The sequence below is a fragment of the Streptomyces sp. NPDC047706 genome (assembly GCF_043204795.1).
Taxonomy (GTDB): Bacteria; Actinomycetota; Actinomycetes; order Streptomycetales; family Streptomycetaceae; genus Streptomyces.
In genome coordinates this window covers 1-55,954 of record NZ_JBIDCW010000039.1, presented here as the reverse complement: position 1 = coordinate 55,954, position 55,954 = coordinate 1, and the positions used below count along the sequence as shown (strand labels likewise).

The window sequence follows — 55,954 nt, the reverse complement described above, 5'->3', positions numbered from 1 at the left end:
CCTCGGCCTCGCGGACCCTGCAGCGCAGCCGGCCGTGGAACTCCCGGGCCAGGCCCGCCTTCCGCCACCTGCGAAAGTAGGCATACACGCGGTCCGCGATCTCCGGCCATCTGCGGGAGTTGAGGGCACAGGTCGAGTACATCGCCGCCCGCTTCCTGGAGTTCACCACCGAGCACGTCTTCGCCCGCTATCTCGGCGGACCGCACCGTGCGACGGAGGCGGACGCGGCCGAGGCGGCGTCGCTCGTACGGCGCCTGCGGCCGCTGGCCCGTCAGACGGTGGACGCGGAACTCGCACGCGCGATGCGCGTGTTGTCGTCCCGGCACCTCCGCCGTCATCTCGGTGGCAGCACGAGCGAGGAGACGGCGGACGAGACCCGTATGGTGCGGATAGCGGCGGAGACAATGCGGGCCGTCGAACGGCTGGTTGGCGCGGAGCAGGCCGGTACGTTCGTCACGCTCGCCACCGAACGTGAGGTGCGCTCCCGCACCTTGGACCAGATGACATCAAATCGACCAATAAACCCGAATATTGGACAAGAATGCTGAATCGGCCGCATGCTTGTCCACAGCTTCGCCAATTGCCTTGTGGATAACTAGAGTTAGTTGTGGATCAAACCTCCTGGGCAAAATCAAGTGCGTGATCCACGTCTCGCCCGGCACGCTGGAGGCATGGACGAAAGACGCACCGTGAAGGTGTCGAAGTACCTCTCGAAGCACCTGCGCCATCAACCCGAGAGCATCGGGCTCACCCTGGACAAGGGTGGCTGGGTCGAGATCGAGACGCTGATCGCGGCGGCGTCCGCGCACGGGTTCCGGTTCACCCGCGACGAGCTGGACCATGTGGTGGCTGCGAACGACAAGAGGCGCTTCGCCGTCGAGGGCACCCGGATCCGGGCCAGCCAGGGCCACAGCGTCGAGGTCGACCTCGCACTACCCCAGGCGACCCCGCCGCCGTACCTCTACCACGGCACCGTGGCGAGCAACCTGGACGCGATCCGCGCCGAAGGGCTCAGGCCCATGAACCGTCACCACGTGCACCTGTCGGCCGACCGCGAGACCGCGACCCGCGTCGGCGCCCGCCGTGGCCGGCCCGTCGTGCTGACCGTGGACGCCGGTGCGATGCATCGCGCCGGCCATGTGTTCCAGGTCAGCGCGAACGGGGTGTGGCTGACCAAGGCCGTACCCCCGCGGTACCTGCGCTTTCGCGAGCAGCACTGACACCGGGCCGTATCGACACGGTGGCACTGCCGCCACGGACGGTGACTGTTTCACGTGGAACGGCGAAGGCGACTTAGGCTCGGGGCCATGAGTCTGCGTCTGAGCACTGTGATCCTCCCCTACCGCCGCTGGCACGAGGGCGGCCGTTCGGCCTGGCAGCGCGCGGAGCAGCTCGGCTTCCACACCGCCTACACCTACGACCATCTGTCCTGGCGCAGCTTCCGGGACGGCCCGTGGTTCGGCGCCGTGCCGACGTTGACCGCGGCCGCGGCCGTCACCGACCGCCTGCGACTGGGCACCCTGGTCACCTCACCGAACTTCCGGCACCCGGTGACCCTCGCCAAGGAACTGATCTCCCTCGACGACATCTCCGGAGGCCGCATCACGCTCGGCATAGGGGCGGGCGGCACCGGCTTCGACGCCACCGCGCTGGGTCAGGAAGCCTGGACGCCCAAGGAGCGCGCCGACCGGTTCGGCGAGTTCGTGCCGCTGCTTGACCGGCTGCTCACCGAGGACGCGGTGTCCTACTCGGGGGACCACTACGCCGCTCATGAGGCACGCAACATCCCCGGCTGTGTACAGCGCCCCCGGCTGCCGTTCGCGATTGCCGCGACCGGCCCGCGGGGGCTGCGGCTGGCCGCGCGCCATGGGCAGGCCTGGGTGACCACCGGTGATCCCAAGCTCTACGAGGACGGCACTCCCGCGCAGTCGGTCCAGGCCATTCGCCGGCAGACCGAGAGGCTCGCCGACGCCTGCGCCACGATCGGCCGCGACGTCTCCGGCATGGACAAGGTCCTGCTCACCGGCTTCACCCCGGACCGCGGGCGGCCGCTGGAGTCGCTCGACGCGTTCGTCGACTTCGCAGGACGCCACCAGGAACTGGGCTTCACGGAGCTTGTGATCCACTGGCCCATCCCGGACTCGGACTTCGCCGCGGAGGAGAAGATCTTCGAACGGATCGCGATGGAGACGCCGGCGCAGCTGGGCTGAGGCGGCCCGGCGGGACCGGTCCAAAACCATGCCGATTGCGGGCAACGGTGCTGGTGAGGGCAGTAGCCACTCACATGTGCGGGCTACTGCACGGCCGTGCAGGAAGGTACGCGAGAATGGCCGGGTGACCTCAGCGACTCGACAGCCCGAGACCCCGGCAGCCGCGGTTCCGCCCCGGCTGATCGCCACCGACCTCGACGGCACGCTGCTCCGCGACGACAAGTCGGTGTCCCCGCGCACGATCGCCGCCCTCGCGGCCGCCGAGGAGGCGGGAATCGAGGTCTTCTTCGTCACCGGCCGACCGGCCCGCTGGATGGACGTCGTCAGCGACCATGTCCACGGCCACGGTCTCGCGATCTGCGGCAACGGCGCCGCCGTGGTCGACCTGCACGGCGGCCCCGGCACCCACCGATTCGTCAAGGTACGGGAGCTGGCCCGGGAGAACGCGCTGGACGCCGTACGGCTGCTGCGGGACGCGGCGCCCGGCACGGTGTACGCGGTCGAGCAGACCTACGGCTTCTACCAGGAGCCGGACTATCCGAAGCTGCACATGGAGATCCCGGACAGCCTCGCGCCGGCCGAGCAACTGCTGGCGCCGGACGCGCCCGGGGCGGGCGAGCCGGTGCTCAAGATCCTCGCCTACCACCCCAAGATCGACCCGGACGGCTTCCTCACCCTGGCCCGCCTCGCCATCGGGGAGCGCGCCGACGTCACCCGGTCCAGTCCCAGCGCCCTGCTGGAGATCAGCGGGCCCGGCGTGTCGAAGGCCAGCACACTCGCCCTGTGCTGCGCCGAGCGCGGCATCTCCCATGAGGAGGTCGTCGCCTTCGGTGACATGCCCAACGACGTCGAGATGCTGACCTGGGCGGGTCAGTCGTACGCCATGGGCAACGCCCACCCGGACGTGATCGCCGCCGCTTCGGGCCGGACGGTCGCCAACAACGACGACGGGGTGGCGGTCGTGATCGAGCGGCTGCTGGCGGAGCGGGGCTGAGCCTCCCCGTGCGTCAGAGGTGGACCCCGCGTGACGCCAGCCACGGCACCGGGTCCACCCCCGACCCCAGCTCCGGGGTGACCCGTACCTCGAAGTGGAGATGAGGGCCGGTCGAGTTGCCCGTCGTGCCGGCCTGGCCGATCCACTGCCCCGGCTCCACAGCGGCCCCCTTGCCGACGGCGACCGAGGCGAGGTGCGCGTACTGCGTGTAGTAGCCGCCCGGGTGCGCGACGACGATCTGGATGCCGAAGGCGCCGCCGCAGGACACCCTCACCACCCGGCCTCCGCCCACCGAGCGCACGGGCGTGCCGATCGGGACCGCGAAGTCCTGCCCGGTATGCCTGTTCGCCCACCGCGCCCCGCCGCTGCCGAACCGCGCGGACAACTGGTACCGCTCCACCGGCGCCACCCACGCGCGGGTGGAGGACCGGTCCGGCTGGTCGAGCCGGACCGTACCCCGGCAGGCACCCGTGGCAGCCGATGAGTCGGCCTGAGCCTGCAACCTCCGGCGGGCATCGTCGAGTTTGCGCTCGATGCCCTTCTTCACCACCACGAGCTCGGCGTTCCGCTGCTCCAGCGCCTTCCACTCCGCCGCGGCTCTGGCCTCGTCCGCCGCCAGCCGGGCCTGCGCGCCACGGCTCCTGCTGATCGCCTTGTCGAGCGCGGTGTGCGCCTGCTTTCGCGCGCGCTGGCCACGCATCAGCGCCTCGGGGTCGTCCCCTAGCAGCGCGCGCGCACTGAGCGGCACGTCCCCGCCACTGCGGTACTGGGCGCGCGCGAGCCGGCCCAGGTCCTCGTGCAGGACGGCGAGCTGCCGGCGTTCGCGGTCGAGTTGTCTCTCCAGCTGATCGGCGCGCTTCCGCTGGGCCTTGGCCACGCGACGCCCCTCCTCGTACTGGCGCGTCGCCGTTGCCGCGTCCTCGTACAGCCGCGCCACCTCGGCACTGACGCCGGGATCGGCGCCGCCCCGTGCGGGACTTCTCCCTGGCGTCTCGGTGGGCCGGGCGGCGAGCACGGCAAGCGCGCACAGCAGCGCCGGAACGAGCCAGCGGGGACGGCGGGATGAGCGCATGCCAGCGATCCTGGCCCGCGCGGGCGCCGGAAGCCCTGTCGGAGTCGTACGCATGGGGGACCGACGCGGCCCGGATGGAGCAGCGGTACGACCGAACAGGGGGCGGGCGAGGGAGGTCTGACGCCTCATCGGCCGCAACACACGCGCACCGCAGCACCGCCCAGCCCGGCGTTCACAGCGGCGCCTGCCACACCACCGTCGTACCGCCTCCGTCGTCGCCGATGCCGGGCCCGTACCAGCTGCCGCCGCCCAGGGACTGCGCGCGACGCGCGAGGTTGCTCAGGCCGCTGCGCCGCCCGCCCCCGGCAATGCCGACGCCGTCGTCCGCGACGGTCAGGCGTACGCCACGCCGGCCGTCCGGGAGGCTGGCCGCCGCGTCGACGACGACTTCGATCCGGGAGGCACCGGCATGCCGCAGAGCGTTGGAGAGTGCCTCGCGCAGGGCCGCGACGAGGTTCCCGCCGGTTGTCTCGTCGACGGCGGTGTCGACCGGGCCGACGAAGCGGTGCGAGGGGCAGAAGCCGAGCGGTACCGCTGCCGCGTCCACCTCGCGCAGCACCCGCGTGCGCAGTCCTGACGGCGGCTGCGCGGCGTCCTGCCGAAGAGCGAAGACGCTGCTGCGGATCTCCTGGATGGTGACGTCCAGTTCGCCGACGGCATTGCCGACGCCCTCGCACACCTCGGGCACGGCGGACGCGTCCGGCGCGCTCTCCAGCAGCCTCGCGGTCGCGGACAGCCGCCGGGCGACCAGGTCGTGCAGGTCGCGGGCGATACGGTCGCGTTCCTCGTACACCGCGAGCCGCTCCCGGTCACGCTGCGCCTCGGCCATCATCAGGGCGAGTGCGGCCTGGGATGCGAACTGCACGGCGAGTGTGCGCTCGGTCTCGCTGAAGGCCCGTTCCCCGCGAGCGCGCGGGGTGACGAGGACACCGAGAACCCGGCCTTCGCTCCGCAGGGGCAACAGCATCGTCGGCCCGAAGTCATCTGCGAGCCCCGTGACCTCGCCGATCTCGGTGGCGGCGTCCGCCAGGAAGACGGCCCGACCGCCGAGGAGTTCGGAGACGATCGGGCTGTGTGCCGGGAGCACGGCGCCCAGGACGCTCGACGGCTGCTCCGAGGCGACCGCGGCGATCTCCAGGCCCCCCTCGCCGGTGGGCAGCAGTACCAGCCCCGCCGCCGAACCGGACAGCCGGCGAGCCTGCTCTGCCACGGACTGGAGCGCGTCGTCCGTGTCGCCGCCGGAGAGCAGGGCGGTGGTGACGGCGACCGACCCGTCGATCCAGCGCTCACGCTGCTGGGCAGCCTCGTACAGACGGGCGTTGCCGATGGCGATGCCCGCCTCGGTGGCCAGCACCTGCAGAATGCCGAGGTCGTAGTCGCTGAACTGCTCGCCGCCGCGCTTCTCGGCGAGGTACAGGTTGCCGAAGCTCTCGCCCCGGACGCGGACGGGGACACCGAGGAAGCCCCGCATCGGCGGATGGTGGGCCGGGAAGCCGCAGGAACGCGGGTCCTCCGTGAGGTTCGCCAGCCGCACCGGCTCCGGGTCCCGGATGAGCGCCCCGAGCAGACCCCGGTGCCCGTCGGGCAGCCGCCCGATACGCCGGGCGGTCGCCTCGGCCACGCCGTGGAACACGAAGTCGGCGAGACCTCGGCCGTCCTCGGCGATCACACCGATCGCCGCGTACCGCGCGTCCGCGAGCGACGCCGCCGTCTCACAGATCCGGTTCAGCGTGGCGTGCAGCTCCAGCCCGCTGCCGACGGACCGCATCGCCTCCAGCAACTGCTGAACCCGCTCCGCCAGGTCGACCGGCAGCCCCGGGGAGGGCGGCTCGGGAGAGGTAGAGGACACAGGCGGCATGTTTCGATCCTATTGATCCAGATTTGGCACCCGCTACCCCGCGCCCACCAGCAGGTCGGCCTCCGCCTCCCGCACCGCCATGGCCCGCAACGGACCTTCCACACCGGCCAGCTCCGCGTACGGCCCGCGCTGCACCACGCGCCCCTCGTCGAGCACGATCACCTCGTCCACGGCCTCCAGCCCGGCCAGCCGGTGGGTGATGAGCAGGGTGGTACGGCCCTCGGTCGCGGCCAGCAGATCGGCGGTGAGCGCGTCGGCCGTCGGCAGGTCGAGATGCTCGGCGGGCTCGTCGAGCACAAGGACGGGGAAGTCGGCGAGCAACGCGCGGGCCAGCCCCAGCCGCTGCCGCTGCCCGCCCGACAGCTGTGCCCCGTGCTCCCCGACGAGCGTGTCGAGACCGCCGGGCAGGCCCTCGGCCCACTCCAGCAGCCGCGCCCGCCCGAGCGCGTCCCGCAACTCGTCCTCGGTCGCGTCCCGCCGGGCGAGCAGAAGGTTCTCGCGCACGGTGCTGTCGAAGAGATGCGCGTCCTGCGCGCACAGCCCGACCAGCCGCCGTACGTCGTCACCGGTCAGGGCGTAGGCGTCCACGCCGCCCAGCGTGTACGCACCGGCCTCCGCGTCCAGGAAGCGCAGCAGCACCTGGGTGAGCGTCGTCTTACCGGACCCGGATGCGCCGACCACGGCGATCCGGCGTCCCTTGTCCAGCGTCAGGTCGAGCCCGGCCAGCGCGTCCCGATCCTGCCCGGCGTGCCGGGCGGTCAGGCCCTTGACGGCGACCGGGAACGGCGACGCGGGCGCCTGCCGCGGCCGCTCCGGTTCGCGCACGGGCTCGGGCGCGTCCAGCACCTCGTAGACCCGCTCGGCGCTCCTGCGCACCCGCTGCCGGAACTGCGCGGCGAGCGGCATCGCCAGCACGGCCTCGAAGGCGGCCAGCGGGGTGAGCACGACCGCTGCCAGGGCTACGCCGCTGAGCCGGCCGTCGGCGACCGCCTGGGCGCCCACCAGGGCGGCCGCCGTCACGGTCAGGCCGCAGATCAGCGCGGTGAGCCCGTCGCCGATCGCCGTCGCGGTGGCAGCCCGCGAGGTGATCCGGGTGAGCGCGGTGTCGGCCTGCCGGGTCTCGGCGGTACGAGCGGGCAGGGCGCCGGCGACGGTCAGTTCCGCGGTGCCGGTGAGCAGGTCGGCCACGCGGGTCGCGAGCACCCCGCGGGCGGGGGCCAGCCGGCGTTCCGCGCGCCGCGCCACGGCGGCGGTGACCATCGGAACGCCCGCGCCGGCCGCGAGCAGGCCGACGGCGAGCACCGCCCCGGCCTCGGGCAGCAGCCAGCCGGTGAACCCGGCGGCGGCCGCGGAGACGGCGGCCGCGGCGGCCGCGGGCAGCAGCCACCTGAGCCAGTAGTCCTGCAGGGCGTCCACATCGGCGACGAGCCGCGACAGCAGGTCACCCCGGCGGGCCTGGCGCAGCCCGGCAGGTGCCAGGCGCTCGAGCCGGCGGTAGACGGCCACCCGGGTGTCGGCCAGCATCCGCAGTACCGCGTCGTGCGACACGAGCCGCTCGGCGTACCGGAACACGGCCCGTCCGATCCCGAAGGCACGTGTGGCGGTCACCGCCACCATCAGATACAGCACGGGCGGCTGCTGCGACGCCCGCGAGATCAGCCACCCGGAGGTGGCCATGAGCCCGACGGCACTGCCGAGGGCAAGGCTTCCCAGCAACAGGGCAAGGCCAAGGTGTCCGCGCCGGGCACCGGACAGGGCACGGACACGGGCGAGGACGCCACCGCCGCTGCCCGCCGCGGGATCGGTCCCGTCCGCCTCCCGCGGGGTATCGGGGGCCAGGTCTGTCGCGGCCGGGTCCGTGGGCTCCGACGTCCGGCCGGTGGCCGGGTCGTCGGGGGAGAGGGCCTGATCGAGCCGCGCCGCCCGTTCCGCCTCGTCCAGCCGGACCACCCGGTCCGCCACGCGCAGCAGCGCCGGCCTGTGCACGACCAGTAGCACGGTCCGCCCGGCCGCCAAGCGCCCGACCGCCTCCACGACTGCGGCCTCGGTCTCTCCGTCCAGGGCGGCCGTCGGTTCGTCGAGCAGCAGCACAGGCCGGTCCGCGAGGAAGGCCCGGGCGAGCGCGAGCCGCTGCCGCTGCCCGGCGGACAGCCCGGCCCCGCTCTCGCCGAGCAGGGTCTCGGCGCCCTGCGGAAGGGCCTCCACGAACGCGAGCGCTCCCGCGTCCCCCAGCGCCTGGCGTACGGCCGCGTCGTCCGCGTCGGGGCGGGCCAGCCGTACGTTCTCGGCGATCGTCCCGGCGAACAGGTGCGGACGCTGCGGCACCCAGGCGATCCGCGACCGCCACTGCTCCAGGTCGACCTCCGCGAGATCCACTCCCCCGATTCGCACCCGTCCCCCGGCCGGACGCACGAACCCCAGCAACGCGTTCAGCAGCGTCGACTTGCCCGCACCGCTCGGACCGACGAGCGCGACCGTCTCCCCGGGCGCGACGTCGAAAGTCACGTCGGACACGGCGTCCGTGCCCCGCCCCGGATACCGGACCGTCACGCCCTCGAAGGACAGCGACCCCGCCGGCGGGGTCCGGGACCCCGATGCCGGCACGGGAGTCTCCAGGACGGCGAAGATCTCCTCTGCGGCGGCGAGCCCCTCGGCCGCGGCGTGGTACTGCGCGCCCACCTGCCGCAGCGGCAGATACGCCTCCGGCGCGAGGATCAGGATGACCAGGCCGATGTAGAGGTCCATCTCACCGTGCACGAGCCGCATGCCGATCGTCACGGCGACCAGCGCGACCGAGATCGTGGCGAGCAGTTCCAGCGCGAACGACGACAGGAACGCGATGCGCAACGTTCGCATCGTGGCCTGCCGGTACTCGCCCGTGATCCGCTTGATCGACTCGGCCTGGACCTTGGCCCGGCCGAACACCTTGAGGGTCGGCAGTCCCGCGACGACGTCCAGGAAGTGCCCGGACAGCCGGGAGAGCAGCCGCCACTGACGGTCCATCCGGGACTGCGTGGCCCAGCCGATCAGCACCATGAAGACCGGGATCAGCGGCAGGGTGCCGACGATGATGGCGGCGGAGACCCAGTCCTCGGTGACGATCCTCGCCAGCACGGCCACCGGCACGACCACCGCGAGTCCCAGCTGCGGCAGATAGCGGGAGAAGTAGTCGTCGAGGGCATCGATCCCGCGCGTGGCGAGAGCCACCAGCGATCCCGTGCGTTGCCCGCTCAGCCAGCCGGGGCCCAGCTGCGCGGAGCGCTCCAGCAGCTGTCCCCGGAGCTCCGACTTCACCGCCGCGCCGGCGCGGTGCGCGGCGAGTTCGGTGAGCCAGGAGACCAGTGCACGGCCGAAGGCAACGGCCACCAGCAGAAGCAAGGGAGTGCGCAGTTCGGCGACGGACATCCCATGCTGGAACGCGCCGACGACCGACTCGGCGATGAGCATGGCCTGAGCGATGACAAGCCCGGCGCCGACAGCACCCAGGCCGACGACCGCCACAAGGAAGAGCCGGGTGACGCGGGCGTAGCGCAGGAGACGCGGATCGATGGGTTTCACGTGAAACATGCCCTTCAGGCCCATGGGGTGTGTTTCACGTGAAACACACCCCGGCCGGACTCAGTGTGCGGGTTCGGCGATGTGCTGCGTGCCGATCCGCTTGCGGAACACCCAGTACGTCCACGACTGGTACAGCAGGACGATCGGCGTGGCGATCCCTGCGCACCAGGTCATGATCTTCAGGGTGTACGGGCTCGACGAGGCGTTGGTGACCGTGAGGCTCCAGTCCGCATTGAGCGAGGACGGCATGACGTTCGGGAACAGCGAGAGGAAGAGCATCGCGACGGCGGCGACGATGGTGAGGCCGGAGAGCGCGAACGACCAGCCCTCACGCCCGGCCTGGTTCGCCACCAGGGCGGCGACCACCGCGCCCACCGCCACCACGAGGGCGACCAGGCTCTTGCCGTTGCCGCTCTCGGCCTGCGTCCAGAGCAGGAAGAGCAGCGCCAGCGCAGCCGCTACCATGCCGACCCCCGAGGCCAGCTTGCGGGCTCGTTCCCGGATCTCCCCGACCGTCTTGAGCGCCGTGAACACCGCGCCGTGGAAGGTGAACAGCGTCAGCGTCACCAGGCCGCCGAGCAGGGCGTGGGGATTGAGCAGATCCCCGAAGCTGCCGACGTACTCGAAGTCCTGGTCGATCTTCACGCCCCCGACGATGTTGCCGAAGGCCACGCCCCACAGGAACGCGGGAATCAACGAGCACCAGAAGATCGCGTGCTCCCAGTTGCGCTGCCAATTCTCCTCCGGGCGCTTGGCCCGGTACTCGAAGGCGACGCCCCGGATGATCAGGCAGACCAGGATGAGCAGCAGCGGCAGGTAGAAGCCCGAGAAGAGCGTCGCGTACCACTCGGGGAAGGCGGCGAACGTGGCGCCTCCGGCCGACAGCAGCCACACCTCGTTGCCGTCCCACACCGGGCCGATCGTATTGATCAGCACCCGCTTCTCGGGCCGGTTGCGGGCCAGCAGCTTCGTCAGGACACCCACCCCGAAGTCGAAGCCCTCCAGGAAGAAGTAGCCCGTCCACAGGACGGCGATCAGGACGAACCAGATGTCGTGCAGTTCCATGACTGTGCAGCTCCCTCGGCCTAGTACGAGAAGGCCATCGGCTTGTCGGCGTCACGGGCGTCGCCGCCGATCTTCGTGGGCGGGTTCAGGTCGGCCTCGGTGAGTTCGGGCGGGCCGGCCTTGACGTACTTCACGAGCAGCTTGACCTCGATCACGGCGAGGACGGCGTAGACCGTCGTCAAGACGATCATCGAGGTGATGATCTCTCCTTGGGAGACGCCGGGGGAGACGGCGTCGCGGGTCTGGAACAGGCCGTAGACGACCCACGGCTGGCGGCCCATCTCGGTGAAGATCCAGCCCCAGGAGTTGGCGATCAGCGGGAAGGCCATCGTCCAGACCGCCACCAGCCAGTACAGGCGGGTGAGCCGCGGCCGCAGAGGCTTCCTCAGCAGCACCAGATGCGGCACTTCGTCCTCCCCGGTCCGCGACGCGGCCGGCAGCAGGAACTTCTTCCGCGTGAGCCACAGCCCCAGCAGCCCGATGGAGAACGACGCCATACCGAAGCCGATCATCCAGCGGAAGCCCCAGTAGGCGACAGGGACGATGGGCCTGTAGTCCCCGGGGCCGTACTTCTCCTGAAGTGCCTTGTTGGTGTCGTTGATGCCCGGCACGTACGACTCGAAGTCGCTGTGGGCCAGGAAGGAGAGCAGCCCGGGTATCTCCAGGGCGACCTTGTTGTGGCCCTTGTCGACGTCCCCGTAGGCGAACACGGAGAAGGGCGCCGGCTCCTCGCCGTCCCACAGCGCCTCGGCAGCGGCCATCTTCATCGGCTGCTGCTCGTACATGACCTTGCCCAGAGTGTCTCCGCTGACCGCGGTGAGCAGGCCACCGACCGCCACGGTGACCAGGCCGAGCCGGAGGGAGGTCCGCATCACCGGGATGTGCTTCTTGCGCAGCAGATGGAAGGCGGCGATGCCCACCATGAAGGCGCCGCCCGTCAGGAAGGCCGCCGAGAAACTGTGGAAGACCTGGTTGAGGGTGGTGTTCTGGGTCAGCACGACCCAGATGTCGGTGAGCTCCGCCCTGCCCTTCTCCTCGTTGATCCGGTAGCCGACCGGATGCTGCATCCACGAGTTCGCGGCGAGGATGAAGTACGCCGAGAGCAGCGTGCCGATCGAGACCATCCATATGCAGGCCAGGTGGATCTTCTTCGGCAGCTTGTCCCAGCCGAAGATCCACAGGCCGATGAAGGTGGACTCGAAGAAGAAGGCGATGAGGGCCTCGAAGGCGAGGGGCGCGCCGAAGACATCTCCGACGAAGCGTGAGTAGTCGGACCAGTTCATGCCGAACTGGAACTCCTGCACGATGCCGGTGACGACACCCATGGCGATGTTGATCAGGAAGAGCTTGCCCCAGAACTTGGTCGCCCTGAGGTACTTCTCCTTCTCGGTGCGCACCCAGGCGGTCTGCAGGCCGGCCGTGAGGGCGGCGAGCGAGATCGTCAGGGGAACGAACAGGAAGTGGTAGACGGTGGTGATGCCGAACTGCCATCGCGCCAAGGTCTCCGGCGCCAAAGCCAATTCCACGTCGTTTCTCCTTACATCGCCGTGGACACTGCGGCAGTTTGCCCCTTTTGCCCTACGCAACCAAGGCAACCGAGGCGAGCTTGTGAACGCGTTCACATTCACAAGCCATTATGACGCACAGATGTCCGACATCCGAAGGGGGGTCCCCCTACCCCACGTCAACCTCTTGGCGGCAACTTCAACATATTGTTGAATTGGCGGCATGAAGACACAGCGGACGCAGATCCGCATCTCCTGGCCCTCTGGGCACCTGACCGCGACGCTCGACGACACCCTGACCACCCAGGCCCTCACCAAGGCACTGCCGCTCGCCTCCACCGCACGCACCTGGGGCGAGGAGGTCTACTTCGACACGGGCGTCGCGGTTTCACGTGAAACGGACGCCCGGCAGGTGGTCGAGCCCGGCACGGTGGCGTTCTGGACCGACGGCGACGCGCTGGCACTCCCCTACGGGCCCACGCCCATCTCCCACGGCGAAGAGTGCCGCCTCGCCGACCCGTGCAATGTCCTTGGCCGGATCGACGGCGATCCGCGCATCCTGGCGACGGTCCACGCCGGCGATCCGATCCGGGTGGAGCTCGTGGACGTCTGATTACTCAGGGTGTGTGGTTTCTGAGGTGGGTGGTGCTGCCCATGGTTCGGCTGATCGCCGGCGGCCGGGTACTCGGCGAAAGCCGGCATGCGCGCACCGCCATGCAACGCCGGCGGGGCGGGATTCAGCCAAGGTAGGGGCGACCGCCCCTGGCCGTGCCGTCGCGATCGCCCCCTTGCGTCAGAGGTTCTTGAGGAAGCCTTCCGTCACCTTCAGGAAGATGTCGTTGCCCTCGGGTTCCCCGATCGTCACGCGCACGCCCTCACCGGGGAACGGCCGCACGATCACGCCCGCCTGCTCGCACGCCGCCGCGAAGGCGACCGTGTGCTCACCCAGCGGCAGCCACACGAAGTTGGCCTGGGTCTCGGGTGCCGCCCAGCCCTGGTCGCGCAACCCCTCGACCACGCGGTTGCGCTCACACACCAGCGACCCGACCCGGCCGAGCAGTTCGTCCTCGGCACGCAGAGAAGCGATCGCCGCCTCCTGCGCGAGCCGGCTCACCCCGAACGGGACCGCCGTCTTGCGCAGCGCGGCGGCCACCGGTTCATGCGCGATGGCGAACCCGACGCGCAGTCCGGCCAGGCCGTACGCCTTGGAAAACGTCCGCAGGACACAGACGTTGGGCCGCTCCCGGTACAGCTCACAACCGTCCGGCACCTCTGGGTCGCGGATGAACTCGCGGTACGCCTCGTCCAGCACGACCAGCACGTCACCCGGCACCCGGTCCAGGAAGCGCTCCAGCTCGGCCCGCCGTACGACCGTGCCGGTGGGGTTGTTGGGGTTGCAGACGAAGATCAGCCGGGTCCGGTCCGTGATGGCGTCCGCCATCGCGTCCAGGTCGTGCACGGCCCCCGGGGTCAGCGGCACCTGAACGGACGCCGCACCGCTGATCTGCGTGATGATCGGGTATGCCTCGAAGGAGCGCCAGGCGTAGATCACCTCGTCGCCGGGCCCGCTGGTGGCCTGCACGAGCTGCTGGGCGACACCGACGGAGCCGGTACCGGTGGCCAGGTGGGAGGCGGGGACCCCGAAACGGTCGGACAGTTCGTTGACCAGGTCCGTGCAGAACATGTCCGGGTAGCGGTTGAAGGACGAGGCGGCGGCCGTCACACGCTCCATCACGCCGGGCAGCGGCGGATAGGGGTTCTCGTTGGAGGACAGCTTGTATGCCACCGGGCCGTCGGCCGCGGCCGGCCGCCCCGGCTTGTAGGTGGGAATCCCCTCCAGCTCGGCGCGCAGCTTGGGGCTCGTCTCGCTCACCGCAGTCCTCCTCGCGACCACCGGCGGCCCCTGACTGCCGCCGGCTTCCAATGCTTCTCACCTTATGAGGATTCGGCGCGGCTGCGAATGGGTGAGTCCGCACCACATCCGCACCACATACGCACCACACATGTCCCACCGGCATCAGGGGCATCGCCGCATGAAGGCGTACGAATCAGGGGGCGCGCCGCACATATATCTACGCGCCGGTGGCTCACGCCCTGGCGCGCATCGCCCGGTCAGGTGAGTTGAGACCTCTTCGAAACATCGAGGTCTTGGCAGGCCGGTGCGCGCCGACAAGTCACGTACCTCAATGAGTGAGGCCAACTCCCTTACATTTAAAGGCATTTAATGCCCTCTGGCCTTGCAGAAACGTGCCTGTCAACGGGTGCATATGCGTCCGCCCTACCCCACCGCATGAGCCCTACTATCGGCTCGCCATGACAGCAGCAGGGAAGCACCAGGTGAGCCGCGCGGAAACCTCTCGTCGAGGCAGTCGGCCGGGCCGGGCGGGCATCAGAGACGTGGCCGCCGCCGCCGGAGTCTCCATCACGACCGTCTCCGACGCCCTCAACGGCAAGGGGCGGCTCCCGGACGCCACCCGGCGCCATGTCCGCGAGGTCGCCGACCGGCTGGGGTACCGCCCCTCGGCCGCGGCCCGAACCCTCCGTACCGGCAAATCCGGACTGATCGGTCTGACGGTGACGACGTACGGGGATGAACCTTTCACCTTCACGGAGTTCGCGTACTTCGCCGAGATGGCACGCGCCGCCACCTCGGCCGCGCTCGCCCGCGGCTACGCTCTGGTCATCCTGCCCGCGACCTCCCGTCACGACGTCTGGTCCAACGTCGCCCTCGATGGCACCGTTGTCATCGACCCCTCCGACCAGGACCCGGTCGTCAGCGAACTGGTCAGGCAGGGTTTACCTGTCGTCTCCGACGGCCGCCCGGCCGGCTCGCTCCCGGTCACGGCCTGGGTCGACAACGACCACGAGGCCGCGGTGCTCGGCATCCTCGACCACCTCGCCGAGGCCGGCGCCCGCCGGATCGGCCTGCTGACCGGTACCACCACGGACACGTACACCCACCTGTCCACCACGGCGTACCTGCGCTGGTGCGAGCGTGTCGGGCAGGACCCCGTGTACGAGGCGTACCCCGCGCACGACCCCTGCGCGGGCGCCGTCGCCGCCGATCGCCTGCTCGCCCGGCCCGACCGGCCGGACGCCGTCTACGGCCTGTTCGACCCGAACGGCACCGACCTGCTCGCCGCCGCCCGCCGCTACGGTTTGCGCGTACCCGACGATCTGCTGCTCGTGTGCTGCAGCGAGTCCACCGTGTACGCCAACACCGAGCCGCCCATCACCACGCTCTCCCTGAAGCCGCGCCGGATCGGCACGGCCGTGGTCCAGCTGCTCATCGACGCCATCGAAGGTGCCGATTCGGACCAGCCGGTCGAGCAGGTCATACCGACAGAGCTGATCGTGCGCACCTCGTCGCAGCGGCGTTCCCCGCGCACCACCGTCAGCCCGCCGCGTACGCCCGAGGGGGGCTAGCGCACCACGCCGGGGTGACGGCGAACGGTCACCGGGCAAGGTAAAGCCCGGCCCAAACGGGGCGAAAGCCGCGATGATCCTGCGTCCTGTTCCGATTCACCACCCCTGGGTCATCACACGGCGCGATCCGCATTCCTATGATGGGCCCACGACACCGCGGGCCGCTGCGACCAGGCAGTCCGATGGGGTGCAGATGCGGCGCGATGGTGGAGGGGTCGATGACTCAGGGGGCCGGTCAGGGACCCGAGGTGGAGCGGACGGCAACGCTGCGTGACTTCCGGGTGCCCGCTTACGTCCACGAGACCGGCCCGTACGTCCACGGCACGCACCCCGGTGAGGTCACGAGCCCCGTCGCCGATCCGGTGGACCATCCGGAGGCGTACACGCCCACGGAGCGCGACCTGCCCGTCATCAACCGAGGTGACACGGTGCAGGTGACGGTCGATCCGTCAGCCCTGCCGGAGCAGCAGCCGCAGTCCACCAACGGTCCCGGACCTCTGTACGTCGTCGGCGACGTACACGGCTATTTCGACGAGTTGCTGGCCGCCCTCCGGGCCAAGGGCCTCATCGACGACGCCGGCCAGTGGTGCGCGGGCACCGCGCGACTGTGGTTCCTGGGCGACTTCACCGACCGCGGCCCCGACGGCATCGGCGTGATCGACCTCGTGATGCGGCTGTCCGCCGAGGCCGCCGCGGCCGGAGGCTACTGCAAGGCCTTGATGGGAAACCACGAGCTGCTGCTGCTCGGCGCCAAGCGGTTCGGCGACACGCCTGTCAACTCCGGCGCGGGCACTGCCACCTTCCAGGCGGCCTGGCTGCTCAACGGCGGCCAGAAGACCGACATGGACCGCCTCCAGGACCACCATCTGCAGTGGATGGCCCGCCTGGACGCGCTCACCGAAACCGACGGTCACCTGCTCGTCCACTCGGACACCACCGCGTACCTCGACTACGGCGACTCCATCGAGGCCGTCAACGACAACGTCCGCGAGGCCCTCACCCGTAACGACGCGGACGAGGTCTGGGACCTGTTCCGCAAGTTCACCAAACGCTTCTCCTTCCGCGACGAGGGCGGCGCCGACGCCGTTCGCTCACTGCTCGATACGTACGGCGGTACCCGCATCGTTCACGGCCACAGCCCCATTCCCTATCTGCTCGGCGAGGTCGGCTCCGAAGACGGCGAGGACAGCACCGGTCCGGTGGTCGACGGGCCGCACGTGTATGCCGACGGCCTCGCCATCGCGATGGACGGCGGCGTGACCATGGCCGGAAAGCTGCTGGTCCAGCAACTGCCGCTGGATAACTGAGCTTTCCCTGGGCAGGCGTACCCGGACGGCGGGCCGGCGCACCACCGCGCGGGCCAGGTGCCAATTTCTGGAAACCCCCTGTCACGGCGCACCGTCACCGCTCTACCATCGCCTTATCCGTAGCAGGCTCCCCTCCGTTTCTGCCCGACGGCTCGTCAGCGTGCGAGCCCCAAGCCCTACGGAGCATCGGGGGATGCACATGAACAGCGTTCCGCAGCACCTGTTGAGCGAGGACCGCCAGGATTACGAGCGGCTCCTCGACGAGGCGCTGCGCTCCGCACACCACCGGCCCGAACTGGCTGCAGTGGGACAGCGGCTCAACCCGGAACAGCTGCGCACCATGGCGCTCAACGCCACCGCACTCATCACGGCGGCCGCGGCGACCGAGTACCAGCATTACGTGAAGGTCCGCGAGGAACTGCGCCGCCCGGCGCCGTCCACCCCGGCGGCCACCCGCGAATCCGGCTCCAGCGAGCCGGGCACGGGTGGCGTGGGGCTCGCCACCACCATGGGAGAGGCCGCCGCCGAGACCGTCGGCGCGGGCGCCGTGGCCGTCATCGCGGTCCTGGCACCCGTCCTGGCCGGAACGGCCGCGGCGATCTTCCTGCTCGTCGGCTACACCCTGAAGATGCTCGACCCCGAGCCGGGCATCGCTCAAACAATGGTCACCACCGGGTGGGTGTTCGGCGCCGTGACCGCGGTCGCCATCCTGCTCGCCGCCGTCGGCCTGTTGATCACCGCTCTGAGCAACAGGCCGACGCTGAATTCCGGACCGTACGACGAACTCAGCCAAGAGGTGGCAGGCGCCAGGGAGGCCTGGCGCCGGGCTTTGCTGGAGAACGGCATCCTGCCGTTCCTCCGGGAGGCCCTCACCACCCCTGATCCGGCCGCGCTGCGGCGTGCGGCCCCGACGATCCCGACCAGTCGGATGCCGCACCTGGGCTACGACCGTCCGGGCTTCACCAGTCCCGGTGACGGCCCGTCGGGCTCACGCCCGAGCTTCACGAGCCCGGACTACTCCAGCCCGGACTTCGGAGGCCCGGACCACAAGCCGGAATGACCTCCGGCTTGCGCCCCCGTGGTGCGCAAGCCGGAGGTCCGGCGCCGGCGTGCTGTCGGGTGCGGGCTGGACCGAGACGATGACGGGGCCGCAGGCCAGCGCCCCCGTCCCATCGGCCGGGTCAGTCCGCGATCGGCAGATACACCCGGTTGCCTGCCGCCGCGAACTCCTTCGACTTCTCGGCCATGCCCTGCTCGATCTCCGCCTGCGTGCCGCCGTGTTCACGGCGGATGTCCTGGGAGATCTTCATCGAGCAGAACTTCGGTCCGCACATCGAGCAGAAGTGTGCCGTCTTGGCGGGCTCGGCCGGGAGGGTCTCGTCATGGAACTCACGGGCTGTGTCCGGGTCGAGGGCGAGGTTGAACTGGTCCTCCCAGCGGAACTCGAAGCGGGCGTCGGACAGCGCGTCGTCCCATTCCTGCGCACCCGGGTGCCCCTTGGCGAGATCGGCCGCGTGGGCCGCGATCTTGTAGGTGATGACGCCGGTCTTGACGTCGTCACGGTTGGGCAGGCCCAGGTGTTCCTTGGGCGTGACGTAGCAGAGCATGGCCGTGCCCCACCAGGCGATCATCGCGGCGCCGATACCCGAAGTGATGTGGTCGTACGCCGGCGCGATGTCCGTCGTCAGCGGGCCGAGGGTATAGAACGGAGCTTCATCGCAGATCTCCTGCTGAAGGTCGATGTTCTCCTTGATCTTGTGCATCGGGACATGTCCCGGGCCTTCGATCATGGTCTGTACGTGGAAACGCTTCGCGATCCGGTTGAGTTCCCCGAGAGTGCGCAGTTCCGCGAACTGCGCCGCGTCGTTGGCGTCCGCGATCGAGCCGGGCCTCAGGCCGTCGCCGAGCGAGTACGTGACGTCGTAGGCGGCGAGGATCTCGCACAGTTCCTGGAAGTTCTCGTACAGGAACGATTCCTTGTGGTGGGCCAGGCACCACGCCGCCATGATCGAGCCGCCGCGCGAGACGATCCCGGTCTTGCGGTTCGCCGTCAGCGGCACATACGCCAGACGCACGCCCGCGTGGACCGTCATGTAGTCCACGCCCTGCTCGGCCTGCTCGATGACCGTGTCCTTGTAGATCTCCCAGGTCAGCGCCTCGGCCCGGCCGTCGACCTTCTCCAGAGCCTGGTAGAGCGGCACCGTGCCGATGGGGACGGGGGAGTTGCGCAGCACCCACTCGCGCGTGGTGTGGATGTTGCGGCCCGTGGACAGGTCCATGACCGTGTCGGCGCCCCAACGGGTCGCCCAGGTCATCTTCTCGACCTCCTCCTCGATGGAGGACGTGACCGCCGAGTTGCCGATGTTGGCGTTGACCTTCACCAGGAACCGCTTGCCGATGATCATCGGCTCGATCTCCGGGTGGTTCACGTTCGCGGGCAGAACGGCCCGCCCCTCAGCGATCTCCTCACGCACGACCTCGGGCGAGACGTTCTCCCGGATGGCCACGTACTCCATCTCGGGCGTGATCTCCCCCCGTCGTGCATACGCGAGCTGCGTGACCGCCTGACCGTCCCGGCTGCGACGCGGCAGGCGCGGGCGGCCCGGGAAAACAGCGTCGAGGTTGCGCAGCCCGCCACGCGGCGACGTGTGCTTGATCCCGTCGTCCTCGGGACGGACGGGACGGCCCGCGTACTCCTCGGTGTCGCCGCGGGAGATGATCCAGTTCTCCCGCAGCGGTGACAGACCGCGGCGGACGTCGGTTTCGACGAGTGGATCGGTGTACGGGCCTGATGTGTCGTACAGCGTGACCGACTGCCCGTTGGTGAGGTGCACCTGACGGACCGGCACATGCAGGTCGGGGCGGGAGCCCTCGACGTACGCCTTGTGCCAGCCGATGGACTTCCCGGCCTCCCCGTTGATCGCGTCCTCGGTCGCGTTCTGGGTGGAGGCAGGCGTGCGTGCGTCCTTGTTGGCCATGAGACCGATCTCCCTACGCCGGCATTACCCGGTAACAGGTTCGGCGGTCGACGCAGCGGTTTCCGTCTGTCGGCGTTTCATGGGAAACATCACTCGTGCCGAGTCACGTTCCACGTGAAACATCGCGAAGACGGAGGTCAGCGCCCTCTCAGCCCGGTGCTCCGAGCTCCCGCGTTTACAAAGGTGCCCCCACGCTAGCGTCAATTCGGGCGCGGTGAACAGAGGGCCCCAGCCGTTCTTGCGATGATCGGTCGGTGACCTCGAATCAGCAGCCCCCGTTCCCGCCGCAGGAACCGCCGCGCGGAACCGGCTCCGGCACGGGGTCGGAACGCGGCTCAGATGTGGTCGGGGGTGGCACCGCTCCGGGCAGGGGGCCCGATATGGGCCGAGGTGCGCCTGGGGCGGGGCGGGGGGACGCTTCTGGCGGTGGCCGGGGCGGTGCCGCCCCTGGCATGGGGCAAGGGAATACTCCGGGTCGTGGCCGGGGTGGTCCTTTCGGCATGGGTGTAGGTGGCATCGGCGTGAGTGACATGGGCGTGGGTGGCGGATCCGGCTCGGGTCCGCGTGAGCGGGCTGACTTCGGACCGGGCTTCGGGCCGGGGGGCGGGCCTGGCGACCGGTCGGGCTACGGGCCGGGGGGCGGGCCTGGCGACCCGTCGGGCTACGGTGCGGGAGAGGGGTCACGGTTCGGCTCGGGTGGCGGACCCGGCTTCGACTCGCCTGGTGGGTCGGGCCTGGCGTCGGGTGGCGAACCCCGCTTCGGCTCAGGAGGGGCTCCCGGCTCGGGTTCGGATGGCGGGTCGGGCTTCGGGCAGGATGGATCCGCCTCCGGAGTGGGCTCGGGTGGCCGGCGCGAGCACGGGGCCGGTGCCGGGGGCGTGCCCGGGCAGGGCCCCGGTACCGGGGACGGACTGGAGCGTGCTGCTGCCGCGGATGGTGGCCGGGGCCACGGGTTTGGAGAGGCCGGTGGCTACGGCCACGGCGGTGGTTCTGACCAGGGCAGTGGACAGGACTGGGGCAGTGATCAGGGCCAGGGCAGTGGACAGGACTGGGGCAGTGATCAGGGCCAGGGCAGTGGACAGGACTGGGGCAGTGATCAGAGCCAGGGCAATGGACAGGGCTGGGGCAGTGATCAGAGCCAGGGCAATGGACAGGGCTGGGGCAGTGATCAGAGCCAGGGCAATGGACAGGGCTGGGGCGGTGGGCACGGCCACGGTGAGGGTCGCGGCCACTCCGGGCCGGGTGGAGACCGATCACACGGCCTTGGGCCCGGCGGCGGCCAACAAGGTTCGGGCAGCGGACAGGGGCCCGGCAGTGGCCAAGGACGCGGCCACGGGCACGACGACGGCCCGGGACACGGCTCCGGCGGTGGACAGGGTCACGGCCACTCGCACAGCCACGCCCACGGCCCCGCGGCCCCCGTATCCATGCACCTGCGCAAGGTCATCGCGGCGGTACTCATTCCTTTCGCCGCCGCTGTCGTGGTCGGCCTCGCCGTTCTGTGGCCCGGCGGTGCTCCGCCGCACGAGCGCACGGGCGTCGGCTTCGACCGGCAGACCCAGCAAGCCACGGTCACCAAGATCGAGGAGCTGCCCTGCGACCGCGTCAACGGCTCGGCGAACACACCGAACGGTGACACGTCCACCGCCGAGGGCTCCTCGGCCCAGCAGCAAGCGGTCGGCACCTGCAAACGCGCGACGATCCGGATCGACACCGGCGAGGACAAGGGCCGCACCTTCACCGAGATCGTGCAGCCCGACCAGTCACGGCAGTTGCACGAGGACGAGAAGGTCGTGGTCGCCTACGAGCCCTCCGCGCCCGAGGACCTGCAGTACTCGGTCACGGACGTGAACCGCCGCCTCCCGATGACAGTCCTCGCCGGCATCTTCGCCCTGGCGGTCGTGGCCGTCGGACGGTTGCGCGGTGTCATGGCGCTGATCGCGCTGGCCATCAGCTTCCTGGTGCTCAACTTCTTCATCCTGCCCGCGATTCTCCAGGGCTCGAACCCCCTCGTCGTGGCGGTGGTAGGGGCGAGCGCCATCATGCTGATCGCGCTGTATCTGTGCCACGGCCTCTCGGCCCGAACATCCGTGGCCGTGCTCGGCACACTGATCTCGCTCGTGCTGATCGGCATCCTCGGTCTGGTGTTCATCGACTGGGCGGCGCTCACGGGCAACACGGACGACAACACCGGGCTCATCCACGGCCTGTACCCGTCGATCGACATGAGCGGCCTGCTGCTGGCCGGCGTCATCATCGGTTCGCTCGGCGTCCTGGACGACGTGACGGTGACCCAGACCTCGGCGGTCTGGGAGCTGCACGAGGCCAACCCGACGATGGGCTGGCGCGGGCTGTACCGGGCGGGCATCCGCATCGGCCGCGACCACATCGCGTCCGTCGTCAACACCCTGGTCCTCGCCTACGCGGGCGCCGCACTGCCGCTGCTCCTGCTCTTCTCCATCGCTCAGAGCAGCGTAGGCACGGTTGCCAACAGCGAACTGGTCGCCGAGGAGATCGTGCGCACCCTGGTCGGCTCGATCGGCCTGGTGGCCTCGGTGCCGGTCACCACGGCGCTCGCGGCCCTGGTGGTGTCGGCAGACCGGCCCGGCCAGGCGCCGGGCGCAGCGTCGGCCGCCGCCGGTGGCGGCGAGGCTCTGGTTCCGGCCCGCACAGGAAGGGGGCGGCGGCGCAAGCGTTGAGCGCCTTCGGTGCAGCCATCCACGGCACCGCTTCACGCCCCGAACCCCGCCTTCACGACCGGTATCCGCGCTTCACGCCCAGTGTCCCGGCTTCACGACGGTGTCCGCGCTTCACGCCCCGTATCCCCGCCTCACGACCCCGGCTTCACGACCCGTACCCGGGAGTCCCTCCGGCCCATCGCCCTCCGGACACCCGGCATAAGCGTCCCTGCCCGGCGGGTCCACAGCCGTAGCCGCAACTACCGCGTGTCCCCCAGCCGCCTGCAAGCCGGCCGACCATCCCGGCCGCCGCAAGCCACAGCCCCGGTCTCAGCCACACGTAGCCTCACACAGCTACACGAAGCCTCACACAACCGCACATCCTCAGCTGGCCACACCGACCCCCCTCACCTCAGGCGAAGCGTTACACCACGCTCTCCCACCGGGCGGCTCACCCCGCGCTCTGCTCCTCCGCCAGAATCCGGTCCAGCGCCTCGTCGAGATGCGCGTCGAAGTCGGCGAGAGATCCCTCCTGGCCCAGCGGCACGAGCTTGTCCGTGCGGTCCAGGAAGGCGACCAGCGGGGCCGTGGAGGAACGGAACAACGCCTGGTCGCTGCCCACCTGAAGCCGGATCAGCACATCGCCCAGCGACTCGGGTTCGACCGGTGAGACCCGCACATCACCCTCCCCGCACGGCCGCCCGACCCCGTCGATCAGCAACTCCCGGCCGAAGGCCCAGGTCACCGGGGCATCCCCGGGCAGATGAAAGGTCAGCCGCACGGCGTAGGGATCGCACGTCTCGTAGCGCAGCTCCACAGGGATGCGGAAGGAGAGCTCCTCCGAAACGAGAAAGCTCATCATGACCTCTGCCTGTACGGACTCGCGCATCGCCTACCCCGTCACTTGCCGTTCGATTGGCCGGGAATGAAACCTCTGATACCTGGTGGCATCTTGCTGAAAGTACACACCAGATCACAAGGAGTGAGTTTTCAGATACTGATAGAGATCGCGAGTGACCCGAGCGCACGGCCCACCTCGCTCTGCAACTGCCGTACCGCGGGCAGCAGTCGGTCCGCCTGATTACTGGGAAGGGAGATGGCCATCGTTCCGGCCATGTCACCCACAGTGATCGGAATCGCGGCGCACACCGTCCCCAGCGCGTACTCCTGGCGTTCGGTCACCGGTTCCATCCGGCTCGTGCGTTCGAGTCGTTGCAGCAGGGTTGGGCCGTCGCGGACGGTGTAAGGGGTGATCGACTGCACGGGATGGCGAGCGAGATGGTCCCGGCGGATGTTCTCGTTCAGCTGGGACAGCAGGCACTGGCCGATGGCGTGCGCGTGGCCGGTCTCGCGGAAGTCGGCCCACTCCTCCACCGCCGGGTTGCCGGGGGTGTCGGAGACACACATGATCTCGATCTCGCCGTCGCGGTAGATCGCGTAGTAGACGGGCACCCCGATGGAATCCCGCCAGCGGGCCATGGTGTCGGTGACCGTGCTGCGACGTTTCTGCGCAGCTCCGCTGCTGCTCAGCCTCTCGGCCGCCTCACCGAGGAAGAACAGCCCTCTCTCCCGGCGCAGATAGTCCTCGTGCGCCAGAGTGCGCAGCAGGTGGTACGTCGTGGGGAGTGCCAGACCGGTCTCGCGGGCCAGCTGCTTGGCGGGGGCGCCGTACTCGTGCGCGGCGACGGCCTCCAGCAGGCGGATGGCGCGCTGCACGGAGCCGATGAGGGTGGCGTTGTGCTGGGACGTGGGGGGTGAGCAGGGGTCTGCGGGTGCGGTGTCTGCCGTGGCCAAGGGTCACTCCCGAAGCGCGAGGGGGGGGGGGCAGCCCGTGCAGGGGTAACACGGGAGGGGGTGTACGCGTTGTACGCCGCTCGCGGGGCACTCCCCGCGTCGAGTTCCGGACTCTATTGGCCTGCCACCGCTCGCAGACTCTTCGCCCGGGAAACTTCCCTCCCCCGAGGGAACCGGCAGTTCTTGCTACCGGTTCCCGTCACCCACTCCTCTTACCAGTCGCCACGCGAGGAGGAGCCTGCCGTGAACTTCCTCACGACGTAGATGAGTCCGCCGACCAGTGCGACGAAGACCAGCAGCTTGAACAGCAGTCCGATCACGAAGCCCACGACGCTGGCGATCACACCGCCGAACACGACCAGAGCGATGACCGGCACCGCGATCCACTTCACCCACCACGGCAGACCCGCGAAGATCTCTCGCATCGCTCTTGTCCCTCTTTCTGCCCGTCGGCCGCATGGCTCCCACTGAGCCCTGCGGTCCCGCCGGGTCCTTTGGTGTCCTGCCTCGATGCTATGGCCGGCAGGATGCCGGACGGGGGCCTCGCAGCCCTTGTCCTCCCCTGACCGATCCCCTAGGGAATCCGGTGTCGCGGGAGCCGGAAACCCCTGCCGCGCACGTCGGTTCGAGGCCCACGGTCAGGTCTCGGGCGGGGCGAAGACCACGACTACCCGCAGGTCCTCGCTGATGTGGTGGAACTTGTGTGCCACTCCGGCCGGGACGTACACCACACTGCCCCGGGCCACCTCGGTGGTCTCCAGACCGACGGTGATCGCTGCACGGCCGCTGACGACGAAGTACACCTCGTCCTGGTTGTGCGGTTTCTGCGGGTCGTGCTCGCCCGCGTTGAGCGCGTACAGACCAACCGACATGTTCCGCTCGCGCAGGAACTGGAGGTAGGCACCGTCGTTGGCGGCGCGCTCCGCCTCCAGTTCGTCCAGCCGGAATGCCTTCATCGCTTCGTCGCCCTCACACCCGTACTCGTATCCGATCTCGTCTGCCACGATCAGACACATGATGAATTTTGTAGTCAAGACGATTGCCAACGCGGCCGCCCTGGCGGTCGCCGTGTGGCTGCTCGACAAGATCACCCTGACCGGGGACAGCACCGGGAAGAAGGTCGGCACGCTGCTCGTGGTCGCGCTGATCTTCGGCCTGGTGAACGTTCTGGTCAAGCCGGTCGTTAACCTGCTGAGCCTGCCGCTCCTCATCCTCACGCTCGGCCTGTTCACCCTGATCGTCAACGCCCTGATGCTGTTGCTGACCTCATGGCTCGCCGACAAGCTGGACCTGAGCTTCCATGTCGAGGGCTTCTGGACGGCCGTCCTGGGCGGCCTGATCGTCTCGATCGTCTCCTGGGCTCTCAACGTCATCCTGCCCGACCGGGACTGAGCACATGACCTACCGCATCTGCTTCGTCTGCACCGGCAACATCTGCCGTTCCCCGATGGCCAAGTCCGTCTTCCGCGCGCGGTTGGCGGAGGCCGGGCTGGACGGGCTCGTCGAGGTCGACAGCGCCGGTACGGGCGGCTGGCACGAGGGTGAGCCGGCGGACCCACGCACCGTGGCCGTGCTGGAGGCACACGACTACGACGGTGCGCACGTCGCCCGGCAGTTCCAGCCGTCGTGGTTCTCCCGGCTCGATGTCGTGATCGCACTCGACACCGGCCATCTGAAGGCGCTGCGCCGCCTCGCGCCCACCGAGCAGGAGGCGGCGAAGGTGCGTCTGCTGCGTTCCTACGACCCCGCCGCCGGCGACGATCTCGACGTCCCCGACCCCTACTACGGTGCAGGGGAGGGCTTCGAGGAGGTCCTTGAGATGGTGGAGGCGGCGAACACGGGCCTGCTCGCCGCGGTTCGCGAGCACGTGGAAGGAAGGGCGGCATGAGCGATTCGGCAGGCGGCACGGGAGCGGGACGGACCTTCGGAGAGGGCACGCGCGCGGTGCGGGCAGGGCTGCCCGAGCCGGTGAAGCACGAGCCGACCCTGCCGGGCCCCGTGTTCGCCGCCCACTTCCATCTGCCGGGCGACCCGACGGGAGGCTACGCCTACGGCCGGGACGAGAACCCGACGTGGACGCACCTGGAGCGGGCGATCGGCGAGCTGGAGGCGCCCGGCACGGACGGCGCCGAGACACTCGTGTTCGCCTCCGGGATGGCCGCCATCTCCTCGGTGCTCTTCTCGCAGCTGCGCGCGGGTGACACGGTCGTACTGCCCAGCGACGGCTACCAGGTGCTGCCGCTGGTGCGACAGCAGCTGGAGGCCTACGGCATCGAGGTGCGTACCGCGCCCACCGGCGCGGACGCCCAGCTCGGCGTCCTCGACGGGGCGAAGCTGCTGTGGATCGAGACCCCCTCGAACCCCGGGCTCGACGTGTGCGACGTCCGGCGCCTTGCTGACGCGGCACACGCGCGTGGTGCCCTGGTCGCCGTCGACAACACGCTCGCCACACCACTCGGGCAGCGCCCCCTCGAGCTGGGCGCGGACTTCTCCGTGGCCAGTGGCACCAAGCAGCTCACGGGGCACGGCGACACACTCCTGGGCTACGTCGTCGGCCGCGACGCCGAGGCCATGGCCTCCGTACGCCGCTGGCGCAAGATCGTCGGCGCGATCCCGGGACCGATGGAGGCCTGGCTCGCGCATCGCTCGATCGCCACGCTCCAGCTGCGCGTCGAGCGGCAGAACGCCGGTGCCCTGGCGGTGGCCGAGGCATTGCGGGACTGGCCCGAGGACCTCGGTGTGCGCTACCCGGGGCTGATGAGCGACCCGTCTTACAAGATCGCCTCGGAGCAGATGCACCGCTACGGGTGCGTCGTGTCGTTCACGCTGCCCACGCGCGCGCGTGCGGATCGTTTCCTGGACGCGCTGCGGCTCGTCGACGATGCGACCAGCTTCGGCGGGGTGCGCTCCACCGCAGAGCGCCGGGGGCGCTGGGGAGGGGATGCGGTACCGGAGGGCTTCATCCGGCTTTCGGTCGGTGCCGAGGACTCCGATGACCTCGTCGCGGATGTGCTGCGCGCACTGGCCGAGTCCGCGCCGTGACCGCTTTCCGGACACTCTGCGGAGGTCCGCCTACGTAGACCGGACGGTCCGAGCCTCCCCCCTCGTGGCTCGGACCGTCCGCGGTCCCGTGGCCAAGAACCGCGTGACCAAGGCTAGTTGACTGCCTGTCAGTGTCCAATCACAGTAGCGACAGAGACCTATCGACTTATTTATAGTTGGGCCCTGCTTCAGGGCTGGGAGCAGGGCACGGAAGGGGTGGGCGCGCCATGGATCTGGCCTTGCTGCGCACGTTCGTGACCGTGCACCGGGCCGGCTCCTTCACCCGTGCCGCCGCCCTCCTGGGTCTTTCCCAGCCGGCCGTCACCTCCCAGATACGAACGCTCGAACGGCAGCTGGGCCGCCCCCTCTTCCTGCGGCAGGCGCGCGGCGTGACGCCGACGACCACCGGCGACGAGCTCGCGCACAAGGCCGCTCCGCATCTGGATGCGCTGGTCGAGATCGCCGAGAGCGGCCTCGACGACGAATCCTCACTCCGTACGTTGCATCTGGCCGGTCCTGCGGAGTTCACCGCCGAGCGGGCCCTGCCCGCGCTCGTGGAACTGACCGGCGAGGACGGCCAGGGGTTCGCCCTGCGCGCCTCCTTCGGCAACGCGGAGGAGACGCTGGAGGGGCTGGCCGCGGGGCATCATGATCTGGCCATCAGCACCGCCCGGCCGCGCGGCGCCCTGCTCACGGCGACTCCGCTCTGCGACGAGGAACACGTCCTGCTCGCCGCCCCGCGCTGGGCGAAGGAGATCGACGCCGGGATCCTGCGCCGCACGGGCGCACCCGCCCTGGAGAACCTCCCCGTGGTCGAGGTGCACGAGTCGCTGCCGTTCGTGGCCCGCTACTGGGCCTCCGTCTTCGACTCCCGTCCCGCCGCGTCAGCCACCGTGATCGTCCCTGATCTGCGCGCCGTCCTGGCCTGCGCGGCCGCGGGGGCAGGGCTTGCGGTGCTGCCCCGCTATCTGTGTGCCCGTGCCCTGAAGCGCGGCGATGTGGTCGCGCTGCACGAACCGGCTGTGCCGCCCCTGCGCACGTACTTCCTGGTCGTGCGCACCGGAACCCTGGCCATGCCGCACATTGCGCGGGCGCATGAATGGCTTCAGCGGGCAGCTGCCGACTGGTGCTGAGGGGTGCTGAGGGGTGCTTCACCCGCCTACCGCGGTCGTGCGATTGACCGGTGTCGGCAGGGACGCCGAGCATCTTCACTCATCGGGTCCGCAAGGTGACAATCCGCGATGTTTCACGTGGAACATCGCGGGCCACATTTCTCCCATGACCGTCCGACCCGTGGTCAAGCGCACCGCCCGCGCCGTTCTCCTGGACGGTGACGACCTGATCCTGATCAAGCGCACCAAGCCGGGCGTCGATCCCTACTGGGTCACTCCCGGCGGCGGGGTCGAACCGGGTGACCCAACCGTCATCCACGCCCTGCACCGCGAGGTGTATGAGGAACTGGGCGCCAAGATCACCGATGTCGTGCCTTGTTTCGTCGACACCGTCGAACACATCGGCGAGGACGGCGGCGCCACCGGGGTGAAGGTGCAGCACTTCTTCGTCTGCCGGCTCGAATCCATGGATCCGTCCCTGCGGCACGGTCCCGAGGTCGAAGAGCCCTCGGGCGAGTACGAGATCGTGAGAGTCCCGTTCACCCGCGTCGGCATCGCCTCCGTGCACCTGGTGCCGCTGTCCCTACGGCACTACCTCGACGGAAACATCGAGGGCGTACGCGCCATGCACGCCCCCGACCTGGGCTGAGCGGCCCCTGATCGGTGCTCGGCGGGTACTGCCGTCTTCCCTCCTGGCGCGGCGGTCAGCTTCCGGTGACGACGAGTTCCTCAACGGAGTCGTGCCGTATGCGCTCCAACGGAATGCCCACGTCCCTCAAGGCGTCCACGCCGCTGCGGATCATGCCGGGCGGGCCGGAGAGATAGGCGTCGTATTCGTCCCAGGGGCCGTACTGCCGTACGGCGTCGGGGAGCTGGATGTGCGACTGCTGGTCGATGATCGCGCGTACGGAGAGCCACGGGTGTGCCTGCTGGAGCCTGAGCATCGTGTCGATGTCGTACAGGTCGTGGTCGGTGCGGGCGCCGTAGAACACCTCGACCGGACGCCGCTCGCCGTGCTCGGCGACGTCTTCGACCAAGGCCTTGATCGGCGCGATGCCGGTGCCGCCGCCCAGGCAGAGCAGCCCGCTGTCGGTGGTGTGGTCCACGGTCATCGAACCGGCCGGCGGGCCGAGGCGGATGACGTCGCCGGGCCGGGCGCGGTGGACCAGGGCGCTGGAGACCCAGCCCGCCGGGACCGCCTTCACATGGAAGCTGAGCAGGCCGTCGGACCGGGGTGACGAGGCGAAGGAGTAGTGGCGCCAGACGCGCGGCCACCACGGTGTCTCCAAGCTTGTGTACTGCCCCGCCAGAAAGGGATAGGGCTGGTCCGGGCGGACGGTGACGACCGCGACATCGGGCGTCCTGAGGTCGTGCGCGACGACCTCCGCGTGCCACCAGGCCGGGGAGCGCAACTCGTCCGAGGCTGCCGCGTCGATCATGATCTGGGAGATCGTGGTGTACGTCCGTATCCAGGCCGCCTCCGTCTCGTCGTTCCAGACGGACTCGGCATACCGGCTCAGCGCGCCGAGCAGACACTCGCCAACGGCCGGATAATGCTCGGCCCGCGTGCCGTACTTGCGGTGTCCACGGCCGAGGTTCTGCAGGTAGGGGACGAGCACATCGGTGTTGTCGATGTGCTCTGCCGCGGTGAGCAAGGCCTTGAGCAGGCGGTCCCGCTGGGCGTCCATCGCGGCGGGGAAGAGGGGCCGAAGATCCGGGTGGCGCACGAAGAGCAGTGCGTAGAAGTACGAGGTGACCTTGTCGGCGACGGGGGCCACCGTCGACATGGTGCGCCGGACGAGGAGGGCGTCCGGGGAAGCACCGTCCTGCGCCACAGCGGTGGCCGGCTCGGCGTGCGGCGCCGGGCTGGGAGGTGCGGGCTGCTCGGCGAGGAGACCACCGGGTGGGGCGTCCGTGTGCGAAGCCGGGGTGGGGTGGCCGGGCGTGGGTGAGGCCGAGGCGGGGCGACTCGCGTGCGGGGCCGGAGCCGCAACGGGTGCCTGCACTTGCGCGGCGCGGCTCGACCGCTCCGTGTGCAGATCCGCAGAGGACTCGGCCTGTGGGGCCGGAGCCGTGAATGACGTGCCGCCGGTGGTGAAGAGGGACCTCTCTGCGTGGTCCGCGTTGTCTGCCGGGGCGTGGCGCTGGGCGGGCACACGGTGCGGGACAGGCGGTGCCTCGGTGGTGGCTGTTCCGCGCTGGTCGTAGGGGCGCGCTTCGGTGCGGGTCGAGGGCGGCGCGGGTGTGGACGCGGCCGCCTGGCCTATTCGCCCGTGGTCAGTCGCGAAGGCGGGGACACCGCTCCGCGTGTCGTGAGCCTGTGACACGGCCACGCCCCCCGTGGGGCCTGCCTGCGGGGCTTGCGCTTCTTCGGGCGGCTGTGGCTCGTACGCTCGTGCGTGCGGCTCAGAGGGCCGTGCTCCGGTCGGAGCGCCCGAGGTCGCCCCCGGCTCGCGCATCCATGAGGACGTCCCCGTACCGCGTGTCGGTGGTCCCGGCTCGGTGTCCGGCACATGACCGGTGGCTGGGCCCCCGGAAGCCGGGGTGCTCTGACCGCCGGCGGCCGGATCCGGTGCGTGCGGCCGGGAGAGTGCCTCCGTGACGTACGGCCGGGCAAGCGGCACGTCGGCTTCGAGATGCTCCTGCGGCTGCGTGTGCGGCGAGTTGGCGTAGAGGGCGTCCTCGTCCACGGGGGCGTTGGAATCGGCCCCGGGAGTGGCCCTGCCCACCGTACGCATGCCTGCCAGGCGGCTGCCCTCGGCGGCCTCCCGCTCGGTCCCCTGCGTCGGCGCCGGCTTCTTGCGCGGCGTGAACCAGCCGCCCCCGCCGTCCGAAGTGCCGTTGTCGGCCGACGTGGTGGCCGGAGCGTCCATGGTGTGCCTCGCCTCGAACATCTTTCGGTCGGTCCACGCACTTCCTCGTCGGAAGATGCCTGCTTCCTCCGCAGCCGGTTGCTCTTCCCGTTCGGCGTCGCTGCCAACGCAGCCACAGTCAACCCTTGTTCCCGATGCGTACGGACAAGTAGGAAGAGAGTGTGACATTAACCGCAGTGTTCTCGCCGAAGCGTCCCACTTCCTCTGGACGTCCGGTCGCTCAGCCGAGAATGCGGGTCTTCGATCTCTCCGTCCCGTTAGGCTGCATTGCCTTACTCTCGGCCCCGACGGGAAGGATGCTCCGCCTTCCGTGCGGGAACCGGAGTCGACCCTACCGGCCCCCGCCCCGCACACAAGTCCCCCCTTGCACGCCCACGATTTTGACTATGGGGCGATCCAGCGATTCCCCCCAATTACCGGGCGTGCCGCACCAATTCGTAGGCATCCCACAGATCCTTCCCGGCGTACGAGTGGGTCGCGAGGCCGGTCAGATGCCGGTCGGCATTGACGGCCACGGAGACCGGAACTACCCCGAAGAGTTCCAGGTCCGACGACGAGTCCCCGTACGCGACGCAGTCCGCTCGTGTCACTCCGAATTCCCGGCACAGGCGGTCGGCGATGAGCACCTTGGCCGTGGCGCTCAGCACCCCGGCGGGGTCCAGAGGCTGGGTGAACGGAACGGCGGGGAACAGCGAACCGTGCGCCGCATGCGCGCCCCAGCCTCTGAGCCGTTCGACGAAGAACGAGGGGGACAGCGACACCACCGCGCAATAGTCGCCCTGGCGCCTGATCTCCGCCCAGACTTCGCGGATTCGCCTCAGCCAGGGCGCTGCTTCGAAAGCCGCAACCACGTGCGTCTCGGTGAGGCCGGCCCACAACGCGTGTACTCGGTGCGCGTACTCCGGCGGTCCGATCAACCCCGCGGCAATCTCCCGTTCCAGCGCGATTGTTTCGGGCTCCACCCCGAGTTGCCGGGAGATCTCCAGGGGAGCGGAGGTGCCGTGGAGCAGCGTGCCGTCGAGATCGAAGAGATGGAGTCTCGCCATGACAAGGGAGACTAGTGCGACATGCGTCGGGCGCTTCACTGGCACGCTCGCTCGACGGAACTGTTGGATGCTCGTCGTTCGCCGATGTTTCACGTGAAACACCACGCGTTTGTCCCCGCGTCCAGCCGCACTTGGCCCAGTTGGCCAAAAGGACGTACGTCTCTGCCGAAACAGGTGGACGTCAAGGGCACCCGTCAGACAGCCTGACCTGCGTGCCTACTCCTTCCCTCGCTGCTCTGCCGATCCGCCGCCTGACCCGTCGCGACCTCAAGGCCTGCGCCGACTTGTCCGAGGACCGGGGGTGGCCGCGCGAGGAACACAAGTGGGGCTTCCTCCTCACCGCGGGGAAGGGATACGGCATCGACGATGCCAAGGGAGGGCTCGTGGCCGCCTGTGCGGTCACCGAGTACGGGCCACCGGAACGCCCCGAACTCGGAGCCGTCGGCATGGTTCTGGTCGCCGAGCGGTATGGACGGCAAGGAGTCGGGCGTCGGTTGATGCGGCACGTGGTGTCGATGATGGGCACCACACCGCTGACCCTGCATGCGACGCCGAACGGTCGGCCGCTCTACGAAGAACTCGGCTTCAAGGTCACGGGCCGCGCAGAGATGCTGCGCGGCTTCTTCATGCCTGGCGGCCCCGAGCCAAGGGTGAGCACCCGCCCCGCGACCGGCGAGGACCTTTCCACGATCCTCCGTATCGACTCCGAGGTGTTCGGCGCCGACCGCACGCACATCATCACGCGTCTGCCCGCCTTCGCCGACCACGTGCGTGTCGCCGAGGAGGACGGCCGGATCATCGGCTACGCGGCCGTCTGGCCCAACATGGAGACCCATGTCGTCGGCCCGTTGATCGCACGGGACACGGAGGCCGCGCAAGCGCTGATCGCCTCGCTCGCCGCCCAGACGCAACGCCCTTTGCGCACCGACATCGACGTCCGCCACGAGGAGCTTCTGATGTGGGCGAAGGAGCGCGGCCTGGCATCGGTCGCCTTCAACGCGGTGATGACGTACGGGGTGTCAGAGCTCCCCGGTGACTGGAGCCGGCGCTTTGCCCCGCTGACGGTGGCTGCGGGCTGAGGACCGAACGGAGGACGCCGGTCCCCCCGGGGACCGGCGTCCTGCTTGGCGCGGGACGGCTCTCAGGCAAGCCTCTCCACGGCGGCCGTGGCGAAGCCGTGGTCCTGCTCCGGGGCTCCGCCGCCCACTCCGATCGCACCGATCAGGCGGCCGTCGCGGTGAATCGGCAGGCCGCCCGCGATGAACAGCAGCGGCCGGTCGAGCGCGGTCTGCAGGGAGTGGAACGGCCCGTCGGGCTTCACCAGGTCGACGAGGTCGGCGGTCGCTGCGTTCAACTGGAGGGCGGTGTACGCCTTGCGGGTGCTCGTCTCGCCCGAGATCAGCACGGCCTGGTCGTCGCGCCGGAACGCCAGCAGATGTCCGCCGGCGTCCACGACGGTGACGCTGACGGTCACTCCGGCTGCCTCGGCGGCGCCACGGGCAGCGGTGACGAGAACCTCGGCCTCCTGAATGGTCAGGGGCGCGACGGTGGTGGTGCTCATGTCGGTTTCTCCTTGGACGTGGTGCTGGTGAGGGTTCCTGCCGGGCGGCGGGGAAGCGGCCCTGGCACCGCGCGGGCCCGGCTCCCGGTCGGTGGCGAGCGGACGGTTCGAGCGTTTCGACGGGCCTTACTGCCCGTCCGGCAGGTCAGGGTCAGTGCTGGACGGCGGCGCGCTTCTCGGCAGGGACACCGGCCGCGACGACGGCACTGGGAGTGCTGTCCCGACGCTCCAGAGCGGCCGAGAGGGCGGCGAGGAGCAGAGCCACGGCCGCGAGGATGGCGCCGACCCAGTTCGGGGCCGTGTAGCCGAGGCCGGCCGCGATGACGACGCCGCCCAGCCAGGCGGAGAGCGCGTTGCCCAGGTTGAAGGCACCGATGTTCACCGCGGAGGCGAGAGTCGGGGCGCCGTGCGCCTGGTCGAGGACGCGCTTCTGCAGCGGCGGTACGGTCGCGAAGCCCAGGGCGCCGATCAGCACGATGCTCACGGCCGAGAGGATCTTGTCGTGCGCAGTGAGTGTGAAGAGCGCGAGTACGACCGCGAGGGCGCCCAGGGAGATGTAGAGCATCGGCATCAGGGCCCGGTCGGCGAACTTGCCGCCGACGAGGTTGCCGCCGACCATGCCAAGGCCGAAGAGGACCAGCAGCCAGGTGACGGTCGGGAGATCTTGGTACCGAGCACGGTCATCAGCGGTGCTCCGAACATCACGCCGAGTGCGTAGCCGGTCACCAGGAAGCCGGCTGTCGGGATGGAGACCCCGAAGTCGGTCGCGACCTCGGGCAGCAAGCCCATGATCACGAACTCGGTCGTGCCGATTCCGAAGGCCCCGATCGCGAGGGCCAGAAGCGCGAGAGGCATGGGGGGATAACCTTCCCAGAGATTGCAGGAGCGCTTTACGTGCCTTCACAATAGTTGCGGACGCGGCTTACATGCAACCGAATGCTATTGCATGGGTGCTCTATCCTGGATTCAGCCGCTCCGGGACGGAGGAACCAATGACAGCGACGGACCCCGCGCCCACCGCCCTCGCTCAGGGCTGGTGCGCCCTCTCTCTGCTGCACGGGAGGATCGAGGCGCACATCGAGCGCGCCCTGCAGGCCCGGCACGGCCTGAGCGTGCGCGAGTACTCCCTGCTCGACGTGCTCAGCCGGCAGCACGACGGTGACGGTGGGCATCTGCAGATGAAGCAGGTCGCGGACGCGGTCGTACTCAGCCAGAGCGCCACCACGCGACTGGTCACCCGCCTTGAGGACCGCGGTCTGCTGGCGCGGTATCTGTGCCCCACCGACCGCCGCGGCATCTACACCAACGTCACCGAGGCGGGCCAGAAGCTGCTTGACGAGGCCCGGCCGACCAATGACGCCGCCCTGCGCGAGGCACTCGACGAGGCGGCGAAGAGCCCTGAGCTGGCTCCGCTGGTCCGGGTCGTGGAGTCGGTGAACGTGACCGCATAGGGTGCGAGGATGGGAGATCTTGGAATACGCGCCGCGGTCCCGGAGGACCTCCCCGTGATCGTCGGCATGCTCGCCGACGATCCGCTCGGCGCGCAGCGTGAGTCACCGGATGATCTGACCCCCTACCGGGCCGCGCTGGAACGGCTCGCCGCCGACCCGAATCAGCGCCTCGTCGTCGCCGTGCGGGGGGATCGTGTCGTGGGCACGCTTCAACTCACGATCATTCCCGGCCTCTCCCGGCGCGGAGCCACCAGGTCAATTATCGAGAGCGTCCGTATCCACAGCGACGAACGCGCTGGCGGACTCGGCACCCAGCTCATCGAGTGGGCTGTCGAGGAATCCCGCCGTCGGCGCTGCCAGTTGGTCCAGCTGACCTCCGACACCTCCCGCGTGGATGCCCATCGCTTCTACGAACGGCTCGGCTTCACGGCCTCCCACGTGGGTTTCAAGCTCCACCTCTGAGGCTCGGGAGCACGACGGACAGTGCGCATCGGCACTGGCCATCGGAGGTGCGCCACACGCTCAAGGGCCACGTTTCACATGAAACATGGCCCTTGCTGCACTCCTGAGCGTGGGCCCCTAACCGATCCCCCGCCATCCGTCCGGGTCCACTCCACCCGGCACGTCAGCCGTCTCCTCGTACGGCTGGCGTGTGAACACGAACGACCCGAGGTCCAGGTGGCTCACCGACCCGTTCGCCCGCCGTACGGGCCGCAGCAGCTCTCCCGCGTAGTACCCCTCCAGGCCCGTCCAGGTACCGTCCCCGTTGGCCCGGAATCGCGCGCCGCGCCCCTTCCCGGAGAGCGGCTCAAGCGACACTCCACCGCTTCCCGTCAGGCGCAGCCCGAAGGCGTAGGTCCCCCAGTACCACTGGCCCGCCAACTCCAGCACGGACCGGTCAGCTTCGGGGAGCGGGCGCCACGGTTCGGGGATCCGCGGCTCGGCCTCGGCGACGGTGCGGACGAGGTCGGCCCCCACCATCGAAGGAAGCGGACCGGAGGTGCAATTGGCAAGCACCACCGCGGCGACGTCGTCCGCGACGCTGAGGGTGAGGTTCGCGAGGAAACCGGGCAGCGAGCCGGAGTGGCCCACCAGCAGCCGACCGTACCGGTGCTGAATCTGCAACCCGAGTCCGTACGCCGCCCCGTCGGCCAGGTCCGTGGCTTCGGCCGGTGCCGCGGGTACCCGCATCTCCCGTACGGTCTGCGCACTCAGCACCCGTTCATCGCCCTCCGCGAGGAACACGGCGAATCGGGCCAGGTCTCCCGTGGTCGACCAGAGCTGACCGGCGGGCGCCATCCGGCCCAGGTCCTCAGCAGGCTCCGGCAGCACCACATCGGCCCAGGGGTGAACCGCCCAGCCAACGGCGTGCGGGGCAGACGGCTGCCCACTCGTCCGGTCGAGCCCCAGCGGTTCAAGCACCTCATGTCGCAGCACCTCCTCCCAGGGAGCACCACGGAGCTTCTCCACGAGCGCGCCCAGGAGCGTGTAGCCGGGGTTCGAGTAATGGAAACGCCGTCCGGCCGGATGGAGGAAGGGCCGGTCACCGAGCACGTCGGCCAGTTCCGGGCGCAGCGATCCCGGGCTGCGCTCCCACCACGGCGCGGGGGACTCGGCGGCCAGCCCACTGGTGTGCGCCAGCAGTTCGGCGATGGTGGCCTCGCCGGCACCCGAGCCTGGCAGATGCTTCTCCAGCCGGTCACCGAGGTCAAGGAGGCCCTCGTCACGCAACCGCAGCACGAGAACCGCGGTGAACGTCTTGGTGATGGACCCGATCCGGTACTGCACGTTCCCGTCCGGCAGCTCGCCGTCCACCGACGACCGCGCCCCTTGCCAGACGGTCCGCCCGCCCCGTACGACCGCCGCGACCATGGACGGGGCGCGCCCCTCGGACTGGGCCACCGCGAGGCGGTGCAGCAACGCCCGGCGGGTGCCGGGGAGCAGTTCTTCCTGAGCTGTAGTCATGCCCCCAGTCCATCCGGCCGGACGGCGGACGTCGAGCACATTCTGGGACTTGATCGCATCGCTTCAGTAGAGGCAGAGCTCGTTGCCTCGATGTCCTGCCTCACAAGGCACGACTCGTTGTGGTCATCGGCAGTCAGGTGGCGCACTGGTACGTGTCGAGTGCCGGATGCGCGGGGATCAGGTCTGGGCCATGTCCACGAACCGCGAGTAGTGGCCCTGGAAGGCGACTGTGATCGTGGCGGTCGGACCGTTTCGGTGCTTGGCGACGATCAGGTCTGCCTCGCCCGCACGGGGCGACTCCTTCTCGTAGGCGTCTTCGCGGTGCAGCAGGATGACCATGTCGGCGTCCTGCTCGATGGAGCCGGATTCACGCAGGTCTGAGACCATCGGCTTCTTGTCGGTGCGTTGCTCGGGACCACGGTTCAGCTGTGAGAGCGCGATGACCGGGACTTCCAGCTCCTTGGCCAGGAGTTTGAGGTTCCGGGACATGTCAGAGACCTCCTGCTGACGGCTTTCGGCGCGCTTGGAACCGCCGGACTGCATCAGCTGGAGGTAGTCGATGACGACCAGCCGGAGGTCGTTGCGCTGCTTGAGGCGGCGGCACTTGGCACGGATCTCCATCATCGACAGGTTCGGGGAGTCGTCGATGTAGAGGGGGGCTGCGGAGACGTCCGGCATCCGGCGCGCCAGCCGCGTCCAGTCCTCGTCGGTCATCGTGCCGGAACGCATGTGGTGCAGCGCGACACGGGCCTCGGCGGAGAGCAGGCGCATCGCGATCTCGTTGCGCCCCATTTCGAGCGAGAAGATGACGCTCGGCAGGTTGTTCTTGATAGACGCCGCCCGGGCGAAGTCCAGCGCCAGCGTCGACTTGCCCATCGCGGGACGCGCGGCGATGACGATCATCTGGCCCGGATGAAGACCGTTGGTCAGAGAGTCGAAGTCGGTGAATCCAGTGGGTACACCGGTCATCTCACCGGTGCGTGACCCGATCGCCTCGATCTCGTCGAGTGCGCCCTCCATGATGTCGCCGAGCGGCAGATAGTCCTCACTGGTGCGCTGCTCGGTGACGGCGTAGATCTCGGCCTGCGCCCGGTTGACGATCTCGTCGACGTCGTCGTCGCCCGCGTATCCCATCTGCGTGATACGGGTGCCGGCCTCCACGAGGCGGCGCAGTACGGCCCGCTCGTGGACGATCTCCGCGTAGTACTCGGCATTCGCCGCGGTCGGCACGGTCTGGACGAGCGTGTGCAGATACGACGCGCCGCCGACCTTGTTGATCTCGCCGCGCTTCGTGAGCTCGGCGGCGATGGTGATGGGGTCGGCCGGCTCGCCCTTCGCGTAGACGTCGAGGATCGCCTGGTAGATCGTCTCGTGGGCCGGCTTGTAGAAGTCGTGTCCCTTGAGGATCTCCACGACGTCGGCGATGGCGTCCTTGGACAGCAACATGCCGCCCAGAACGGACTGTTCGGCATGGAGATCCTGCGGTGGAACCCGCTCGAAGGAGGCACCTCCGCCGTCCCAGCTGTCGTTCTCCCGGCCTCGCTCATGCTGTTCTTCTCGGCCCCGGCCGCTGTCCGCACGGCGGCGGGAGGGCAGACGATCGCTGGGACCGCTGTCGGCCCACGGGTCGTCCAAGGGCTCGGAAATGCTCACCGAGCCACCTCCTCCCGTCCGCCGAGCGGACCTCGCCATGCCCCTCATTTCTACGGCACGGCACTGACAACTAAGAGGCCCGGCTCCGGTTCTGACGCGTCGGTTTTGTGACGGTTTCACGGGCCGGCGGAGGGAGCGGGCGCCGGACCACGTTAGGCCCCCGGGCACCGTCAGCCAATCTGGTTATCCACAGGCCATGTGGACGACGGGCCTGATGCTGTGGAGAACTCCGTGAAACCTGTGCACGACACAGTGGACAGGGCTGTGAACAAGCCCGCATCACTTCACCAGAATGCGCTCTGACCTGCTAGTTTCCCATCCACTGGCTGTGCAGAAGAAAAACTTTCCCAGTCGGCCCAAGATCGCTTCGAACAGTGCGCGACACTACACTCTGCAACGAGACGAGTAAGGGTCGCCATTGCTTTGCGTCTCTTACCTGTGGAAGATTAGATTGGTGCTCATGACACAGGCTCCCGCGACCTCCAGGGTTGGCCGGCGACATCACGATCGGGAGATCGTCTCGCTGGCCGTCCCAGCCTTCGGCGCACTGGTCGCCGAGCCCCTTTTCGTCCTGGCCGACAGCGCGATCGTCGGCCACCTCGGCACCGCCCAACTCGCCGGACTCGGCATCGCCTCGGCGCTTCTCACGACCGCAGTGAGCATCTTCGTCTTCCTCGCCTACGCCACCACGGCGGCCGTGGCCCGGAGGGTCGGCGCCGGGGACCTCCCGGCAGCGATCCGCCAGGGCATGGACGGCATATGGCTGGCGCTCCTGCTCGGTGCCGGCGTCATCGCCGTCGTCCTGCCCACGGCACCGCTTCTCGTGGAACTCTTCGGCGCCTCGGACACCGCGGCCCCCTACGCGACGACCTATCTGCGGATCTCTTCCCTCGGCATTCCCGCCATGCTCGTCGTCCTCGCAGCGACCGGAGTGCTGCGTGGCCTGCAGGACACGAAGACACCGCTCTACGTCGCCGTCGGAGGCTTCGTCGCCAACGGCGTCCTCAACGTGGCCCTCGTCTACGGTGCCGGCCTGGGTATCGCCGGCTCAGCCTGGGGAACCGTGATCGCCCAGTGCGCCATGGCCGCGGTCTACCTCGTCGTTGTCATCCGTGGGGCCCGTAGACACGGCGCCTCACTGCTTCCGGACGCCGCCGGGCTCTGGGCCTCCGCGCAGGCCGGTGTGCCTCTCCTCGTCCGCACACTCTCGTTGCGGGCAATCCTGATGATCGCGACGGCTGTGGCCGCCCGTCTTGGTGACGCCGACATAGCGGCACACCAGATCATTCTCTCCTTGTGGAGCCTGCTGGCCTTCGCGCTCGACGCCATCGCCATCGCCGGGCAGGCCATCATCGGACGCTATCTAGGTGCCGACGATCCCCAGGGAGCGCGTGATGTCTGCCGGCGCATGGTGCAGTGGGGCATCACGGTCGGCCTTGCACTCGGCGCCCTCGTCATCGTGTCCCGACCGGCCTTCCTCCCCCTGTTCACCAGTGACTCCGCCGTGAAGGACGCCGCTCTCCCCGCCCTCCTGGTGGTCGCACTCTCCCAGCCGATCTGCGGAGTGGTTTTCGTCCTGGACGGCGTCCTGATGGGAGCCGGCGACGGCCCCTATCTCGCCTGGGCGATGCTTCTCACTTTGGTGATCTACACCCCCGTGGCGCTTCTCGTGCTCGCCGTCGGTGGCGGGCTCACCGCGCTGTGGGTGGCCATGACGCTGATGATGACCGTCCGCATGCTCACCCTGTGGCTGCGCACCCGCTCGGGTCGCTGGCTCGTCACGGGGGCGACCCGTTGAGCAGGCGCCCGGCGGGTTGGAGGGAGGCGGACCCGTGCCCACCTCGCTGTTTCACGTGAAACATCGGCAAGCAGACGCTGTTTCACGTGAAACGCCACCCCGGACGACCGACGGAGCTTCGACATGGGAGTGGGGCCGCACCCCTGAGGGACGCTGTTGGTCTATTCGGCCCCGCTGCGTGACGTCGGTCCCCATGACCCGGTTGTGGTCATGGGGACCGACGTTGTTGTGTGGGGGTGGGTGTCGATGTCGATGCAGCCGAAGGGGCCGGGGGAGATTCCGGCGGAGACGGCCCGGGTGGCCCGGGCCGCGTTTTTGAAGGGGAGCCTGGCGATCCGGGTCCGGGACGAACTGGGGCCGATCTTCCGCGACGATGACTTCGCGGATCTGTTTGCCTCACGAGGCCGGCCCGCCTGATCACCGGCCGGGCTGGCGCTGGTGTCGGTGCTCCAGTTCGTGGAAGGGCTGACCGACCGCCAGGCCGCGGAGGCGGTGTGAGCGCGGATCGACTTCAAGTACGCGCTCGGGCTCCAGCTCGACGATCCCGGCTTCGACTTCTCGGTGCTGTCGGAGTTTCGGAACCGGTTGGCCGGTGCCGATGGCGGGCGCCGAGTCATGGACGGTGTGCTGGCCGCGGCCCGGGAGAAGGGGCTGCTCAAGAGCACGGGCCGGGCTCGCACCGACTCCTCGCACGTGCTGTCGTCGGCGCGTGAGCTGTGCTGGCTGGAGCAGGTGGCCGAGACGCTGCGGGCGGCGTTGAACGCGCTCGCGCAGGCCGCTCCGGAATGGCTGTCCGAGATCGCGGAGCCGGACTGGTTCCTCCGCTACGCCACCAGGGCCGAAGACTCCCGGTTCCCCAAGGCCCGCGCGAAGCGGGACGAGGTGGGCCTGCGGATCGGCCGGGACGGGATACGCCTGCTGGAAGCGGTCTTCGCTGCTGATACCCCCGCAGCACTGCGTGCACTGGACGAGGTGGAAATCCTGCGCCTGGTCTGGGTCCAGCTTCCACCGGGTGGACGGCGAGGTGACGCGCAGGGGCGCCCAAAAGACCGGCCGCCGGGCGCAACGCGCCTGGTCAACCCCTATGACCCGGAAGCCCGTGTCGGCGTCAAACGGGACACCATGTGGGACGGATACAAAGTCCACCTCACCGAGACCTGCGGCGAGACGGACGTTCCGAACCTGGTCACCACCGTGGCCACCACCGTGGCAACCGTCGCGGACAACGCGATGAACGAGGAGATCCACGCCTCCCTCGCCGCCCGCGACTGCCTGCCCGCCGAGCACTGGGTGGATGCCGGCTACCCCACTGCCGCCCACGTCCTGGCCGCCCGCACCCAACACGGCGTCGACCTGCACGGGCCACTGGTCGCAAACACCTCGGCCCAGGCCAAGGGCGCTTTCGGGCTGGACGCGTTCACCGTCGACTGGGAACACCAGCAGGTGACCTGTCCCGGCGGGGTCACCGCAACGGACTGGTATCCCCGCAACGATTCCAAGGGCCTGCCGGTCATCCGCGTCAGGTTCCCCGCCAGCAGCTGCGGCCCCTGCCCCCACCTGCGGGACTGCGTCGGCTCAGCCACCGGCCGCCGCCGGGAACTCATGCTGAGGCAACAGCAGGCCCAGCACGACGCCATCCGGCACATCCGCGCTGAACAGCAGACCGATGCCTGGAAGAAGCGCTACAAGATCCGAGCCGGTGTCGAGGGCACCATTTCCCAGGCCGTCGGGCGCTGCGGCTTGCGCAGATCCCGCTACCGGGGCCTGACAAAGACCAGCCTCCAGCACCAGCTCACCGGCGCCGTGATCAACCTCGCCCGCATCGACGCGCACCTCACCGGCACGCCCCGAGCCCGCACCCGCACCAGCCACTTCGCAGCACTGTGCCCCGCCGAGCTGACGCTCGACGGGGCACACGCAGGGGCCGAATAAACCAACGGCGTCCCCTGAGGGTACGGCCCCACTTTCTGCTTCAGCAAGCGCAACGCTTACGCAGCGATGACCTCGATGCTGACCTTGGCGGCAACCTCGGGGTGCAGACGGACGGACGTCTCGTGGGCGCCCAGCGTCTTGATCGGCGTACCGAGTTCGATGCGCCGCTTGTCGACCTCGGGGCCACCGGCAGCCTTGATCGCCGAGGCGACATCGGCCGGGGTGACGGAACCGAAGAGACGGCCGGCGTCGCCGGAGCGAACGGCCAGACGGACCTTGACGCCCTCAAGCTGGGCCTTCACCTGGTTGGCCTGCTCGATGGTCTGGATCTCGTGGATCTTGCGAGCACGACGGATCTGCTCGACGTCCTTCTCGCCACCCTTGGTCCAGCGGATAGCGAACTTCCGCGGGATCAGGTAGTTGCGAGCGTAGCCGTCCTTGACGTCGACGACGTCGCCCGCGGCACCGAGGCCGGAGACCTCGTGGGTGAGGATGATCTTCATGAGTAGGTCACCCTTCCCTTATCGCGCGGTGGACGTGTAGGGCAGCAGCGCCATCTCACGGCTGTTCTTCACGGCCGTGGCGACGTCACGCTGGTGCTGCGTGCAGTTGCCGGTCACGCGGCGGGCACGGATCTTGCCGCGGTCGGAAATGAACTTCCGCAGCATGTTCGTGTCCTTGTAGTCCACGTACGTGACCTTGTCCTTGCAGAAAGCGCAGACCTTCTTCTTCGGCTTGCGCACAGGCGGCTTCGCCATGGTGATTCTCCTGTGTGATCAAGAAGTGTGGGTGCGGCCCACCCTCGGCCGTGAGGCCTAGAAGGGGGGCTCGTCCGAGTAGCCGCCACCGCTGCCGCCGGAGCCACCGCCCCAGCCGCCGCCACCGCCGCCGCCCTGATTGCCACCGGCGGGAGCGCCGGTCGCCCACGGGTCGTCGGCGGGCGCGCCGCCACCCTGCTGGCCGCCACCGGGGCCACCGCCCCAGCCGCCGCCACCCTGCTGGCCGCCACCGCCGCCGCCGTAACCGCCCTGGCCACCTCGGCCGGTGGTCTTGGTGACCTTGGCCGTGGCGTTGCGCAGGCTGGGGCCGACTTCATCGACGTCCAGCTCGAAGACCGTGCGCTTGACTCCCTCACGGTCCTCGTAGGACCGCTGCTTCAGCCGGCCCTGCACGACGACACGCATGCCTCGCTGGAGCGACTCGGCGACGTTCTCCGCCGCCTGGCGCCAGACCGAGCAGGTCAGGAACAGGCTCTCGCCGTCCTTCCACTCATTGGTCTGACGGTCGAAGGTACGGGGCGTGGACGCGACACGGAACTTCGCGACCGCCGCACCGGAGGGGGTGAAGCGCAGCTCGGGGTCGTCGACAAGATTGCCGATGACCGTGATGACGGTCTCGCCTGCCATGGGGGAACCTCTCGGCGGGTTTGCTGCTGGCTGCTGGTGGTGCTACTCGAATCCCGGGATCAGCTGAGCGGAAGCTCAGTGGGTCTCGGGACGGAGGACCTTGGTCCGGAGGACCGACTCGTTCAGGTTCATCTGGCGGTCGAGCTCCTTGACGACCGCAGGCTCGGCCTGCAGGTCGATGACCGAGTAGATGCCCTCGGGCTTCTTCTTGATCTCGTACGAGAGACGACGACGGCCCCAGGTGTCGACCTTCTCGACCTTTCCGCCGCCGTCACGGACGACAGAAAGGAAGTTCTCGATCAGCGGGGAGACAGAGCGCTCCTCGAGATCGGGGTCGAGGATGACCATCACCTCGTAGTGACGCATGTGGAACCCACCTCCTTTGGACTCAGCGGCCACGGTCGATCCGTGGCAGGAGGGTTGTGATGCGTACGCAACGGTATCGGCCACCACTGACATTCGGAGGCCCTTGTGAGGGCTTCCTGACATGGCCTGGGCAGACACCGGTGCAGACGGTACAGACTACCCGCACACCGGCTTCCGGTTGAAATCCGTCCGGGGTGGCCGTCAATCTGTACACGTCGGGTGTGTATGGCGCTACGATGCGCCGTTTTCCGCAGGAGGTGCCCCATGGCACAGGCATTGCGACCCAACACCGCCGGATCCCTTCTCGCCACCGACGGGCGGCGTCATCCCGTCCAGGACGCGCTGCTCGCGGTGACCCTGCTGCTCGGCGTCGTCTCCTTCATCACTGCGATGTTCCACAGCCTTCATCTGATCAGCTCCTGGACCGGCCTGGTGGGAATCCTCACCGGGGCGTACGGCCAGTGGATCTCGGAGACGACCCGAGAACGCTTCGGACTGGTGCTGGGGCTCGGTGCCTCGGCCGTCGGCTTCTTCCTGGGCATGGCCCACGGTGGGCTCTTCGGCGGACTCTTCTGACCCGCCTGGGCACACTCTTGCGACACCGCGCCGAGCGCCTTGGGGCCCGGCGCGGCACGCCACGGCCGCGACAGGCCGGGACGAAGGACCCGTGCGCCCAGTGAGGGCGCTCGTGGGGCGCAGTAGGCTTCGGCGCGAGAGCCGGAGCCCCTGAACCCATGGGGACACACCAGCCCGAGGAGCGCCCCGAATGAGTCTGACCCTGAGGACCATCAGTCGAGAGCAGCATCTGGCCTATGTCCAGAGCCTGCCGTCGGCGAGCCACATGCAGGTCCCGGCATGGGCGGACGTCAAGGCGGAATGGCGCTCTGAGAACCTCGGCTGGTTCGACGAGCGGACCGGCGAACTGGTCGGCGCGGGACTCGTTCTCTACCGCCAGCTGCCCAAGATCAAGCGCTACCTCGCCTACCTGCCCGAGGGGCCGGTCATCAACTGGTTCGCGCCGAATCTGGACGACTGGATCCAGCCGATGCTGGCCCACCTCAAGCAGCAGGGCGCGTTCTCCGTGAAGATGGGCCCGCCGGTGATCATCCGGCGCTGGGAGGCCGCGTCCATCAAGAAGGGCATCCAGGACCCGGACGTCAAGCGCCTGCGGGACATCGAGGCCGACTTCATCGAGCCGCGCGCCTTCGAGGTCGCCGACAAGCTCCGTCGTATGGGCTGGCAGCAGGGTGAGGACGGGGGCGCCGGATTCGGCGACGTACAGCCCCGCTATGTGTTCCAGGTGCCGCTGGCGAACCGGTCGCTCGAAGAGGTCCACAAGGACTTCAACCAGCTGTGGCGCCGCAACATCAAGAAGGCCGAGAAGGCCGGCGTCGAGGTCGTCCAGGGTGGTTACCAGGACCTGGAGGAGTGGCAGCGGCTGTACGAGATCACGGCTGTGCGCGACCACTTCCGGCCCCGCCCGCTGGCGTACTTCCAGCGCATGTGGACGGCCCTCAACAGCGAGGACCCCAACCGCATGCGGCTGTACTTCGCCCGCCACAACGGCGTGAACCTGTCCGCGGCCACGATGCTGATCGTCGGTGGGCACGTCTGGTACTCCTACGGCGCCTCGGACAACATCGGCCGTGAGGTCCGGCCCTCGAACGCGATGCAGTGGCGGATGCTGCGTGACGCCTACGCGCTCGGCGCCACCGTCTACGACCTGCGCGGCATCTCCGACTCGCTGGACGAGTCGGACCACCTCTTCGGTCTGATCCAGTTCAAGGTCGGCACGGGCGGGCAGGCGGCCGAGTACCTCGGCGAGTGGGACTTCCCGCTCAACAAGCTGCTCCACAAGGCCCTGGACATCTACATGTCCCGCCGCTGAGCAGGGCCGGCCCCGGCCGTTGCTTCGACAGCTCCGATCGCTTCCACACCTCTGATACACCGCAGCCACCAGAAAGGTTCCAGGTCCGGCCATGGCGCTCACGCTCTACGTCGACACCGCGCGCTGGCGGGCGCACCACAAGCACGTGCAGGAGCAGTTCCCGGGCCTCGTCCCGGTCTGCAAGGGCAACGGCTACGGCTTCGGGCACGAGCGCCTGGCGGAAGAGGCCACCCGGCTGGGCTCGGACGTCCTCGCCGTGGGCACCACGTACGAGGCCGCGCGCATCAAGGACTGGTTCGGCGGTGACCTGCTCGTGCTGACGCCGTACCGGCGGGGCGAGGAGCCCGTGCCGCTGCCCGACCGCGTCATCCGCTCTGTCTCGTCGATCGACGGCGTCTACGGCCTCGTCGGCGCCCGCGTGGTGATCGAGGTCATGTCCTCGATGAAGCGGCACGGCATCAGCGAGCAGGACCTGCCGCAGCTGCACTCCGCCATCGAGAACGTCCGGCTGGAGGGCTTCGCCATCCACCTGCCGCTGGACCGCACCGACGGCTCCGACGCCGTCGAGGAGGTCATCGGCTGGATGGACCGGCTGCGTGCCGCCCGGCTTCCGCTGCACACGATGTTCGTCAGCCACCTCAAGGCCGAGGAACTCGCCCGTCTGCGGCAGCAGTTCCCGCAGACCCGCTTCCGCGCCCGGATCGGCACCCGGCTGTGGCTGGGGGACCACGACGCCACCGAGTACCGCGGCGCGGTCCTGGACGTCACCCGTGTCTCCAAGGGCGACCGTTTCGGCTACCGGCAGCAGAAGGCGGCGTCGGACGGCTTCCTGGTGGTCGTGGCGGGCGGTACGTCGCACGGAGTGGGCCTGGAGGCCCCCAAGGCGCTGCATGGCGTCATGCCGCGCGCCAAGGGTGTCGCCCGTGCCGGCCTCGCCACGGTGAACCGGAACCTCTCGCCGTTCGTCTGGGGCGGCAAGCAGCGCTGGTTCGCCGAGCCCCCGCACATGCAGGTGTCCATCCTGTTCGTCCCTTCGGACGCCTCGGAGCCGAAGGTCGGTGACGAGCTGGTGGCCCATCTGCGCCACACCACCACGCAGTTCGACCGCATCGTCGACCGCTGACGGCACCGGCCTTCCGCTGACAGTCCGAAAGGCCGTGCACGGCGTCCCCGTGTACGGCCTTTCCCTTGGTCTGCCCTGCACCTACGGCATCCTGAAAACCTGTTCGCTCACAGCGAACCCTCGCTCGTCTTCCCGTTGCCCCACTCCACCTGTGGCCCTTCGAAGTGGGCCGCGTGCCGGGGTGGATGGGCAGCGGTTCCGAGAACGAACACGTCCTCCGCCCCGTCGAGCACACCTCCGGAGGGGTCGTCCTCGCCGTTGCGGCGCACCAGGTCCCGGTCCGGCATGAGGATGTCCCGCACGACCAGGACACACAGATACAGGGTCCCCAGCAGGTGCACGCCGATCGCCCAGTGGTAGCCGTCCGTCGGCAGTCCCTTGTGGGCGTCCCCGCTGGTCGTGTACGCGAGGTACATCCAGATCCCCAGGAAGTACGCCACCTCGCACGCCTGCCAGATCAGGAAGTCCCGCCATTTCGGCCGGGCCAGGACAGCCAGCGGGACCAGCCACAGGACGTACTGCGGTGAGTAGACCTTGTTCGTGAGGATGAACGCCGCGACGATCAGGAAAGCCAGCTGGGCGAAGCGCGGCCGGCGCGGCGCGGTGAAGGCGAGTGCCGCGACACCGACGCAGCACAGCAGCATCAGAAGCGTGGCGAGCGTGTTGACCGTCTCGGTGCTCAGCGGGTCACTGGAGTTCTGGACCAGGATCAGCCAGAAGGATCCGAAGTCGACGCCTCGCTCCTGGCTGAACGTGTAGAACTTCGACCAGCCGTCGAACGCGAAGAGCATCACCGGAAGGTTCACGACCAGCCAGGCGACGGCCGCACCCGCCAGCCCCTTGCCGAGATCCCGCCACTTGCCCGCACGCCAGCAGAGGACGAACAGCGGCCCCAGCAGAAAGAGCGGATAGAGCTTGGCGGCCGTGGCGAGCCCCAGGAGCACTCCGAAGGCGACGGAGCGTCCCCGGGACCACATGAGCATCGCCGCGGCCGTCAGAGCGACCGCCAGCAGGTCCCAGTTGATGGTGGCGGTCAAGGCGAAGGCAGGCGCCAGGGCGACCAGCAGACCGTCCCAGGGGCGCCGGGTGTGCGTCCGGGTCACGCAGACGGCGATGACCGCCACGCAGACCATCAGCATCCCGGCGTTGACCATCCAGTACCACTGCTGCTGGTCCTGGATGCCGCCGCTGCCGGGCGTGATCCAGGAGGCGACCTCCATGAACACTCCGGTGAGCACCGGGTACTCGAGGTACTCCATGTCGCCGGGCAGCCTGTCGAAGTACGGCACCAGTCCTTCGGCGAAACCGCGGCCGCTGTACAGGTGTGGAATGTCCGAGTAGCACGCGTGCGTGTACTGCGAACTGGCACCGAAGAACCAGGCACCGTTGTAACAGGGCGCCTTCTGGACCAGCCCGAGGGCGAACATGCCGATCGCGACGAGCACGATCACGCGCACCGGGGTCCACCAGGACGCTCCGAGCAGGGCACGCCTTCCGAGGGGACCGCCGATCAGCTCACTGCCACTCGCGGCGACCTCGTCGGCCGTAGTGGGCCGCACCACGGCCGGCTCGCTCCCGCTCGCTTGCGTCGTCTCTGCACTGGGCATGGGGCACATCCTGCCGTACGTGTCTGGGAATACGACGAGGGCCGCCACACCTGAGCGGTGCGGCGGCCCTCGTTTCACGTGAAACAACCATCTTGTTTCACGTGAAACACCCGTCGTGGGCGATATCGCGGCTAATCATCCGGGCCTCCGAAGAGGCCACCTCCGTTGCCGTTGCCGCCGTTGCCGTTGCCGCCGTTGCCGTTTTCCTCGCCTGTCTCCGTCGGCCCGGGCGATGCGGTGACGCCGCCATCGGTGCCGCCGACGTCCGTGCCTCCGTTCTCCGAGCCACCGATGTCCTCGCAGTCCCAGTCGAAGGGCTGACAGGTGTCGCTCGGCGAGGGCGAGGGGATGGTGTCGGACTCCGTGGGCGTCGGTGTCGGCGAAGGACTCTCCTCCTCTGTCTCCGTGACCGTCGGCGTCGGCGACGGCAACGGCTCCTCGTTGATCACCTCACCGATGGGCTCGGGAACCGGGAACTTCTCCGGCTTCTGACCCTTCAGGGCCTGCTCCATGTAGTCGTGCCAGATCTCCGACGGGAACGAGGCACCGTGGATCGACTTCTGGTTGCCCGTTCCGTACATCTCAAGGAATGTGCGGTTCTTGATGTTTTCGTCGTCGGGGTACCGGAACATGCTGATCGCGGTCGACAGCTGCGGCGTGTACCCGACGAACCAGGCGGACTTGTTGCCGTCGGTGGTACCGGTCTTGCCTGCCACCTCCCGGCCCGTCAGTGCCGCGTTGGTGCCGGTGCCGTCCTCGACCACGGTCTTCAGGACGTCGGTGACGTTGTCGGCCACGATGGCGTTGAAGGCCTGCTGGGCCTTCGTCTCGTGCTCGTAGAGCGTGCCGTCCTTGTCCGTGACCTTCTGGACGGAGTACGGGTCATGCCTCTTGCCGCTGGCCGCGAAGGTGGCGTACGAACTCGCCATGCGGATCGCGCTGGGGTCGGAGATGCCCAGGGAGAACGACGGGTAGTCGATGCCCGCCAGGCTGGTCTCCAGGACGCCCGCGTCGACGGCCGCCTCCTTCACCTTGTCCAGGCCGACGTCCATGCCTAGCTGCACATAGGCCGAGTTCACCGAGAACTGCATCGCCTCGCGGAGGTCGATCTTGTAATCCGGCGCGTCGCCATAGGTCTTGTCACCGTCGTTGACCTGCAGCCACTCCTTGCCCTTGTCGTCGTGCCAGACCGTCTTGTCGTAGTTCTCGATCTTGAGCTTGTTCTTGCCGCTGTACAGGCTCTTGGGTGAGACGACGGTGCGCTCGTCCTGGGCCTGCGTAGGGCCCAGGTCGGGATCGCGGACGCCCCACTTCATCGCGGCCGCGAGCACGAACGGCTTGAACGTCGAGCCGACCTGGGCACCCGTCTCGTTGGCGTTGTTGGTGAAGTGCTTGGTCGCGTCCTCACCGCCGTAGATGGCCACGATGGCGCCGGTCTTCGGATCCACGGAAGCGCCACCGAACTGGACGTGTGTGTCCGTGTCAGGGCGCTTCTTCGGATCGATGTTGGCTTTCTGGACCTTCTTCACCGACTTCTCGAGCTGGTCGATCTTCTTCTTGTCGAAGGTCGTGTAGACCGAGAGACCGCCCTCCCGGAGCTTGCGCTCGGTGACGCCGGTCTTCTCACTGTTGTTGACCAGATAGCCGTTGGCCAGGTCGACGAGGTAACCGATCTGCCCGCTCAGCGCCCTGTTGGCCCGAGGGTTCTCGACCTTCGGGAGCGTGGTGTGCTTCGCCCGTTCCGCGGCGTCCAGATGCCCGTACTCGACCATCTTGTCCAGCGTGTCCTGCATCTGCCGCAGGGCCCGCCTCTTGTTGGCTTCCTCGGTGGCGGCGGGGTCGATGGACGTCGCGCCGGCCGGATCGAAGTACGTGGCGCCCTTCAGCATGGCTGCCAGGAACGCGCACTCGCCGGCGTTCAGGTCGACGGCGTCCTTGTTGAAGTACGCGCGGGCGGCGGCCTGGATACCGAAGGCGCTGCGACCGTAGTACGCGGTGTTGAGGTAGCCCGCCATGATGTCGTTCTTGCGGACGGAGGCGCCCACCTTGATGGAGACGAAGAGCTCCTTGAACTTACGGGTGACCGTCTGCGACTGGTCGTCCAGCATGGCGTTCTTGACGTACTGCTGGGTGATGGTGGAACCACCCTGCGTCTCGCCGCCCCGAGCCATGTTGAACACCGCACGGGCGATGCCCTTGGGGTCGATGCCGCTGTCCGTCTCGAAGGTCTTGTTCTCCTGCGAGATGACCGCATATCGCATGTTCTTGGGGATCTGCGACAGATTGATGATCTGCCGGTTCGTCTCCCCGCCCGTGGACACCATCTCGGAGCCGTCGGCCCAGTAGTAGACGTTGTTCTGGGCCTTCGCCGTATCGGCGACGTTCGGGACAGCCACCATGGCGTACCCGATGCCCGCCACGGCCACCATGCTGCCGAGGAAGCCCAGGCACATGCCGGAGACGAGCTTCCACGACGGCACCCAGCGACGCCAGCCGTACCGGTCGGCGCGCGGATAGTCGATGATCCGCTTCTTGCCGGAAGCCACTGCACGCCCCCGGCCCGGTCCAGCCGCACCCGCGCGCCGACTGCCCCGGCCGGGCTCGGCTGCTTTGCGGCGGCTGCCACCACTTCTCTGTGCCGCGCGGCGTGCTTCGGCGCGGCCGCCGTACGGCCGCTCCTCGGCTCCCGGCCCAGAGGTACCCGACCCGTACGCGTCGGAAGGAGACCCGGTGGCGCCTCGCGGAGCCGCACGGCGGCCGGGGGACGAACCGGACTGGCCGCGTCGGGCCGCGGCACGTCCGCCTCCCTGCGGCTGCGGCGGTTTGCGACGGTGCTCGCTCATCGAACGACTACTCCTAGGGCAGGCGCACCCTGGCGCGCCTGGAAACGGCGGCTGGTTTCCGGTCCCCCCGAAGTACGGATGTGGTCGGTTCCGCATTCACCCGTACTGCACCGGGGACAAGGACGCCCCCAGAGGCAACTTGGTTCCCGGTGGTGTGCATGCCGCACAGACTACGCAGCACCAAAACGCACCTAGTCCAGAAGTTCACCCCAAAACAGGCAAGTTGCTTCCCACGAATCAGTGATGTGACGCCGTTCACGATTCCCCCTCTTGTCGCAATCGGGGGACCGTTCTATCGTCGTGATGTATCGAGTCGATACATCAGCTCGACATAAGGACCGTGACGGCACGACCGCAGCAGAGAGGAGGCGACCATGAGCCGGCGCTCCGGGATCCTCGAGTTCGCCGTACTCGGCCTGCTCCGCGAATCTCCGATGCACGGCTACGAGCTGCGCAAAAGACTCAACACGTCACTGGGCGTGTTCCGGGCGTTCAGCTACGGGACGCTTTACCCCTGCCTCAAGACGCTGGTCACCAACGGCTGGTTGATCGAGGAGCCGGGGAACACCTCCGAGGACGCCCTTGCCGCTCCCCTCGCCGGACGCCGCGCCAAGATCGTCTACCGGTTGACGGCGGAAGGTAAGGAGCACTTCGAGCAGCTGCTCGCGCAGACGGGCCCGGACGCGTACGAGGACGAGACCTTCGCCGCCCGCTTCGCCTTCTTCGGCCAGACCTCCCGTGACGTGCGCATGCGCGTGCTGGAGGGACGCCGCAGCCGGCTGGAGGAGCGCCTGGAGAAGATGCGCACCTCCCTGGCCCGCACCCGGGAGCGCCTCGACGACTACACCCTTGAGCTCCAGCGCCACGGGATGGAGTCCGTGGAGCGCGAAGTGCGCTGGCTGAACGAGCTCATCGAGAGCGAGCGGGCCGGGCGGGACCTTCGCGGTTCCGCCACCGGGGGGTCCGCTCAGCAGGACACCACATCTGGAGCGTCGGGCGACCTGCCCCGGCCCGGGGACACCTCCCGGCCGGATTCGCCCGGCGACACCGCCATGTGAGGTCCCCGTCAGGGCCTCACCGAGTACACACAGGGAGCAACCGGAATGGGTTCGGTTCGCGTAGCCGTCGTCGGCGTGGGCAACTGCGCCGCGTCGCTGGTGCAGGGAGTCGAGTACTACAAGGACGCCGACCCGGCGTCCAAGGTCCCCGGCCTGATGCACGTCCAGTTCGGCGACTACCACGTCCGTGACGTGGAGTTCGTCGCCGCGTTCGATGTCGACGCGAAGAAGGTCGGCCTCGACCTCGCGGATGCCATCGGCGCCTCCGAGAACAACACCATCAAGATCTGCGACGTGCCCAGCACGGGCGTGACGGTCCAGCGCGGCCACACCCTGGACGGTCTCGGCAAGTACTACCGCCAGACCATCGAGGAGTCCGCCGAGGAGCCGGTCGACGTCGTCCAGGTCCTCAAGGACAAGCAGGTCGACGTCCTGGTCTGCTACCTGCCCGTCGGCTCCGAGGCCGCGGCGAAGTTCTACGCCCAGTGCGCCATCGACGCCAAGGTCGCCTTCGTCAACGCCCTCCCGGTCTTCATCGCCGGCACCAAGGAGTGGGCGGACAAGTTCACCGAGGCCGGTGTGCCGATCGTCGGTGACGACATCAAGTCCCAGGTCGGTGCCACCATCACGCACCGTGTCATGGCGAAGCTGTTCGAGGACCGGGGCGTCATCCTGGACCGCACGATGCAGCTGAACGTCGGCGGCAACATGGACTTCAAGAACATGCTCGAGCGCGAGCGCCTGGAGTCGAAGAAGATCTCCAAGACGCAGGCCGTCACCTCGCAGATCCCCGACCGGGAGCTCGGCGAGAAGAACGTCCACATCGGCCCGTCCGACTACGTCGCCTGGCTCGACGACCGCAAGTGGGCCTACGTCCGCCTCGAGGGCCGTGCCTTCGGTGACGTCCCGCTGAACCTGGAGTACAAGCTCGAGGTCTGGGACTCGCCGAACTCGGCCGGTGTCATCATCGACGCCCTGCGCGCCGCGAAGATCGCCAAGGACCGCGGCATCGGCGGCCCGATCCTCTCCGCGTCGAGCTACTTCATGAAGTCCCCGCCGGTGCAGTACTTCGACGACGTGGCCCGCGAGAACGTCGAGAAGTTCATCAAGGGCGAGGTCGAGCGCTAACAGCTCACCTCATTCCGGGCAGAGGGTCCCCGAGGCAGTGTGCCCGGGGGCCCTCCCCGTATGTGAGGCTGTGCCCATGGCCGTCGTACGCGATCTACGCGTCCTGCTCCGCTTCCGGGACTTCCGGCGCCTGCTCGCGGTGCGGCTGCTCTCCCAAGGTGCCGACGGCGTGTACCAGGTCGGGCTCGCCACCTACGTCGTGTTCTCCCCGGAGCGGCAGACGTCTCCCGCCGCGATCGCCTCGGCCATGGCGGTCCTGCTCCTTCCGTACTCCCTGGTGGGCCCCTTCGCCGGCATCCTGCTGGACCGCTGGCGCCGCCGCCAGGTCTTTCTGTACGGCAACCTGCTGCGGGCCCTGCTGGCCGCGGCGACGGCCGTCCTGATGCTCAGCCAGGTCCCGGACTGGCTGTTCTACGTCTCCGCCCTGTGCGTCACCGCCGTCAACCGCTTCGTCCTCGCGGGCCTGTCCGCGGCGCTGCCCCGTGTGGTCGACGCGGACCGCCTGGTGATGGCCAACTCCCTCTCCCCGACGGCGGGGACACTGGCCGCGACCGTCGGCGGCGGCCTCGCCTTCGTCGTCCGACTGCTGATCGCGGACTCGGACGCCGCCGTGGTGCTCCTGGGCGCCGCGTTGTACCTCTGTTCGGCGCTGGCGTCGCTGCGTATGGGACGAGAACTGCTGGGCCCCGACCAAGTGCCGCTGCAGCCGGGGCTGAGAGCCGCGTTCTCCGGTACGGTGCGCGATCTCGCGGCAGGCCTACGTCATCTCGCCGCGCCCGCACGGCGGGAAGCCGCGTGGGCGCTCGCGTCGATGACGCTGATGCGGTTCTGCTACGGCGCCCTGACGGTCATGCTGCTGATGCTCTGCCGATACGCGTTCAGCACGAACACCGACGAGGGTCTCGTTCTGCTGGGTCTGGCGGTGGGGGTCTCGGGGGCCGGCTTCTTCGCGGCGGCGCTACTGACCCCGTGGTCCGCGGGACGCTTCGGCCCCGGGCGCTGGATCGCCGTCTGCGCCGCTTCCGCCGCCGTCCTGGAACCCGCCCTAGGGCTCCCCTTCGCCATGGAGCCCACGCTGGTCGCTGCCTTCGTCCTGGGCCTGACGACGCAGGGCGCGAAGATCTCCACGGACACCCTCGTACAGTCCTCCGTGGACGACGGCTACCGGGGCCGGGTCTTCTCGTTCTACGACGTCCTGTTCAACGCCGCCTTCGTCGCCGCCGCCGGTGTGGCCGCCCTGATGCTGCCCCCGGACGGACGCTCGGTTCCCCTGGTGCTCACGGTCGCTGCGATCTACGCCGCGGTCGCGACGGCCATGGCCCGCTGTGAACACCGGTAGGTGTCACATCCGAGACACAGAGTCACTCACTCCTGGGTTCGGCGCTGTCAGTGGGGGCTGCAGCTCACGTGGGCCTTACGCGCGGCAGCCGCGCAGAACGTGGTCCTCGTCATCGCGGCACGGCCGGCTCTGCCTCGGGGCCCTCTGATTCGACCCGAGCGAAAGAGGGGCGATGTTTCACGTGAAACATCGCCCCTCTTCGCGTCCTGACGCCGCGTGGCGGGGCGGGGGGTTAAGTGTAAAAAACCCCCCCCCCCCCCCCGGCGCGCGCTTTGCCCCCCCCCCCCCAGCACGCCCCCCCCCCCCCCGCCATCGGCC

Annotated in this window: 45 protein-coding genes, 3 pseudogenes and 1 riboswitch; of the genes and pseudogenes, 25 read left to right on the top strand and 23 right to left on the bottom strand. The window is 69.0% G+C overall.

Features of this window, described 5'->3' with window-relative positions; genetic code table 11:
* Nucleotides 1-92 precede the first annotated feature (92 nt).
* The 4 genes and pseudogenes from ACGF8A_RS32700 to ACGF8A_RS32685 form a co-directional block, all read left to right on the top strand.
* Nucleotides 93-548 (top strand): annotated as a pseudogene (locus ACGF8A_RS32700) (MerR family transcriptional regulator); the annotation flags it as partial.
* A 123-nt stretch (nt 549-671) separates the two neighbouring features.
* Nucleotides 672-1,220: an RNA 2'-phosphotransferase gene (locus ACGF8A_RS32695; protein WP_393114078.1), complete on the top strand. Its 549-nt coding sequence runs from the start codon at nt 672-674 to the stop codon at nt 1,218-1,220.
* Between the two features lie 87 nt (nt 1,221-1,307).
* Nucleotides 1,308-2,210, top strand: a complete 903-nt coding sequence (locus ACGF8A_RS32690; RefSeq protein WP_393114075.1) for an LLM class flavin-dependent oxidoreductase — start codon at nt 1,308-1,310, stop codon at nt 2,208-2,210.
* Between the two features lie 124 nt (nt 2,211-2,334).
* A complete protein-coding gene (locus ACGF8A_RS32685) occupies nt 2,335-3,204 on the top strand; it encodes an HAD-IIB family hydrolase (protein WP_393114073.1) in 870 nt (289 codons plus the stop codon).
* 13 nt (nt 3,205-3,217) lie between these two features.
* Here the strand turns inward: ACGF8A_RS32685 and ACGF8A_RS32680 are convergent, their stop codons facing one another.
* The 5 genes from ACGF8A_RS32680 to ACGF8A_RS32660 all read right to left on the bottom strand — a co-directional run bounded on the left by ACGF8A_RS32680 (nt 3,218) and on the right by ACGF8A_RS32660 (nt 12,283).
* On the bottom strand, nt 3,218-4,276 hold the full coding sequence (locus ACGF8A_RS32680; RefSeq protein ID WP_393114071.1) for a peptidoglycan DD-metalloendopeptidase family protein: 1,059 nt from the start codon (nt 4,274-4,276) through the stop codon (nt 3,218-3,220).
* A gap of 172 nt (nt 4,277-4,448) precedes the next feature.
* The gene (locus tag ACGF8A_RS32675) at nt 4,449-6,134 is read right to left on the bottom strand and encodes a GAF domain-containing sensor histidine kinase (protein WP_393114069.1); all 1,686 of its coding nucleotides are present in this window, start codon (nt 6,132-6,134) and stop codon (nt 4,449-4,451) included.
* Between the two features lie 33 nt (nt 6,135-6,167).
* Nucleotides 6,168-9,701, bottom strand: coding sequence for a thiol reductant ABC exporter subunit CydD (cydD, locus tag ACGF8A_RS32670; RefSeq protein ID WP_393114067.1), 3,534 nt, complete (start codon nt 9,699-9,701; stop codon nt 6,168-6,170).
* A 51-nt stretch (nt 9,702-9,752) separates the two neighbouring features.
* The gene (cydB, locus tag ACGF8A_RS32665; RefSeq protein WP_393114065.1) at nt 9,753-10,757 is read right to left on the bottom strand and encodes a cytochrome d ubiquinol oxidase subunit II; all 1,005 of its coding nucleotides are present in this window, start codon (nt 10,755-10,757) and stop codon (nt 9,753-9,755) included.
* Between the two features lie 20 nt (nt 10,758-10,777).
* Nucleotides 10,778-12,283, bottom strand: a complete 1,506-nt coding sequence (locus ACGF8A_RS32660) for a cytochrome ubiquinol oxidase subunit I (protein WP_393114063.1) — start codon at nt 12,281-12,283, stop codon at nt 10,778-10,780.
* Nucleotides 12,284-12,485: 202 nt separating this feature from the next.
* On the opposite strand from ACGF8A_RS32660, the gene ACGF8A_RS32655 reads away from it, so the two are divergent.
* On the top strand, nt 12,486-12,875 hold the full coding sequence (locus ACGF8A_RS32655) for a cyclophilin-like fold protein (protein WP_393114061.1): 390 nt from the start codon (nt 12,486-12,488) through the stop codon (nt 12,873-12,875).
* A gap of 180 nt (nt 12,876-13,055) precedes the next feature.
* On the opposite strand, the gene hisC is transcribed toward ACGF8A_RS32655, so the two are convergent.
* A complete protein-coding gene (hisC, locus tag ACGF8A_RS32650; protein WP_393114059.1) occupies nt 13,056-14,135 on the bottom strand; it encodes a histidinol-phosphate transaminase in 1,080 nt (359 codons plus the stop codon).
* A 440-nt stretch (nt 14,136-14,575) separates the two neighbouring features.
* Here hisC and ACGF8A_RS32645 point away from each other — a divergent pair, with 440 nt between their 5' ends.
* The 3 genes from ACGF8A_RS32645 to ACGF8A_RS32635 all read left to right on the top strand — a co-directional run bounded on the left by ACGF8A_RS32645 (nt 14,576) and on the right by ACGF8A_RS32635 (nt 18,055).
* Entirely contained in the window at nt 14,576-15,688 is a 1,113-nt protein-coding gene (locus ACGF8A_RS32645; RefSeq protein ID WP_393114057.1) for a LacI family DNA-binding transcriptional regulator, read from the top strand.
* A 203-nt stretch (nt 15,689-15,891) separates the two neighbouring features.
* On the top strand, nt 15,892-16,995 hold the full coding sequence (locus tag ACGF8A_RS32640; RefSeq protein ID WP_393114055.1) for a metallophosphoesterase: 1,104 nt from the start codon (nt 15,892-15,894) through the stop codon (nt 16,993-16,995).
* 193 nt (nt 16,996-17,188) lie between these two features.
* On the top strand, nt 17,189-18,055 hold the full coding sequence (locus ACGF8A_RS32635; RefSeq protein ID WP_393114053.1) for a hypothetical protein: 867 nt from the start codon (nt 17,189-17,191) through the stop codon (nt 18,053-18,055).
* A 121-nt stretch (nt 18,056-18,176) separates the two neighbouring features.
* On the opposite strand, the gene thiC is transcribed toward ACGF8A_RS32635, so the two are convergent.
* Complete coding sequence (gene thiC / locus ACGF8A_RS32630) at nt 18,177-19,973, bottom strand: phosphomethylpyrimidine synthase ThiC (RefSeq protein ID WP_393114051.1); 1,797 nt, start codon at nt 19,971-19,973, stop codon at nt 18,177-18,179.
* Nucleotides 19,967-20,156: riboswitch (TPP riboswitch) on the bottom strand. (Overlaps the previous gene by 7 nt.)
* Nucleotides 20,157-21,400: 1,244 nt before the next feature.
* Here thiC and ACGF8A_RS32625 point away from each other — a divergent pair.
* Nucleotides 21,401-22,672: a YibE/F family protein gene (locus ACGF8A_RS32625; protein WP_393114049.1), complete on the top strand. Its 1,272-nt coding sequence runs from the start codon at nt 21,401-21,403 to the stop codon at nt 22,670-22,672.
* A gap of 430 nt (nt 22,673-23,102) precedes the next feature.
* On the opposite strand, the gene ACGF8A_RS32620 is transcribed toward ACGF8A_RS32625, so the two are convergent.
* The 4 genes from ACGF8A_RS32620 to ACGF8A_RS32605 all read right to left on the bottom strand — a co-directional run bounded on the left by ACGF8A_RS32620 (nt 23,103) and on the right by ACGF8A_RS32605 (nt 25,401).
* A complete protein-coding gene (locus ACGF8A_RS32620) occupies nt 23,103-23,540 on the bottom strand; it encodes an SsgA family sporulation/cell division regulator (RefSeq protein WP_218516680.1) in 438 nt (145 codons plus the stop codon).
* A gap of 101 nt (nt 23,541-23,641) precedes the next feature.
* Nucleotides 23,642-24,367 carry an IclR family transcriptional regulator gene (locus ACGF8A_RS32615; protein ID WP_393114085.1) on the bottom strand — a complete coding sequence of 242 codons (726 nt, stop codon included), beginning with the start codon at nt 24,365-24,367 and terminating at the stop codon, nt 23,642-23,644.
* 290 nt (nt 24,368-24,657) lie between these two features.
* Nucleotides 24,658-24,870 (bottom strand): DUF5326 family protein, encoded by a 213-nt coding sequence (locus ACGF8A_RS32610; RefSeq protein ID WP_393114046.1) that lies wholly within the window; start codon nt 24,868-24,870, stop codon nt 24,658-24,660.
* A gap of 213 nt (nt 24,871-25,083) precedes the next feature.
* Nucleotides 25,084-25,401, bottom strand: a complete 318-nt coding sequence (locus ACGF8A_RS32605; protein ID WP_393114082.1) for a cupin domain-containing protein — start codon at nt 25,399-25,401, stop codon at nt 25,084-25,086.
* Between the two features lie 58 nt (nt 25,402-25,459).
* On the opposite strand from ACGF8A_RS32605, the gene ACGF8A_RS32600 reads away from it, so the two are divergent.
* From ACGF8A_RS32600 to ACGF8A_RS32580, 5 genes are all read left to right on the top strand, one after another.
* The gene (locus ACGF8A_RS32600; protein WP_393114044.1) at nt 25,460-25,837 is read left to right on the top strand and encodes a phage holin family protein; all 378 of its coding nucleotides are present in this window, start codon (nt 25,460-25,462) and stop codon (nt 25,835-25,837) included.
* A 4-nt stretch (nt 25,838-25,841) separates the two neighbouring features.
* The gene (locus ACGF8A_RS32595; protein ID WP_393114042.1) at nt 25,842-26,333 is read left to right on the top strand and encodes a low molecular weight protein-tyrosine-phosphatase; all 492 of its coding nucleotides are present in this window, start codon (nt 25,842-25,844) and stop codon (nt 26,331-26,333) included.
* Complete coding sequence (locus ACGF8A_RS32590) at nt 26,330-27,487, top strand: cystathionine gamma-lyase (protein ID WP_393114039.1); 1,158 nt, start codon at nt 26,330-26,332, stop codon at nt 27,485-27,487. Before ACGF8A_RS32595 ends, ACGF8A_RS32590 begins: the two co-directional genes overlap by 4 nt.
* A gap of 227 nt (nt 27,488-27,714) precedes the next feature.
* Complete coding sequence (locus tag ACGF8A_RS32585; protein WP_393114037.1) at nt 27,715-28,620, top strand: LysR family transcriptional regulator; 906 nt, start codon at nt 27,715-27,717, stop codon at nt 28,618-28,620.
* 145 nt (nt 28,621-28,765) lie between these two features.
* Nucleotides 28,766-29,248: an NUDIX domain-containing protein gene (locus tag ACGF8A_RS32580; RefSeq protein ID WP_393114034.1), complete on the top strand. Its 483-nt coding sequence runs from the start codon at nt 28,766-28,768 to the stop codon at nt 29,246-29,248.
* Nucleotides 29,249-29,303: 55 nt separating this feature from the next.
* Here the strand turns inward: ACGF8A_RS32580 and ACGF8A_RS32575 are convergent, their stop codons facing one another.
* The gene (locus tag ACGF8A_RS32575) at nt 29,304-30,866 is read right to left on the bottom strand and encodes a globin domain-containing protein (protein WP_393114080.1); all 1,563 of its coding nucleotides are present in this window, start codon (nt 30,864-30,866) and stop codon (nt 29,304-29,306) included.
* Nucleotides 30,867-31,885: 1,019 nt separating this feature from the next.
* Nucleotides 31,886-32,518, bottom strand: coding sequence for an HAD family hydrolase (locus ACGF8A_RS32570; protein WP_393114031.1), 633 nt, complete (start codon nt 32,516-32,518; stop codon nt 31,886-31,888).
* 212 nt (nt 32,519-32,730) lie between these two features.
* On the opposite strand from ACGF8A_RS32570, the gene ACGF8A_RS32565 reads away from it, so the two are divergent.
* The gene (locus tag ACGF8A_RS32565) at nt 32,731-33,597 is read left to right on the top strand and encodes a GNAT family N-acetyltransferase (RefSeq protein WP_393114028.1); all 867 of its coding nucleotides are present in this window, start codon (nt 32,731-32,733) and stop codon (nt 33,595-33,597) included.
* A gap of 62 nt (nt 33,598-33,659) precedes the next feature.
* On the opposite strand, the gene ACGF8A_RS32560 is transcribed toward ACGF8A_RS32565, so the two are convergent.
* On the bottom strand, nt 33,660-34,079 hold the full coding sequence (locus tag ACGF8A_RS32560) for a heme-binding protein (RefSeq protein ID WP_393114026.1): 420 nt from the start codon (nt 34,077-34,079) through the stop codon (nt 33,660-33,662).
* Between the two features lie 151 nt (nt 34,080-34,230).
* A pseudogene (locus ACGF8A_RS32555) lies at nt 34,231-34,934 on the bottom strand (MFS transporter).
* A gap of 137 nt (nt 34,935-35,071) precedes the next feature.
* On the opposite strand from ACGF8A_RS32555, the gene ACGF8A_RS32550 reads away from it, so the two are divergent.
* Together ACGF8A_RS32550 and ACGF8A_RS32545 are read left to right on the top strand one after the other, a co-directional pair.
* Nucleotides 35,072-35,530 carry a MarR family winged helix-turn-helix transcriptional regulator gene (locus tag ACGF8A_RS32550; RefSeq protein ID WP_393114021.1) on the top strand — a complete coding sequence of 153 codons (459 nt, stop codon included), beginning with the start codon at nt 35,072-35,074 and terminating at the stop codon, nt 35,528-35,530.
* Nucleotides 35,531-35,539: 9 nt separating this feature from the next.
* Nucleotides 35,540-35,992, top strand: coding sequence for a GNAT family N-acetyltransferase (locus ACGF8A_RS32545; protein WP_393114019.1), 453 nt, complete (start codon nt 35,540-35,542; stop codon nt 35,990-35,992).
* 117 nt (nt 35,993-36,109) lie between these two features.
* On the opposite strand, the gene ACGF8A_RS32540 is transcribed toward ACGF8A_RS32545, so the two are convergent.
* Both ACGF8A_RS32540 and dnaB read right to left on the bottom strand, forming a co-directional pair.
* Nucleotides 36,110-37,495, bottom strand: coding sequence for a serine hydrolase domain-containing protein (locus ACGF8A_RS32540; protein WP_393114017.1), 1,386 nt, complete (start codon nt 37,493-37,495; stop codon nt 36,110-36,112).
* 177 nt (nt 37,496-37,672) lie between these two features.
* Entirely contained in the window at nt 37,673-39,148 is a 1,476-nt protein-coding gene (gene dnaB, locus ACGF8A_RS32535) for a replicative DNA helicase (protein ID WP_393114015.1), read from the bottom strand.
* A 460-nt stretch (nt 39,149-39,608) separates the two neighbouring features.
* On the opposite strand from dnaB, the gene ACGF8A_RS32530 reads away from it, so the two are divergent.
* Nucleotides 39,609-40,946 carry an MATE family efflux transporter gene (locus tag ACGF8A_RS32530; RefSeq protein ID WP_393114013.1) on the top strand — a complete coding sequence of 446 codons (1,338 nt, stop codon included), beginning with the start codon at nt 39,609-39,611 and terminating at the stop codon, nt 40,944-40,946.
* A gap of 246 nt (nt 40,947-41,192) precedes the next feature.
* A pseudogene (locus tag ACGF8A_RS32525) lies at nt 41,193-42,878 on the top strand (IS1182 family transposase).
* A 56-nt stretch (nt 42,879-42,934) separates the two neighbouring features.
* On the opposite strand, the gene rplI reads toward ACGF8A_RS32525, so the two are convergent.
* The 4 genes from rplI to rpsF all read right to left on the bottom strand — a co-directional run bounded on the left by rplI (nt 42,935) and on the right by rpsF (nt 44,650).
* Nucleotides 42,935-43,381 (bottom strand): 50S ribosomal protein L9, encoded by a 447-nt coding sequence (rplI, locus tag ACGF8A_RS32520; protein ID WP_393114011.1) that lies wholly within the window; start codon nt 43,379-43,381, stop codon nt 42,935-42,937.
* A gap of 18 nt (nt 43,382-43,399) precedes the next feature.
* On the bottom strand, nt 43,400-43,636 hold the full coding sequence (gene rpsR, locus ACGF8A_RS32515; RefSeq protein WP_003949403.1) for a 30S ribosomal protein S18: 237 nt from the start codon (nt 43,634-43,636) through the stop codon (nt 43,400-43,402).
* 57 nt (nt 43,637-43,693) lie between these two features.
* Entirely contained in the window at nt 43,694-44,284 is a 591-nt protein-coding gene (locus tag ACGF8A_RS32510; RefSeq protein WP_393114009.1) for a single-stranded DNA-binding protein, read from the bottom strand.
* Nucleotides 44,285-44,359: 75 nt separating this feature from the next.
* The gene (gene rpsF, locus ACGF8A_RS32505; RefSeq protein WP_019324683.1) at nt 44,360-44,650 is read right to left on the bottom strand and encodes a 30S ribosomal protein S6; all 291 of its coding nucleotides are present in this window, start codon (nt 44,648-44,650) and stop codon (nt 44,360-44,362) included.
* Between the two features lie 264 nt (nt 44,651-44,914).
* Here rpsF and ACGF8A_RS32500 point away from each other — a divergent pair, with 264 nt between their 5' ends.
* The 3 genes from ACGF8A_RS32500 to ACGF8A_RS32490 all read left to right on the top strand — a co-directional run bounded on the left by ACGF8A_RS32500 (nt 44,915) and on the right by ACGF8A_RS32490 (nt 47,661).
* Nucleotides 44,915-45,226 (top strand): hypothetical protein, encoded by a 312-nt coding sequence (locus ACGF8A_RS32500; protein WP_393114007.1) that lies wholly within the window; start codon nt 44,915-44,917, stop codon nt 45,224-45,226.
* Nucleotides 45,227-45,416: 190 nt separating this feature from the next.
* Nucleotides 45,417-46,538: a peptidoglycan bridge formation glycyltransferase FemX gene (gene femX, locus ACGF8A_RS32495; RefSeq protein WP_393114005.1), complete on the top strand. Its 1,122-nt coding sequence runs from the start codon at nt 45,417-45,419 to the stop codon at nt 46,536-46,538.
* Between the two features lie 91 nt (nt 46,539-46,629).
* On the top strand, nt 46,630-47,661 hold the full coding sequence (locus ACGF8A_RS32490; RefSeq protein WP_393114003.1) for an alanine racemase: 1,032 nt from the start codon (nt 46,630-46,632) through the stop codon (nt 47,659-47,661).
* Nucleotides 47,662-47,768: 107 nt separating this feature from the next.
* Here the strand turns inward: ACGF8A_RS32490 and ACGF8A_RS32485 are convergent, their stop codons facing one another.
* Both ACGF8A_RS32485 and ACGF8A_RS32480 read right to left on the bottom strand, forming a co-directional pair.
* Nucleotides 47,769-49,268, bottom strand: a complete 1,500-nt coding sequence (locus ACGF8A_RS32485; protein ID WP_393114001.1) for a glycosyltransferase family 87 protein — start codon at nt 49,266-49,268, stop codon at nt 47,769-47,771.
* Between the two features lie 131 nt (nt 49,269-49,399).
* Complete coding sequence (locus tag ACGF8A_RS32480) at nt 49,400-52,111, bottom strand: transglycosylase domain-containing protein (RefSeq protein WP_393113998.1); 2,712 nt, start codon at nt 52,109-52,111, stop codon at nt 49,400-49,402.
* 374 nt (nt 52,112-52,485) lie between these two features.
* On the opposite strand from ACGF8A_RS32480, the gene ACGF8A_RS32475 reads away from it, so the two are divergent.
* The 3 genes from ACGF8A_RS32475 (at nt 52,486) to ACGF8A_RS32465 (ending at nt 55,636) form a co-directional block, all read left to right on the top strand.
* Nucleotides 52,486-53,169 (top strand): PadR family transcriptional regulator, encoded by a 684-nt coding sequence (locus ACGF8A_RS32475; protein ID WP_393113995.1) that lies wholly within the window; start codon nt 52,486-52,488, stop codon nt 53,167-53,169.
* A 45-nt stretch (nt 53,170-53,214) separates the two neighbouring features.
* Nucleotides 53,215-54,297: an inositol-3-phosphate synthase gene (locus ACGF8A_RS32470; RefSeq protein WP_393113993.1), complete on the top strand. Its 1,083-nt coding sequence runs from the start codon at nt 53,215-53,217 to the stop codon at nt 54,295-54,297.
* A gap of 76 nt (nt 54,298-54,373) precedes the next feature.
* Nucleotides 54,374-55,636, top strand: coding sequence for an MFS transporter (locus ACGF8A_RS32465; protein WP_393113991.1), 1,263 nt, complete (start codon nt 54,374-54,376; stop codon nt 55,634-55,636).
* The last annotated feature ends 318 nt before the right edge of the window (nt 55,637-55,954 follow it).

Excerpts from the sequence above, each read along its gene's own strand:
- ACGF8A_RS32695 (WP_393114078.1), top strand. The coding sequence starts at position 672 with ATGGACGAAAGACGCACCGTGAAGGTGTCGAAGTACCTCTCGAAGCAC.
- ACGF8A_RS32690 (WP_393114075.1), top strand. The coding sequence starts at position 1,308 with ATGAGTCTGCGTCTGAGCACTGTGATCCTCCCCTACCGCCGCTGGCAC.
- ACGF8A_RS32680 (WP_393114071.1), bottom strand. The coding sequence starts at position 4,276 with ATGCGCTCATCCCGCCGTCCCCGCTGGCTCGTTCCGGCGCTGCTGTGC.
- ACGF8A_RS32675 (WP_393114069.1), bottom strand. The coding sequence starts at position 6,134 with ATGCCGCCTGTGTCCTCTACCTCTCCCGAGCCGCCCTCCCCGGGGCTG.
- cydD (WP_393114067.1), bottom strand. The coding sequence starts at position 9,701 with ATGTTTCACGTGAAACCCATCGATCCGCGTCTCCTGCGCTACGCCCGC.
- cydB (WP_393114065.1), bottom strand. The coding sequence starts at position 10,757 with ATGGAACTGCACGACATCTGGTTCGTCCTGATCGCCGTCCTGTGGACG.
- ACGF8A_RS32655 (WP_393114061.1), top strand. The coding sequence starts at position 12,486 with ATGAAGACACAGCGGACGCAGATCCGCATCTCCTGGCCCTCTGGGCAC.
- ACGF8A_RS32645 (WP_393114057.1), top strand. The coding sequence starts at position 14,576 with ATGACAGCAGCAGGGAAGCACCAGGTGAGCCGCGCGGAAACCTCTCGT.
- ACGF8A_RS32640 (WP_393114055.1), top strand. The coding sequence starts at position 15,892 with ATGGTGGAGGGGTCGATGACTCAGGGGGCCGGTCAGGGACCCGAGGTG.
- ACGF8A_RS32635 (WP_393114053.1), top strand. The coding sequence starts at position 17,189 with ATGCACATGAACAGCGTTCCGCAGCACCTGTTGAGCGAGGACCGCCAG.
- thiC (WP_393114051.1), bottom strand. The coding sequence starts at position 19,973 with ATGGCCAACAAGGACGCACGCACGCCTGCCTCCACCCAGAACGCGACC.
- ACGF8A_RS32625 (WP_393114049.1), top strand. The coding sequence starts at position 21,401 with ATGCACCTGCGCAAGGTCATCGCGGCGGTACTCATTCCTTTCGCCGCC.
- ACGF8A_RS32620 (WP_218516680.1), bottom strand. The coding sequence starts at position 23,540 with ATGCGCGAGTCCGTACAGGCAGAGGTCATGATGAGCTTTCTCGTTTCG.
- ACGF8A_RS32610 (WP_393114046.1), bottom strand. The coding sequence starts at position 24,870 with ATGCGAGAGATCTTCGCGGGTCTGCCGTGGTGGGTGAAGTGGATCGCG.
- ACGF8A_RS32605 (WP_393114082.1), bottom strand. The coding sequence starts at position 25,401 with ATGAAGGCATTCCGGCTGGACGAACTGGAGGCGGAGCGCGCCGCCAAC.
- ACGF8A_RS32600 (WP_393114044.1), top strand. The coding sequence starts at position 25,460 with ATGATGAATTTTGTAGTCAAGACGATTGCCAACGCGGCCGCCCTGGCG.
- ACGF8A_RS32595 (WP_393114042.1), top strand. The coding sequence starts at position 25,842 with ATGACCTACCGCATCTGCTTCGTCTGCACCGGCAACATCTGCCGTTCC.
- ACGF8A_RS32590 (WP_393114039.1), top strand. The coding sequence starts at position 26,330 with ATGAGCGATTCGGCAGGCGGCACGGGAGCGGGACGGACCTTCGGAGAG.
- ACGF8A_RS32585 (WP_393114037.1), top strand. The coding sequence starts at position 27,715 with ATGGATCTGGCCTTGCTGCGCACGTTCGTGACCGTGCACCGGGCCGGC.
- ACGF8A_RS32580 (WP_393114034.1), top strand. The coding sequence starts at position 28,766 with ATGACCGTCCGACCCGTGGTCAAGCGCACCGCCCGCGCCGTTCTCCTG.
- ACGF8A_RS32570 (WP_393114031.1), bottom strand. The coding sequence starts at position 32,518 with ATGGCGAGACTCCATCTCTTCGATCTCGACGGCACGCTGCTCCACGGC.
- ACGF8A_RS32560 (WP_393114026.1), bottom strand. The coding sequence starts at position 34,079 with ATGAGCACCACCACCGTCGCGCCCCTGACCATTCAGGAGGCCGAGGTT.
- ACGF8A_RS32550 (WP_393114021.1), top strand. The coding sequence starts at position 35,072 with ATGACAGCGACGGACCCCGCGCCCACCGCCCTCGCTCAGGGCTGGTGC.
- ACGF8A_RS32545 (WP_393114019.1), top strand. The coding sequence starts at position 35,540 with ATGGGAGATCTTGGAATACGCGCCGCGGTCCCGGAGGACCTCCCCGTG.
- ACGF8A_RS32540 (WP_393114017.1), bottom strand. The coding sequence starts at position 37,495 with ATGACTACAGCTCAGGAAGAACTGCTCCCCGGCACCCGCCGGGCGTTG.
- ACGF8A_RS32530 (WP_393114013.1), top strand. The coding sequence starts at position 39,609 with ATGACACAGGCTCCCGCGACCTCCAGGGTTGGCCGGCGACATCACGAT.
- rplI (WP_393114011.1), bottom strand. The coding sequence starts at position 43,381 with ATGAAGATCATCCTCACCCACGAGGTCTCCGGCCTCGGTGCCGCGGGC.
- rpsR (WP_003949403.1), bottom strand. The coding sequence starts at position 43,636 with ATGGCGAAGCCGCCTGTGCGCAAGCCGAAGAAGAAGGTCTGCGCTTTC.
- ACGF8A_RS32510 (WP_393114009.1), bottom strand. The coding sequence starts at position 44,284 with ATGGCAGGCGAGACCGTCATCACGGTCATCGGCAATCTTGTCGACGAC.
- rpsF (WP_019324683.1), bottom strand. The coding sequence starts at position 44,650 with ATGCGTCACTACGAGGTGATGGTCATCCTCGACCCCGATCTCGAGGAG.
- ACGF8A_RS32500 (WP_393114007.1), top strand. The coding sequence starts at position 44,915 with ATGGCACAGGCATTGCGACCCAACACCGCCGGATCCCTTCTCGCCACC.
- femX (WP_393114005.1), top strand. The coding sequence starts at position 45,417 with ATGAGTCTGACCCTGAGGACCATCAGTCGAGAGCAGCATCTGGCCTAT.
- ACGF8A_RS32490 (WP_393114003.1), top strand. The coding sequence starts at position 46,630 with ATGGCGCTCACGCTCTACGTCGACACCGCGCGCTGGCGGGCGCACCAC.
- ACGF8A_RS32485 (WP_393114001.1), bottom strand. The coding sequence starts at position 49,268 with ATGCCCAGTGCAGAGACGACGCAAGCGAGCGGGAGCGAGCCGGCCGTG.
- ACGF8A_RS32480 (WP_393113998.1), bottom strand. The coding sequence starts at position 52,111 with ATGAGCGAGCACCGTCGCAAACCGCCGCAGCCGCAGGGAGGCGGACGT.
- ACGF8A_RS32475 (WP_393113995.1), top strand. The coding sequence starts at position 52,486 with ATGAGCCGGCGCTCCGGGATCCTCGAGTTCGCCGTACTCGGCCTGCTC.
- ACGF8A_RS32470 (WP_393113993.1), top strand. The coding sequence starts at position 53,215 with ATGGGTTCGGTTCGCGTAGCCGTCGTCGGCGTGGGCAACTGCGCCGCG.
- ACGF8A_RS32465 (WP_393113991.1), top strand. The coding sequence starts at position 54,374 with ATGGCCGTCGTACGCGATCTACGCGTCCTGCTCCGCTTCCGGGACTTC.